The sequence below is a fragment of the Clostridium sp. MCC328 genome, assembly GCF_018785465.1.
GTDB classification, from domain to species: domain Bacteria; phylum Bacillota; class Clostridia; order Lachnospirales; family Lachnospiraceae; genus Pilosibacter; species Pilosibacter fragilis.
In genome coordinates this window covers 1-57,671 of sequence record NZ_WQPW01000096.1, presented here as the reverse complement: position 1 = coordinate 57,671, position 57,671 = coordinate 1, and the positions used below count along the sequence as shown (strand labels likewise).

The following is a 57,671-nucleotide window of genomic DNA, read 5'->3' as shown; positions in this document are numbered from 1 at the left end:
GTCGAAGACGATCAGCATCTTATCCTCCGGCTGGAGCTTCAGTGTCCGGTTCAGATAGCTCTTCTGGCTTAAGAATCCCGTCAATCCATCCAGCTGGTTCCACATTTCATTGCAGTAGAGGTAATAGAGCACTGAGATCAGGGTAACGCAGAGCCACGTGATATGCAGCGTGGGAAGAACGATCTGGATCATCGTCCCTGCCACCAGGAAGACGGCAAGACTGTAGATCAGCACTCTTCCGCGGTTCTGGTAGGTCTGCGTCATTTTCAGCATGTTGAACATCAGATACTGGATCCCTCCGCCGTACATCAGCATATAGAGCCAGAAGCCCTGCTCCCTCGCGTAATGGTTTTCTGCGTCCACGGCAAATACAAGACCACCGGAGAACGTCCCCACCGTCAGGATCAGGAGATACAGGATCTCCAGGGTTGCCGCAGCCTTTAAGCCGAGGCGCACCTCATCCGAACGGTCCATCGCGTACACCATCAGGAACGGTACCGCCGGGGTCAGACCAAAGCCAAGGTAATTTGCCATGATATTGACCGGACGGAGCCTTACCGGAGTCCCATCCACTATCACGGTAACCAACTCAAGGACTGAGATCACGCCGATCAGGATGAAGGTCAGCAGAAAAGTCCTTCTCTGTCTCGGAAACAGCGTTTCACTGAAATTGACGATCATACACATGAACCCAAGGACAAAACAATTGATAACCGTCAAAGAAAAAAATAGAGATCCGGCATATCAGGTTCCTCTCTTTCAGATACTAAACGGGCACGCCGCCTTCCGGCGGCAACGCTGTTACGTATAATTATACTGTGGAAGCATATAATCGTCAAGCCAGCCCTCCGGTAGGTTTGCGCGCCCTTTCCCGTCCCGGTCCAGCCTGAACTGTGGTTTTGCCTGTCCTCTTCGTTTTTTATTGATCTCCACGACGGATCTCAAAAGCTGATATAGTCTGTTTTCTAAAAGACATCCAGGTCCATTCCATTCACCACAGGACCTTCGTAACCGGCATTCCGTATCTCCTCAAGGATCGCCTCGTTTCTTCTCGCCATCTCGGCTCCCACATCCACCGTGTTGTCCTGGATCTCCATGTGATAGATCCGGTGGTATGTGACGAGAAGCTTTGGTCCTGCCTTCTTCGCGATCTCTGCAAGATCCACACTCAGGGTGTGAACCTCCCGATGGTATTTCTGCCACTTCGGTTCCCTCGCGGCAAGACCTGCCGTGTATTCTACTTCATGGAGAAGAATATCACAGCCCTTTGCCTTTTCCGCAACGATCTCAAGCGGCGCGGTATCCCCACTGATCACGATCACCCGGTCCGGCGTCGTAAATTTGAAGCCATAGCTCTCAAGCGTCCCATGGCTCACCGGGAAGGCTTCGACCGTCACACGGTCATCCCGGTAGATAACTCCGGAATTTATTTCCTGTGTTTCCACCCGGTATCCCACTTCATTTGCCTTTTCAAAACCGTTGATCCGGAAATCAATATCCACCTTGTAGGCCTTTAGCAAATGCTCTGTCATATCCCGGATCCCTTTCGGTCCAAATACCCGGAGTGGTTCTTTCCGCTCCAGGACCCATGGGGTAAAGATCAGGTCCGGGTATCCTGCCGTGTGATCCGTGTGCAGGTGTGTGCAGAACGCGGTCACCAGCCTGTCCGGGCGAAGCGCGTCGATCCCGTTCCGGTATGCCTTCGCCGCCTGGCGGACGACCCCCGGACCGAAATCAACGAGGTACGCCCGGTCGCCAACAACGACCGCAGAGGACGGACCGCTGGCATCCGGGCACGCGTTAGGCGTTCCGGTACCGAGAAGTACAAGTTTTGTCTCCATCATGATTTTCTCTCCTTTTTCCCTTCCGCTCTTCATCCCTGCTTCTGTTCGTTTTCATCCTCCACATGCCGGATCGAGATTCCGGTAAAGCCGTAAAAGATGCTGAAAAACGGAGTCAGATATAGCAGGAACAGATATGGGAAGAACGCAGACCATGCGACGCCGAGCGTTCCCGCCATGTATACGCAGTACCCATGCCACGGGATCATCGGTCCGGAGAGCGTTCCCGCATCCTCCAGGCTTCTCGATAAAATCTCCGGGGCAATCTTTCTCTCCTTAAACAACGGTTTCATCATGTTTCCGGTCAGGACATGGGACATCGGCTGGGAACAGCTGATCAGGCTTGTGATATAACCGACGAGGAGCGTCGCGAAGATCAGGCCGCCATCGCTGTTAATCCGTCCGGTGATCGCGCGCAGGATGTTGTCAAGAACACCCAATCTGTCCAGCATGCCGCCCATTCCGACCGCGAAACAGATGATCGCCACATACTGTAGCATGCTGCTCATACCGCCACGGTTTAAGATCGTTTTCAGAACAGCCTCCTCAATCTGGGTCGTATAGCCGTTGTAAGCAACACGGATGATGCCCTGGAGCGTCGCGCCCTGGCAGAAGAACGCAACCGCACCGGCGCACACCGAGGACAGTCCCAGGGATACGATCGCGTTGACTTTACATAAGAGCAGGACAATGATAACCGCCGCCGGGATCAATGTCACAAGACCAAGTTTAAATTCTCCCTGAAGTGCCTCCGTGTAGACAAGAAGGTTTCCCTCTTCATAACCACCGGAGGTCTGACTGATCCCGAGAATGACAAACAGGACCAGGCTGATCACAAAGGTCGGCAGCGTTGTCCATAACATGGACCGCACATGATCGTTGAGCTTCGCGCCCGCAACAGCCGGGGCAAGATTCGTCGTATCGGAGAGCGGGCTTAACTTATCCCCGAACATGGCACCGCAGATGACTGCGCCTGCCACCATTCCAGGATTGATTCCCATCGCATTTCCAATCGCCATCATCGCGACACCGGCACTTCCGACCGAGCCGTAGGATGTTCCGGTCACAAGGCTTAAAACGGCGCAGAATACAAGTGTCAACGGCAGGAGCCAGGTTGGATCGATCAGTTTCAGACCGCCTGCGATGATCGTGGCGATCGTACCGCTCTGGAGCCAGGTACCGATCATGACGCCGATCGCCATAAGCAGACATAGTGTCGGAACGACCACACGGATCGCGTCGTAGGCACCACTCACAACATGGTCATATTTGATCTTTAACCATTTACAAAACAGATAGATGATGATCCAGCTGAAAAACAGTCCGATCATCGGTCCTCCCGTCTTCAGCCGGATGCAGACTGCGACTGATCCGATGATCAGAAGCAGGAGCAGAAGCGACTGAGGCATATTCAGTTTCTTTTCTTCACTCATAACAATTTTCTCTCCCCTGAAACTCATTTTTCAATTTAAAGCATTAAACTTTAAAGTGCTGTATTATTATATCGAATATTCAGGAAAATTGCAAGAGCTCACACAAATTAAAACAGCCGGAACCCACAGAAATACTGGATTCCGGCTGTTTTTAACAGCTTATATGAATTATTCGATATAAGCTGCATTTTCGCTTTATGAATTATTTACCCATCTGAGCAGCAACCTCAGCCGCGAAGTCCTCGTTTTTCTTCTCAAGACCTTCACCAGTCTCGAAACGAACGAAGCTCTTAACTTCGATGTTAGCGCTGTTCTCTTTAGCAACCTGTGCTACATACTGAGCTACGGACTGCTTGCCGTCCTCTGCTTTTACGTAAACCTGGTCTAAGAGACAGATCTCTTTCATCTCTTTGTTGATACGACCCTGGATCATACCCTGGATAACCTTCTCCGGCTTGGAAGCTTCCTTCGGATCGTTCTGGATCTGAGCCATAAGGATGGATTTCTCATGCTCGATGTAATCTGCGCTTACTTCGTTGCGGTTTGTGTACTTCGGGTTAAGAGCTGCGACCTGCATACAAACGTTCTTTGCCATCTCTTTTACAGCGTCGTTTACAACATCTGTCTGAACGTCAAGAAGAACACCGATTCTGCCGCCTGCATGAATATAGGAAGAAACGAAACCGTTCTCCTCTGTAACCTGTTTGAAACGACGGATGCTCATGTTCTCACCGATGATGGAGATTTCAGAAGAAAGAGCTTCCTTAACAGTAAGGCTCTCATCTGCTGTCCACTTCTCGTCCATAAATGCGTCCATATCTGTCGCTGTTGTTGTAAGAGCCTGAGCTGCTACCTGAGCAACGTATGCCTGGAACTTAGCGTTCTTAGCAACGAAGTCTGTCTCAGAGTTAACCTCAACGATAACAGCTTTCTTCTCGTCTGCTGCCATAGCTGTGTCAACGATACCCTCAGCTGCGATACGTCCAGCTTTCTTCTCAGCGCCTGCAAGTCCTTTTTCTCTTAAGAACTCAACTGCTTTGTCCATGTCGCCGTCTGTAGCAGAAAGGGCTTTCTTACAGTCCATCATTCCAGCGCCTGTCATTTCTCTTAAATCTTTTACCATTTTAGCTGTAACTGCTGCCATGTTTCATTTCCTCCGAATCATATTAAAGAATCAAAACGTGTCTTTTCGGAAGAAGGTGCTGCCACTGACAGCACCTCCTTGGATTCCTTATAACAACTTAAGCCTCTGCGTTCTCCTCAGCTGCTTCTGCTTCCTCAGCCTCGCCCTGTTTAGCCTCGATGACAGCGTCTGCCATCTTGGAAACGATAAGCTTAACGGCTCTGATAGCATCGTCGTTACCCGGAATTACATAGTCGAGTTCTTCCGGATCGCAGTTTGTATCAGCGATACCGATCAGAGTGATTCCAAGTGTGTGAGCTTCCTGTACACAGATTCTTTCCTTCTTCGGATCTACGATAAAGATAGCGTCCGGGATCTTCTTCATTTCCTTGATACCGCCAAGGTTCTTCTCAAGCTTCTCCCACTCTTTCTTTAACTCGATAACTTCCTTCTTCGGAAGTACGTCGAATGTTCCGTCCTCAGACATCTTCTCGATTGCTTTTAATCTAGCGATTCTGGACTGGATGGTCTTGAAGTTTGTAAGCATACCGCCAAGCCATCTCTCGTTTACGTAGTACATTCCGCAACGCTCTGCCTCAGTCTTGATAGCGTCCTGAGCCTGCTTCTTTGTACCTACGAAAAGGATTGTGCCGCCCTCAGCTGCGATATCAGCAACTGCCTTGTAAGCCTCATCAACTTTGCCTACAGATTTCTGAAGGTCGATGATGTAGATACCGTTTCTCTCTGTGTAGATGTACGGTGCCATTTTCGGGTTCCATCTTCTTGTCTGGTGACCGAAATGTACGCCGGCTTCCAGAAGCTGTTTCATTGAAATTACGCTCATGTTTTTTTCCTCCATTTGGTTGTTTTCTTCCGCCTGCATCTCACTTCCACGAACACCTGAACTTCTCAGGCACCACTCGCAGAATCCGCAGACGTGCATAATATCAGCTTTTTCACTATATCATAAGTCATTTTTCACTGCAAGCACTTTTTTCTATTTTTTTTGATTTTTTTCCATTACATTTGATTTCATAAAAAACAAGGTCATTCGGGCATGCGGCGGCAGGGATTCTTCTATATATGATAGACCTTTTAATAGTCTTTTCTCTCCTTAAATCCCTCATGCACCAGATACAGCCTGATCTATCTGATGTCATACAACAATTCATATTAAAAAAAGAGGCGCGGCTTTTCACCCAGCCGTGCCTCTTTTCCACAGGTCTCCCTGTCTTATTTTGTATTTACTGCCTTTAAGGCTTTTAATTCATCGAATACCACATCGTTTAAGACCTTAATGTAGGTTCCCTTCATACCGGAAGAACGGGACTCGATAACCCCGGCACTCTCGAATTTGCGGAGTGCGTTTACGATCACGGAGCGGGTGATCCCGACTCTGTCGGCGATCTTGCTGGCTACAAGGATTCCCTCGTTTCCGTCAAGCTCCTCGAAGATATGGGTGATCGCTTCTAACTCGGAGAAGGATAAGGTGCTGATCGCAGATTTTACGATCTGGACTTTTCTTGTCTCCTCGGCGTTCTCCTCGTTTACGGAACGCATCATCTCCAGGCCGACAACGGTCGTGCCATACTCGCAGAGGATAATATCATCGATATCGTACTGCTCGTCGGATTTGTACATAAATAAGGTTCCGAGGCGCTCACCTGCGATATCGATCGGGGCGATGATTGCCTGATACTTCTTTACATTCTCCTCAGCGAATCCGAGAGTCGCAAGGTTTACATTTTCCTTGGTGGAAAGGACACTTAAGAGGCGTTCGTTAAACATTTTATCGACATAGCCGCCTACCTTGTCCTCAATCAACTCATGGATCTCATCAACACCAGGACAGATGCTGACACCCAGGACTTTTCCTTTCTTGCTGATCACGAGAATGTTCGACAGCAAAATTTCGCTTAAAACTTTACAGATGTCGTTGAATACGACCTTGTGCGAATTGTTGTTGTGGAGCAGTTTGTTTATTTTTCTGGTCTTATCCAATAATTCAACACTCATTTCCGAAAACCTCCTTTACTTTCTGATATCGTACGAATAATATTAGATCGATTAAATTGTAACACGATATTTCCAGAATTTCAAGACTTTTTCGGATAATTAAGATAAATCGAAATAAATTGTCAAGTTCTTATCACGTTTTGGAAGTTTGAACAATTGAAATTGTACCATTTGTTTACGGCAAATATCCGGCAGAGCCTCTTCTGGGCACCCTGCCGGATCTTGATCTCGCTATATTAATCTTCTTTTTCTTCCTTATTTTCCTTCATCGGCATCACAAATCCGCACTGCTCATTGGCGCAGACGAGTTTGTTTCCTTTTTCCACCATGTAGCTGCCGCACTCCGGGCACTTTTCAGTGGATGGTTTCTGCCAGGACATGAAGTCGCAGTCCGGGTTGGCTTCACAGCCGTAATACTTTCTTCCCTTTTTCGTCTTCTTAATGATGACTTCTTTTCCACACTTCGGGCACGGGATTCCTGTCTTCTCCAAATACGGCTTTGTGTTGCGGCACTCCGGGAATCCAGGACATGCGAGGAATTTTCCATGGGGACCGTATTTGATGACCATCCTTCTTCCGCAAAGTTCGCAGATCTCGTCGGACTCCTCGTCTGCGATATGGACAGTCTCTAAGGTTCTCTGGGCCTCTTCCACCGCTTCCATAAGATCAGGGTAGAAGTTTCTTACGATGGTCTTCCACGGGGTCAGGCCCTCGCCGACGCTGTCTAACAGGTACTCCAGGTTCGCGGTGAAGGCAATGTCCACGATGCTCGGGAAGCACTGCTTCATGATCCGGTTAACGACCTCACCGATCTCGGTCACATAGATGTTCTTGTTCTCTTTTACCACGTAACGGCGGGCTAAGATCGTTGTGATCGTCGGTGCGTAGGTGCTCGGACGGCCGATGCCCTGTTCCTCCATGGCTTTTACCAGGGATGCCTCTGTGTAATGGGCCGGCGGCTGGGTAAAGTGCTGGGCGCTCACGAGATCCGCAAGCTCAAGCTCCTCACCTTTTTCCAGCTTCGAGAGGATCTGGTTTTTCTCCTCTTTCTCATCCGCCTCGATATAGACGGACATGAAGCCGTCGAACTTCAGTCTGGATGCCGTCATCGTAAACTCGTTTCCGCCCGCTCCGATCTTTACGGATGTTGTCTCATAGACAGCCGCGGACATGCGGCTCGCCGTGAAGCGCTTCCAGATCAGCTGGTAGAGGCGGAACTGGTCTCGTGCCAGGGATTCTTTTACCTTTACAGGTGTTAAGGAAAGATTTGTCGGACGGATCGCCTCGTGGGCATCCTGGATCTTTCCGCTGTTCTTCTTTGTATTTTCACCCTGGGACAGGTAATTCTCGCCGTAGTTTTCAGCGATGAAATCACTTGCCATCTTCTCTGCTTCCTCAGCCACACGGGTGGAATCGGTACGCAGGTAGGTGATGAGACCGACGGTGCCATGGCCCTTTACATCAACGCCCTCGTAGAGCTGCTGGGCGAGGCGCATGGTCTTCTGGGTAGAAAAGTTCAACGCCTTGGACGCCTCCTGCTGCAGGGTACTCGTTGTAAACGGAAGCGGCGGTTTCTTCGTGCGCTCCCCGTTTCTGATATCTGTCACGATAAATTTCTGTCCCTTTAAGGACTCAAGTAAAGCGTCAAGCTCCGCCTTGCTCTTGATCTCCGTTTTTCCATCTTTGTCATTATGAAAATGGGCTGCTGCCGGTTTCTTTGAACCCGGAGCTTTTAACATCGCGTCGAGGCTCCAGTATTCCTCCGGGATAAACGCGGAGATCTCCTCTTCCCTGTCACAGATCATGCGGAGGGCCGCAGACTGGACACGGCCGGCGCTAAGGCCTCTCTTAACCTTCTCCCAGAGGATCGGGCTGATCTTATAGCCAACAATACGGTCCAGGATACGCCTCGTCTGCTGGGCGTCCACCAGGTTCATATCGATATCGCGGGGTGCCTTTAAGGACGCCTTTACCGCATTTTTCGTGATCTCATTGAAGCTGATCCTGTATACTTTTTTATCTTTTACCTCGTCAAGCTTTAACGCTTTCATCAAATGCCAGGAAATCGCTTCTCCCTCACGGTCAGGGTCAGTTGCGAGATAAATTTTATCTGCTTTTTTTACTTCCTTCCGAAGCTTCGCAAGGATATCTCCCTTGCCCCGGATCGTAATATATTTCGGTTCATAATCATTTTCCACATCAATTCCGAGCTGGCTCTTCGGAAGATCTCTCACGTGTCCGTTGGACGCGTCGACCTCATATGTGCTTCCCAGGAATTTTTTAATTGTTTTAACCTTTGCAGGAGACTCTACAATCACAAGACTGTTCGCCATATTCTTCACATCCTTCTGCAATCATTCCGCTTTTTTATAATATTGATTCCCGGTTCCAAAAACAAGTCCCGTAAGCTCCAGCTTTAAAAGGGCTTCCATACATTCTGTCACGGAGAGTCCGCAGAGTGCGGCGATCTCTTCCAGATATCTGGGGCGCGAATCAACCGAAGCATACACCAAATTTTCGTTCTTGGCAAGCCTATTTTGTGAAAATTTATGAATCGTTAATTTTCTTTCGTATTTCATCCCAAGGAATTCCAGCACATCCGAGGGGCTTAAAAGCATGTTCGCACCGCCCTGGATCAGGCGGTTGCAGCCACCGCTTAATGGGTCATTTGCCCGTCCCGGAAGGGCGAAAACTTCTTTTCCCTGCTCCAGGGCAAAGTCCGCCGTGATAAGGGATCCGCTCTTCTCCCTCGCTTCTATTATAATAACCGCATCAGCGAGGGCGCTGATGATCCGGTTGCGCATGGGGAAATTCATGGCGGCGGGGCGGGTTCCCGGGACGAACTCCGAGAGGATGCCGCCGTTTTCCTCCATGGCATGGAAAATTTTGTAATTTTCCCGTGGGTAGCAGACGTTTACCCCGCAGCCCAAGACTGCGTAGGTGGGCTTTCCACGCTCGATGGCGCCTCTGTGGGCATAGCCGTCCACGCCGGCTGCCATGCCGCTGATGATGTTGACTCCGGCGTTGGCGAGTTCCCCGGCGTAGAAGCCTGCCGCTTCCTTCCCGTACTCCGTGCAGACTCTCGCGCCCACGATGGCCACCGACGGGACCTCGTTTTCCGGGAGACTGCCTTTTACAAAGAGGGCTGCCGGGCGATCTTTATATGGAAGAAACCGGGTCGGATAGTCCGGGTCGCATTCCGCGATGACGCGGATGTTCTTCTGTGCCAGGCCGGCAAACTCCTTCCGCCATGCGGATTCGTGTTTTCTCGACTCCTGGAAGACCTCCGCACGCCGCTCCGTGAGGACTCCTGATTTCTGCAGTTCCTGGGGCTTTACCCTCCAGGCAGACAGGTAGGTCCCAAATGTGTCTTTCAGGCCTCTGATTGTTACGCCGCCGAAACCGGGAACGTGGCAGAGGCAGTAGAGAGCTTCGCGGTCGGTGAGTGTATTACTTGTCATAATTTCATATTCTCCTTTTAATTTCCCCAGAATTTATCGCGGCTCTTCACATAAGACACTGCTTCACAGAGATCCGCAAGCCGGATTTTCTCTTCTTCTGCAAGATCTGCCGTTGTCCGTGCTACTTTCAGGATTCGGTCATGCATCCTGGCTGAAAGGGCAAGCTTTTTAAAAATTTCTTCCATAAACTTTTCTTCTTCGCGTCCGAGCCAGCAGAACTTCCGGATATGACGTCCTGACATTTCGCCGTTGCAGCGGATATTTTCACCTGCAAAACGTTCTCCCTGGATCTTCCTTGCCTGTTCCACACGGGCACGGATTTCACGGGATGATTCGTTATTTCCGCTGCTTCTGATATCTCCGTAAGTGATCGGTGATGCCTCCACGCAGATATCGATCCGGTCTAACATCGGTCCCGATACTTTCTGTAAATACCGGGTTATTTGTCCATCGGTGCAGCGACAGCGGGAACGGTCTGGGAAATGACCGCAAGGACAGGGGTTCATGGCCGCAACGAGCTGGAAATTCGCAGGATATGTCACGGAAGCTTCCACTCTCGAGACAGTCACCTCCCGTTCCTCCAAAGGCTGACGCAACGTCTCCAGGGCTGCTCTGGAGAATTCCGGAAACTCGTCAAGGAACAAAATCCCGCCGGTGGCAAGAGAGATCTCCCCCGGCTTCGGTCTTCTCCCACCTCCGGTCAGTGCCTGAACCGACACGGTGTGATGGGGCGCCCGGAACGGACGTGTCCGGATCAAAGGCTCTTTGGCTGTCAGGAGATGGCTCACACTATAGATTTTTGAGATCTCGATGCTCTCTGCGATATCAAGCCCCGGCATGATCGTCGGCATTCTTTTTGCCAGCATGGTCTTTCCAGCTCCCGCAGGACCAACGATCAAAAGATTATGTTTTCCAGCTGCCGCCACCTCGGCTGCTCTTCTGAGCAGCGGCTGACCGGAAAGTTCTGAAAAGTCCACCTCGTAACGGTTCATGGAATTCTGCAATTCGTCCATATTTATCGTTGACTCCGCCTGCATAGGAAGCTTTCCCGAAAGCACCTCCAGGAGATGTCTCAGATCCCGGATCCCATAAAGTTCCATTCCCCCTATAACGGATGCTTCATTCACATTCTCCACAGGTAAAAATACACGTTTAAAACCACTTTCCCGTGCCTGGTCTGTAAGTGCCATAACCCCAGGAATTCCCCGAACAGTCCCGTCCAGCCCCAGTTCTCCGAACAAGACAGCGTCTTCGAGATCTTTCGCCCGAAATCCACCGTAGGCGGATAAAATGGCAGCGGCGATCGCGAGGTCGAATCCGGTCCCTTCCTTTCTAAAATCTGCCGGGGACAGGTTGATCGTGATCTTTTTGGGCGGCAGGGAAAGTCCGAGATTTTTGATCGCCGTCCGCACCCTGTCTCCGCCTTCCCGTACCTCGGACGCAAGGTAACCTACGAGGATCAGCCCCGGAAGTCCATCGCTGACGTCCGCCTCCACGGTCACATTCTTTCCCTCCATGCCGCGAAGGTATATGCTGTTGATTTTACTGAACAAAAAGACTCCTTTCCAAACATGTTTAAGATGTTTTTGCTTTGCTGAATTTTTCAGAACTATTTTTGACAGGTGAATTTTTCACCATTGTTGATAATATAGATGTATTTAAGAATGTTTAAGAAAAATATTGGTAACTGTTCCGTAAGTCTGCGCACTTGCTGCGCTGACCGTAAGAAAACATAGGCTGGAAGGCAAAAATCCCATCAGCGAAGCTGATCAGGAATGGATTTTTGCGTGTAACTATGAAGGTACTGAATAGTTACAAATATTGAATTTATAGCAGACTGACCCGCAGATCAGCGCAGCCAGTCTGCCGCTTTTATCTCAGTCGAGAAGACTCCCACCTCATTAGGTGGTGAGTAATAGCAAATTTGCCTCAGTGGGAGTTGGGTCTCCGACTGAGATAAACGCTCCGCGAGGATGCGCAGTGACTCTGTATGGAATATGTCAGCTTTGCTGACCAGAATCACGCGCCAAGTCTCACGGACGTTCGACTTGAATTATTTGTTGTTCTCATGCTCCTCGATCCACTCCAGAATATCCCCAGATACCTGTTCGCGGTTGAGTTCATTTAAAAGTTCATGCCTCGCACCCTCATAAAAGCCGATGGAGAGATCTTCTACCCCTGCTTTATCATAGCGGTCGTAAACTCTCCGCACGCCTTTTGTCTCCTCTCCCACCGGATCTTTGCTTCCGGAGAGGATCAGGATCGGGAGGTCGGTGCGCATTTTGCCCGCTTTTTCGAGTTTTGCGGTCTTTAAGATCACCTCGAAGAAATCCCGGTACGCGCCCGCAGTGAAAATAAAGTTCGTCAGCGGGTCATCCCCGAAGGCGCGGTCTCTCTTTTCATCCCTGGACAGCCAGTCGTAAGGCGTCTTTGTCGGCTTGAATTTCCGGTTATAGTTTCCAAGGGACAGGTTGTAGAGCATTTTGCTCCTGTATCTCGTCCCTTTCCTCTTACAGACAGAGTCCGCCAGCATATATCCGAACCGCACCTCAGCGTCCTTCGGTGCTCCGGTTCCGAGCAGGATCACACCGTCGATTCCGTCCTTGTAGACGGTCAGATATCGTCTCGCGAAGAACGACCCCATACTGTGCCCCAAAAGGAAAATCGGCACACCCGGATATTTTCTCTGGGCATGGACCGTCACACGGCGCATATCACGGATCACGGAGACAGCGCCCGCATGGTCACCGAAATATCCCCTGTCCTCCTCCGCTGCCGCGGTCTTTCCGTGGCCTAAGTGGTCATTCCCGAGAACATAGATCCCGTGTCCCGCAAGGAATTCCGCAGACTCCCGGTATCTTCCCACATGTTCCATCATTCCATGGGCAATCTGGACGACGGCTTTCACCTCGCCGTTTGGAATCCATTCCATACAGTGGAGATTCGCAAGACCGCTGCTGGATGGTATATAAAATTCATGGATCTCCATAATTTATGCCTCCTGTGCATAAAACATTTTCGATTTTAGCTAACAGGCACTCAAATACCCGTTCCGCCTGTCATCAGTGCTCATCGAAGAGTTTTATAAATATAGTCCTAGTATAACACGCACTCAAAACTTTCCCTAGGAAACATCTGTTAAAATTTCATAAACTTTATCTAAACCGAAATTAAATGTGTCAGGCGCATTCCGCTATCCTGTTATGGTCACCCACACCGGGCTGCACTCTGCGCGGGCGCAAAAAAGCCCCGCAGGCGCTCTCACACCAGCGGGGACTTTCTAACTTTCCAATGCTTCCAACCTCAATTACAAGACAGTCGTCATGTCCGATCAGTCTTTCTTCATCAGCTTTACCATAACAGCCTTCTGCGCGTGCAGGCGGTTCTCTGCCTCATTGAAGATCTCGTCGGCATGTTCCTCGAAGACTTCCTCGGTGATCTCCTGTCCGCGGTATGCCGGGAGACAGTGCTGGACCATAGCGCCCGCGTTCGCGGCTGCGAGGAGCTGTCTGTTGATCTGGTAGTCCTTGAAGATTTTCTTTCTCTCCTCTTTCTCCGCTTCTTCTCCCATCGAAGTCCATGTATCTGTGATCAGAATATCCGCACCGGACGCCGCCATAAACGGGTCTGTCTCCAAGGCAAACTTATCGCCGTAGCCCTTCGTGAATTCAAGGACAGCTCCGTCCGGCTTGTATCCGTCCGGTGTCGCGACCGCCACGTTCATTCCGACCTTTAAGCCACCAACGATCAGGGAGTTTGCCATATTGTTGCCGTCACCGATGAAGCACATTTTGAGTCCGGAGAAGCTTCCGAACTTCTCACGGATCGTCATGAGGTCCGCAAGGACCTGACACGGATGACAGAAATCCGTCAGGCCGTTGATGACCGGGATGGAACCAAATTTTGCGAGGTCCTCCACTTCCTTCTGCTCGAAGGTACGGATCATGATACCGTCAAGGTATCTTGACAACACGCGGGCAGTATCCTGAACCGGCTCTCCGCGGCCGATCTGAAGATCTCTTGAGGACAGAAACAGCGCATGTCCGCCCAGCTGATACATTCCTGTCTCGAAGGAAACCCTCGTTCTTGTGGAGGATTTCTGGAAGATCATTCCCAGTGTCTGCCCTTTTAAAAGCTCATGAGGAATGTTGTGCTTTCTTTCATATTTTAACTGGTCTGCCAGATCCAGAATTCCAATGATCTCCTCTGTACTGAGATCCAGTAATTTTAATAAGTTCTTCATGATTCAAATACCCCTTTCATGGCCTCAAGTGCCTGATCGATCTCTTCATAGGTGATAACAAGCGGCGGCAGCAGACGGATCGCGTCCGTTCCGGCTGTCAGGACGAGAACGCCCTGTTCCATAATCTTTGCAACATATCCGGCGCGCTTTTCGGGATCCACGATGATACCTAACATGAGTCCCATGCCGCGGACATTCTTCACTGCCGGGGAGTGAAATCCCAGGACTTTTTCTCTGATGTAAGCGCCCTTTTCCTCAACCTCTTTTAAGAATTCCGGCTTCATCACCGTGTCGAGGACCACATTCGCAGATGCCGCGCTCACCGGATTCCCGCCGAAGGTGGAACCGTGGGTTCCCGGTCCCATAACATCCGCGCAGGACTTCGCAGCCAGCACGCCGCCGATCGGCAGACCGCCGCCGAGACCTTTCGCCATGGTCACGATATCCGGAGCAATTCCGTACTGCTCATAGGCGAAGAGGCTGCCACATCTTCCGATGCCGGTCTGGACCTCATCCACTATGAGCAGGATGTCGTTTTCCTTGCAGAATTTCGCGACGCCCTGGACAAACTCTTTATTTAACGGCAGAACGCCGCCCTCTCCCTGGATCATCTCCATCATGACCGCACAGCAGGTCTTGTCTGCCTTTGCGGTTACATCCGCCAGGTCGTTTGCCTTCGCGTAGGCAAAGCCTTCCGTGAACGGGAAGAAGTACTGGTGGAACTTCTCCTGTCCAGTTGCCTTTAATGTTGTGACCGTTCTTCCGTGGAAGGACTGGATCAGTGTCACAATGGTGTTTCTTCCCTCACCGTATTTATCGAAGGAATACTTTCTCGCGAGCTTGATAGCGCCCTCATTCGCCTCCGCACCGGAGTTTGCAAAGAAGATTTTTCCCATCCCTGCGGCTGTCACGAGCTTCTCTGCGGCACTCACCATAGGCTCCGTGTAGTAAAGGTTGGAAGCGTGCATGAGCTTTTCCGCCTGTTTTGTCACGGCATTTACGATCGCCGGATTTCCGTGGCCTAAGCTGTTTACTCCGATCCCGGAGGTCAGATCCACATACTTTTTTCCGTCCGCATCCCAGAGCGTCGCGCCTTTTCCGTGGTCAAGGACGATGTCGAACCGTCCGTATGTATGCATGATATATTCTGAATCTTTTTTCTTGATCTCTTCCGCTGTCATATCGTACCTCCTGTGGCAACTAATTCGGCAGATCCACGCTTTTTCCTGCGTTCTTTCTGCAAAAAACGTGTACTCTGGCACATTCCGCGCCGGATGCGTTTTCTTACAGGAATCTGTATCTTCGCATGGATCTGCGTCTGCCTTTTATGAAAACATGGTTCCTACACCTTCATTTGTAAGCAGCTCGATTAAGATCGAGTGCGGCACACGGCCATCCTGAATGTTCGCGCGCTCCACGCCCTGACGGACACATTCCACGCAGCAGTTGACCTTCGGGATCATGCCGCCCTTGATGATGCCCTCCCTGACGAGAGACGGTACTTCCGAAACCTTCAGATGTTTGATCAGTGTGGATTCATCGGACGGATCTCTCAAAAGTCCTCTTACATCCGTGAGCATGATCAGCTTTTTCGCCTTTAACGCGATGGCAAGCTTCTCAGCCGCTGTATCCGCGTTGATGTTGTAGTTGCAGGTATCGTCAATTCCTGCGGCAACACAAGTAACTACCGGGATATAGCCTTTTTCCAGCATATCAAGGACGATCTGCGGGTTTGTCTTAACGATGTCACCCACATAGCCATATTCCGTTCCGTCCGGATCGTTCAATTTGACCGCCTCAAACAGTCCGCCGTCCATTCCGCTTATTCCTACGCCTTTTCCTCCGGCATTTTTTAAGAGTGTTACCAGATTCTTATTGAGCTTTCCGCAGAGGACCATCTGGACCGCTTCCATCGTCTCTTTGTCTGTATAGCGCAGACCCTTGATGAATTTGGACTCTTTTCCGGTCTTCTTTAAAAGTTCCCCGATCTCCGGACCGCCGCCGTGGACGAGAACGACTTTCACACCCACGAGATTTAAGAGGACGATGTCACGGATGACCGCCTGCTTTAAATCCTCGTTGATCATGGCGTTTCCGCCGTACTTTACGACTACGATCTTTCCATTGTATTCCTGAAGATACGGGAGCGCCTCCACAAGGACACCCGCTCTTGTCTCCGCTTTCAGATTTTCCATGAATTTTCTCCTTTTTTCATTTTCAGATTGCACCAAATAGAATCACGCGCCAAGTCTCACGGACGTTCGACTTGAATTATAAATTCAGTCCCGCTGTCTCCTCAAGTCCCAGCATCAGGTTCATGTTCTCAACCGCCGCGCCGGAAGCGCCTTTTCCGAGGTTATCAAACAGCGCCGTGATGATCGTCTGACCTTCATGTCCATTGACGACCAGTTCCATTCTGTCCTTTCCCGCCATGGTCCCGGCGGCAATCATCGGATCCTCATATCCGAACGGATGGACTTTTACGACCTTCTTTCCGTCGTAGTGGGCAGCCAGCGCCTCGTGGATATCTTTCGCTGTGGGATTTCCCTTTAACATGGAGTTCTGCAGCATGACAGTCACTGCCATTCCTTTGTAATAGTCATCCACGATCGGGCAGAACACCGGAGGAATATCAAGTCCGCAGATCTTCTGCATCTCCGGGAGGTGTTTGTGTTTCAGGTTCAGACCGTAGATTCTCGGCGTGTTGTAGAGTTCCGGCTTCTCCGGGGACTCGTACTCCGCGATCATCTTCTTTCCGCCTCCAGAGTATCCGGTGAGGGAAAATACAGTGAGGGGCGTCTCCTTCGGGATCATTCCAGACGCCACGAGCGGATAGACCGGGATCACGAATCCTGACGCATGGCAGCCCGGATTTGCTGTGAATTTTGCATGAACGACTGCATCTTTATGCATATCGGAAAGCTCCGGAATCCCGTATGCCCAGCCGGGTACTGTACGGTGCGCCGTGGAGGCATCGATGATCCTCGCGGAATCCTTCTCCACAAAACTCACCGCCTCCTTCGCCGCCGCATCCGGCAGGCAGAGGAAGGTGATATCCGCCGCGTTGATGAGTTTCTTTCTCTCATCCGGGTCTTTCCTCTTTGTTTCATCAATTAACAGGAGTTCAATGTCGTCTCTTGATGCAAGTCTGTCGTAGATCTGGAGTCCGGTGGTTCCTTCTTTTCCGTCAATATATACCTTTGGCTTCATAGTTGTTCTCCTCTCGCTCATAGATTGTTCTGGATTCCAGGTTCGTCTCCCACCCGCCGTGAATTTGTGGGGTGCGTTACTGTTTGCACAAGACCTGGGAAGTAACCGTGCTACGGATGGTGACCGTGAATACTTTTTGAATAATTTTGCATAATTATAACTCTATATGTATAATTATGCAAGTATTTTTTGTATAAATTTCAAAAAGCACTTACCACCATCTGAGGCAAGTGCTTTTATATCATTGCAATCTTTTATTTTGGTCCTGCGAAATGTATCACAGGTTCTTTCCGGCAGGCTCATAAAACGCCTCCCGCATATGCCCCACCGCTCGTTTCTCGATTCTCGACACATAGGACCGGGAGATCCCGAGCTTTTCCGCGATCTCCCGCTGCGTGTGTTCCTTTGTCCCAAACAATCCATATCTCATGCGGATCACGGTCCGCTCCATCTCCGTGAGATTCTCCTTGTACGCCTCGTAGAGGATCTTCACGTCCTGCTTGATGATCACAGTCTCAAGAACTTCCCGATCCCCGGCCTCCAGCACATCCAGGAGACTCACAGTCTCCCCATCCTTATCCGCGCCGATGGGATCGTAGATGGAGACTTCCCTGGAAAACTTTTTTCCGGACCGAAACATCATTAAGATTTCATTTGCTATCCTCCCCCCAATGCGTTTTTGATGCACTGAGGGGATTAGTTTTTCCCAGGCGGTCATCCTCCGTATCATCATCTTCGTAATCTACATCGGAAAATGCCACCAATTCATCATTATCGTCCTCATCGTCTGTATTATCAGAAGCAGCAGAAGCGATTTCCGGGTATTCGATTTCATCGTCCTGCACACCGAACAGAACCACATGGGCATTGACTCCGTCCCAGATAACCTTACGCACGATGGTGCGGATGGCTGCTCGTTTCTGTTCTATGGTCATTTCATCAATGCCGTCCTTAAAGACAGTCAGCAGCTGGCGCATCAAGTCAAATTCAACATCACTGAGAGCGTGCTGCGTAGTCAGTCCTTCCAGCTCCTGAATACGTTTTTCAAGGGACTGGTATTCTTCGTTCAGTTGCTCAATTCGCTTTGTTACATGAGCCTTGGCAGGGCTGTCACCCATTTCCACGAGAGAATCCACCAGTGAATTGATTTTCTTCTCTGTTTCTGCCTTCTCTTTTCTCATATCGGAAATCCGCTGTTCGTAGTCCATGCGATTGCCGGTATAGAATTTTCGGCTCTGCTCCAACTGACTGACAAAAGTCTCCTTATCATCTGCAAGCATTTTTACCTGTTCGATGATTGCCATATCCAGTGTATTGCCGTTTGCGTTTTTGCTGTTGCACACGGTACGCTGGCTGCGCTCTTTCATTTTGCACACATAGGTGTAAATCACCTTGCCGTCAGCAGTTTTTCGCTTGCTCATCTTCGGATACATACGCTCACCGCAGCTGCAGAACAGCAGACCGGTCAGCAACGCTTCGTTACTGCGTGGTTTTCTGAAAGACTTGGACTTGTTGCGTTCCAATGACTCTTGAACCTGCACCCACACCTTGCCGGGAATTAGTCCGGGATGTTTGCCAACGGACACAATCCATTCACTCGGCGGTAACGAGATACTCGCTCTGCCTTTTTCCTGATCGGTACGATTATATGCCATCATGCCGTGAACACCGTCAAAGGCATCATGCTCGGAGAACAGGTCTGTATCATTCTTTATAAAGAAATCATACGCCTCTTGGTCAGCGACCATGTAGACCGGATTCTGCAAAATCGCTTTGACCGAGAAACGGGTAAAATATTTTCCGTTCTTTGTCTTGAACCCTTGCTTAATCAACGCCGCTTCTGTCAAAGTCAAAGAATCCGTTTCCACATACAAATCAAAAATCGTTTTGACTATATCTGCTTCTTCCGGAACAAGTTTCAACTTGCAGGCTTTCTTTGTCTTTCCGTCCACTGTAATGCTTTTTATAGCTTCGGATTCAAAGCCGGTAGGGGTTGTACCACCTAACCAGCGTCCGGTCTTTGCCAGCTCATGCATATTGTCACGGATACGCTCGGCAATGGTTTCACGCTCCAACTGAGAAAAAACAGATGCAATATACATCATGGCTCGTCCCATCGGGGTGCTGGTGTCAAACTGCTCCTTGATGGAAATAAAAGAAATATCCAAACGGGCAAGTTCTTCAATCAATCCAGAGAAGTCGCTGACATTACGGCTGATACGGTCAAGACGATAGACAATGATTGCCTTAAACTGTCGCTTTTTTGCTGCATCCATCATTCGTTTGAATGCCGGACGGTTCAGATTCCCTCCGGAAAATCCCTCATCTTCATATACTACGATTTTATCTACAGCGGCATCACCAAAATGCACACGAACATACTCTTTGCCAAGTTCAACCTGATTGCCAATACTCTCGCCTTTCCCTGTAAATTTTGATTTACGGGAATAGAGGGCGATAACATCTTCATTTTGTCGCATCTGCTTTTCCTCCTTCTCTTGCTATGTGATGTATCATGTGCTATTATAACATAAAGTAAGCACCAAGTAAACATGACAGGAGGGTTTTCTATGAAATCGATTTTTGAAGAATTAGGCGGCACCTACACTTTAGGCGAGGACGGAATGTATTATCCGAACCTGGAGCTTCCGGTTGAAGAAGAACCACATTACGGTAAGTATGGTCGTATGCGAATGAATTACATAAAAGAGCATCGCCCGGGGTTGTATACGGAGCTTTTGTTCGACGGAAAGCTGGTATCACACTTGAACGACATTGATGATACGGCTCGTCAACGGATGGAGCTGCTGACTCGACAAATGCAGGAGCAGCATGGTGTAAACGAGGAATTAAAAGCTCTTGATCAGATGATCTGGGTAGGTGCCTGCAATAACATCCGCAATGCTGCGGAGGAAATTGTTTTGAATGAACTAATATATTGCTAACGCCAAGGGAGAGAGCTTGTACACATCATGGGTACAAGTTCTCTCTTTTCCCTTGAATCCGAGTTGGACAGAAGTTGTTTTGACATCCCACCAGCTTGTCGGAAAGTTAGAAAATGCAGAAACCCAAATACTTGTGAAACTATTATGAACATGACTGTTTCCTATTGACATTCCAGTTTATTGAGAGTAAACTATAATTAGTTTATTGACTATCAACTGGAAGGAGAAATCTTTATGGCTGAGATTAAAATGGGCGTAGTGGAATCCCACTTCGCTGATATTATTTGGGCGAATGAGCCTTTGCACTCCAGAGATTTGGTAAAGCTCTGTGAGAAGGAACTGAATTGGAACCGTTCTACCACTTATACCGTGTTACGCAAACTCTGTGAGCGTGGGATTTTCCAAAACAACGGAGGAACTGTTTCCTCTGTGCTGACCAAGAACGAGTTCTATGCTGTTCAGAGCGAGCAGTTTGTAGATGAAACCTTTGAAGGCTCCCTCCCTGCTTTCATTGCGGCTTTTACACAAAGGAAGGGTATTTCTCAACAGGAAGCTGCGGAGATTCGACACATGATTGATGCAGCCGCCGGAAAGGAGTAATCTATGAGTTCACTCTTTTTGAAAATTGTAAATATGAGTATCGCCGCATCTTGGCTGATCCTTGCGGTCGTACTTTTGCGTGTAGTTTTGAGAGAGGCACCTAAGTGGATCAATGTTCTGCTTTGGGGTGCTGTTGCAATTCGACTCTTATGCCCGATTACCATCGAAAGCAATTTGAGCATGGTGCCAAGCGCAGAGGTTTTTCCGAATGAGGTCGTTTCCGGACCATCCTTTGATGTGAATACAGGTTTCAATATCGTAGATACACAAATCAATGATTACCTTGGCGACCGCTACTTTGAAGGTGTGACGGTTCCTGCAAACAACGGAGCTAACATAACAACGATTCTCAGTGTTGCATGGATAGTTGGCATTTTCACTTTTGCTGTATTTGCTCTTGTGAGCTACCGAAAAATCCACAACAAGGTTCGTCCATCGTTAAATGTGCGGGACAACATTTGGATTTGCGATGATATCCAAACACCATTTATCCTAGGCTGCTTTAAGCCAAAAATCTACATTCCGTCCGGAACGGATGAAGTGCAGCTTCCCCATATCATCGCCCATGAGAACGCTCATTTAAAACGCTGTGACCACTGGTGGAAGCCGCTGGGGTATCTGGTTTTAGCAATCCATTGGTTCAATCCGCTTGTATGGATTGCGTATATTTTACTTTGCAGAGATATTGAGTTGGCTTGCGACGAGAAAGTCATTCGAGAATTAAATCAGAGCGAGTCTATTTCCTATTCCGAAACATTACTCTCTTGTAGCGTAAATAGAAGAACGATTTTGGTTTGCCCGCTTGCCTTTGGCGAGGTTGGCGTAAAAGAAAGGGTGAAGCGTGTGTTGAATTATAAAAAGCCTGCGTTCTGGATTGTTGTCGTAGCAATAATTGCTGCTATCGTTACGGCGGTTTGTTTCCTGACAAATCCCAAAACGATTGGTGATTCTATAACACTTGTTGAACAGTCTACACCCGGAAATGGTAATACTTTTACCTATGATACTACCTTTGGTCAAAGTGTAATGAGCGGCACTGTTTATGCCGAGCAGTGGAGTAATGGCACTTGCACAAAATCTACGCCTGCCGTATTAACGAGTGAAGTCGATGAGATAAACATCTTATTGGATGTTCGTCGTGAAAACGGTCATTCAGTAGGTGTTGATATTCAAGTCGATACCAACGAACATGGTGGTTCCTTCATCACATATTTTGCATTCCCTGAGAATTATTCCATCCTCGGATGGAGCTGCAACGGTTATGAGTTGAATAAACCTATTCTAATCCAATCCGAGGCGGAAAAAATTTTGGCAGCTATGGTATTTGATGTGGGAAATGGAGTGAGGGTATTTAGTCCCGAAGTGCTTGTCAATGAACCTGAAAGATTGGAAAATGTAGATTATGCAATCGTGATTCGTGCTTCATTTGATAGTACCAACTTGGGCAATGAAAATTCGGAACATACTTCTCACTCAGCAGATAGTGGTGCTGTGATTCCGATGGTTATGGTGAATGACACACTCTATCTGTACACAGGATTTGAAAATACAGATGCTCACCACGATGTGATGAATGGCAAGATCACATCCTCTGTTCACGGGAACACCAAGCCTACCGTAAATGATCAATCGAATTTTGGCGAGGGATACGCATATCAGTACGGTGCTGCCGAAGGAACCATTGAAATCTACATGGATGGTAAATGGTGCATCTTTGCTACTGAAGAAGTGCGACAGGATATTCAATTTCCTGTTTCTGATGGAGATGTTAACGGATCAAACGGAGCTGAGTCGGGAGAAACTACATCAGTAGTGGCAGGAGTTTCAATGGTGGATGCTTCTAAGATTGCCAGCATTGCTGTAACCAACGGCAATACCGGAGAACAGAAAACAGTTACTGGAAAAAAGGCATATAGCGATGAATACCTTGCCTAACGTGACTATGATGATGGAAAAGTATAAATCCCGGGAAGGCGATATTGAAATTTCAAATCAAAGTGGAAAAGGACTGAAAACCTGGGAATGGTATGATATTCAGAAGTGGGAAAACGGTGAATGACACAGGCTGGATCAGCTGACGGATGGATTGTGGACAGATACTCTATACCAGATTCCAGCGGGAGAAATTACGGCTTTTTCTACGAATTGGAAAACGTGGTATGGCGACTTGTCAGACGGTAAATATCGCATCATAAAGAAAATATATGAAACGATAGAAGATGAAATCCATACTCATTATCTGGCAGTAGAATTTGAAATTCGATAACTGTCCAAGTACAATGTCAAATATAATTATTGCATCCTTAGTAAAGGAATACCATCGCAGATACTTCCAAAGTAGCAGCGATGGTATTTTTTCTGTTGAAAATACTGTGTAGTACGATATGTACACAGGAAGGACAGTATATTTTTCACTGGCTCAGATATATTGTAGAGCAGCAATCCACCACTACCATTCCAAAATCGGAGTGGTAATGGTGGATTTTGTTATCATCGCTCGTAATCTTTTTGCTTTCTTTTGGGAGGTTTTTGCATCTGTGATTCTGGTTCTTTGCGCTGAAGCATTTGAGTAATAGAAGGCTTTCTGGTAACTTCCCCAAGCATTTTCTTCACTTCCAGCTTGCTCTGACGCATCATATCATAATCATATTTAACGCCGTAGATTTTTTGAAGCTGACTGGCTGCGGATTGCTCTTTGCCAGTGCGAAGCTCCATTCTGGTGTCGGTCAATTCGCCTGCATCCACATCGGCAACGGTTTTTTCCAAATCCCTGTATCTCTCCAGTGTTCTGTCCAGTTCGGCAGTGAATTTATTTTCTGCCTGTTCCAGTGCGTCCATCTGTGTATCAAGATTCTTGACTTCCTTTTTGAATTTGGAGAAGGCTGCATCATCCGCACATTCCATACTGTTCAGAAGCATGGACTTTTCGGATTTCAATTCCTCCAAATCCTCAGTCAGCGTAGCAACCTGCTCCGACAATTTCTGATGCTTTATCACATGAATAAAGGGTAGAGAATCCTGTTCTGCACGGAGCTGCTTTCGCTCTGTGTTTTTCTCTTTGATTTCCTGTTTGATTTCCGTATATCGTTCCATGACCGGTTTTACAGCATCCACATAGTCAGAGATTTTCTGCTTGCTGATACGGATATGGCTGATGCGGTACATAAGAACAATCATATTCTCACGCAGGGATTCCAGTGCATTTGCCAGCTCCGGAATCGAAGTTTTTACTGCAGCAGCCAGCTTTTTGACCTTCGCTTTCAGCTCCCGGAGAAGGGCGTTGTCCGCCTTGATCTGGCGATTAATTTCGCAGCGGTCAGAAACGATACCCATCGCTTCCAGCTTTCGTGCGTGATAGCCCTCGTGGATGGTTGGCAGTTCATCCAATCCCCGTGCGGCGTGACTGCGGTGATCGATCCGGGCATCTATCTCCGGATACTGTGCCAAATGCCGATTGGTAACGGTTGCCCATTTTTCCCGCCAGATGAGTAGCTGTTCATCGCTGTTCCAACGCTGAGAAATTGGATTCTGTCTGCCATACTTTGTACTTTTGGGATACTTGTTGGCTCGTTCATAACCTTGCTTCTCAGCTTCTGAAGGTGCCATATACACCTTTCGCTCGCCAACCAGATATTGATACTGTTTCTCCCAGCCCTCCGCCTGTGCGATCTTATATTCAGCAGAGGTAAATCCCCATTCTGCGCCATCCCTCACGCACAGATATTCTTTTTCGGTTTTATGCTGCCATTTACCGTTTTCCTGTAAGGGGCGAATCGTCAGCATAATGTGGGCGTGTGGATTGTGTCCGGGCGGATATGGGTCATGGATTGCAACATCCGCACACATTCCCTCGGCCACAAAATTGTCCTGAATAAATTCTGTGAGAAGGCTCTGCCAGTCTGTCTTTCCCAGTTCTATGGGAAGTGCTACCACAAATTCACGGGCAAGGCGGCTGTCCTTGGTCTTTTCGTTTTCCTCCACCGCATTCCACAGAATGCTTCGGTCACTCCACGCAGCCGGAGCGATTGGCGGAAGAAATACTTCCTGCCAGACAAGCCCTCGTTTTCTGGTGTAATCATGCTGAATCCCATCGTAGTCGTTGTATATCTGTGAACAGCTCAGATATGCGGAAGCCGCCACAGCGGAGCGCCCGGCTCCACGGCTGATGACCTTTGCTTCCAGATGATAGATTGCCATTCTTCATCACCGTCCTTTCGCTTTTGTTTTTGTTGCTTTTTAGAAAAAGCAAATGGGGCTTGGCAACAATGCCCATCTCTGCAACAAAGCTGCCGGTGGCAGGTTTTTGCAGACAGTTGGTGGAATACCGTCGGTTAAAGCGACGGTATTTTTTATAGGTGGTAACACCGACCACCAGCTGCGTGGACAATGACAGCAAGCTCGCAGGATTGTGGCATTGTCCATAAGGCTCCCGCAGGAGCCGCATCCGCCTCGCAGAGCGCACGGCCCCGAAGGGGATACCACCGCCCGATGTTATCGGGTGGTGAGTAAGTGCGCCCTTCGGGAATAGAGATACTTTCGTACCTCAATGTTTTTCCGTAACTTCTGCACTTAATCGTCTTTCCAGCTCCATTTTTAGATTATCCAAGTCCATTATCTGTGCTTCCGGGAATACGTTTTCCAGAATAGCTCCCTGCTGAATCAATCTTCTTGTGCGCTGTTTTCTCTCTTTCTGACGGTTTCTGGCTTCAACCGCTTCCTGTCTGTGTTTCGCCTGCAATAATTTCTTTTCATCCTCGGTCATATTTACGTCCTTTCTGACCATATCCGGTCTAACTGATTTTTATTTGGTACTTGTTTTAGAAAAGAATGGTGCCGGGATTGTTGCTGCATGAGCGGAATTATCAATGCACCGCTGATTAGGAGACAATCCGGCACCGCCGGTCTTACGTTCCAGTACCGCTTTCCAGTATTTTCCGTGCTTCTTTCATGCTTTCAGCGGCATTTCTCTGCCGGATATTCTGATTGTTGATTCTCAGCGGCACACACCGTTCCAATACTCGGTCATAGATACGGGAGCGAGTCAGATCCTGCGGATTTTTCAGTTCCTCCAAGGTCATATTAGTTGTCACAATCAGTGGCAATTTGCTGCGATATCGGCTATCAATGACATTGAATACCTGTTCCAAGGCAAACTCCGTACTGCGCTCAATTCCCAGGTCATCAATAATCAGCAGACTGTACTGGTTCAGGCTGTCGATATATTGGTTCTTCTCCTCGGAATACAGCCCGGACAGGGCGTTGAGAATCCGGGAGAAATTGGTCATCAGCACCGGAACACCCTGCTCCAGCAGAGCGTTGGCGATACATCCGGCAAAAAAGGATTTTCCGGTTCCCACATCGCCCCAGAGAAGCAAGCCGATGGATTTTGCCTTCATTTCGCTCCAATGGACAACATAGTCATGGGCTTTCTGCATTTCCGGGTTGTAACCCTTATCATTGGCAAAGGTGTATTCCCGCAGGGACTTGTCCTGTAAGCCGTTGGCTTTCAGACGGGACACCTGATCCAGAAATTCACGGTGCTTTCTCTCCGCTTCCTCTTTATCCTGGACTTCCTGCTGACAGCGGCAGCGAATGGGAACCACCATTTCCTTTCCAAGAACAACCACATGGTGCTGCCTGGGTGTTTTACATTTGGCGCAGTGGATGAGGTTGTCTGATTCATTGCGGTATTCATCTTCCTGCAAAGGGCGGTCAGAAAAGATATTCTGAATGGTGCCAGTGATTTGGTTCATAGGCTTTCATCCTCCTTACATTCATAGCTGCGTCTTACGGGAGCCGGGTGATCCTGCGTATACCAGCTGTGAATCGTAGCAGCGTGGTCTTGATACCGCTTCCCGCTGGAACGTATATAGCCAGACAGCTTTTCGATATATTCCCGGTATAATGGTATTTCCTTTTGAAGCTGTGCCAGCTCCTTTTCATTCAGGAAAACATTTTGATATTTTCCGTAAGCGGTGCGGTCAGCCTTACTCCCTTGTTTCTTTATCTTGTTATTGTTCTTTTCATTATTACTTCCGGACACTTTTCTTTCCCTTACAGAGACAGTTTCCTGTCCGTCAGACGGATAGGTTTCTGTCTGTATCAGGGAAAGATTTCTGTCCGTCTGCACCAGATATTCCGGTGGGACTTTTACATAGATTTTGTTTGGCAATCCCGGTCCCTGACGCTTGCGGAAAATCAAATCCGTTTTTTCCAGAACTGCCAGAGCGGTCTTAACAGACATTTCGCTTTTGTGCATGGTTTCTGCCAAATCCTTGATTGGAAAGAATATGAACGCACGCCCACGCTCATCTACCCAGCCTTCGTTTTTCTGTGAAAGTCTTGCTCTATCCAACAAAAGTACATACAGTATTTTTGCGGTTTCACTCAGCTGCTCCATATCCAGTAAAAATCGTGGAAATGCCATATACGGCGGTATCAGGGTATCCTTTATTAGAAACTGTGTCATGCGTTCACCTCCTTCCGTTGTCAGAATAGATACCGGTTATTCCCCAAGAAAATCCCAGTCAAGGTCTGCATCTTCCGGTTCGGATGCTGCAACAGCTACCTGCGGTGTAATCTGAGCAATACCAACCATACAGCCTGCCAAATATACCGGTAGGGTCCTGTTCATGGCATTTTCCACCGCTGTTACAATCTGCTCCACGAAGCGTTCCTCACGCTCTCTGGTTTCCAGATACGGCTCATCTTGCTTCTTGTAGTAACGGTCAAAGTAGTCCACCAGAGAAATGGCGATAATCTGGCTGTAGGATTTGAATTTCTTTTTATCCATCGTTTGCAGATACTGCCACGCCCGGTTCTGCACATCCTTGTCCAGATTGAAACGAAGATTTGTGCTGCGGATATTCTCACTCATGCTTACTCCTTCCTGCGAAGGCTGGCATGGGCGAGATATTCATATCCCTTAGCAGTCGCACAAATATCATCCAGAATGGTTACACGGGTTTCATCGTACTGCCCGAAGTTTCTGACCAGACAGCCACCACCGCCAACAATATACAGTCGCATCAGTTCCGGATTGTATTCATAGCGGCGGAGTGTGGCGAAAATATCCGCTACATACCTTTTCGCAATGGCAGTGATACAGTCCAGATAAGGCTTGCCGATGTCCGCTGTTCCATAGCGAAGCACCTGCTCAATGGTGACTTCTTCGATTTTGACACCAAAGCTGTCCAGCACGGCATTTTTAGCAGCGATCATACACTGGTTCACACCAAACTTCTCTGTCCAACAACGGCTCTCCACCGCCTTTTTATTGTTGATATAGAGAATGTTCATGGTGCCGTTTCCGATGTCTGCAAGGAGATTGGTTCCCTTGAAATCGCCCAATCTGCTGACAATAGCGGGATAACCTTGAGGGAACAAACTGCATCCGACAAAATGGAGCTTGTACTCCTTACCATTGAAATGGAAAGATACATATTCATTGCGGAGCAGGTAAGTTCGGAAATCTTCACGCTGTTTGCGAACCCAGGTCAGCGGCAGACCGGCAGCCAGATGAACATCTGCTTCACGGATGCCATACGCATTCAGCTCTCTGGCAACTGCCATCAGAGTCAAAAGATAATAGTCCTCATCCATGGCTTTGTCCGGAATAAATTCCTTGTGTCCCTCTCCGATGCGGTAATAGGTGCCGTTGTATTCCAGAATGTTACCGGAGAAAATCGGTTCTGTGTCATAGGCAGTAATGCCGGTAGGGGTGACGGTGTTTGCTGTTTTGATGTTGCCGTAGCCATGATCTACGGCGATAATTTTGATGCTTTTCAGTTCTTTCATTTGCTTAATTCCTCCTCAAAAAATTTGATAGTCATAAAAAATGCCCTCTTTTCAGTAGATTTGCTTTGAAGTGGCACCGGATTTTTGAATTTGGTGCTGTTTTCATTGCAATTTCATTCTACTGGAAAGAGGGCAAAAGCACATTGAGCGTGGATTGAGTGGAAATTGAGCAAAAAAAGAAGCAGCCACACACCGTAGTGCATGACTGCTATACAAAATCATTTTTCCTTTTATTCTTTTGGCAAATAACTTTTGTCTATTGAAAGATTAACACAAGTTGCTACTGCAATATAGATTACTAAAATAATAGCCTCTAATACCAAAGTATTATACGGACGAGGGTAGAATCCTGCCGCAACACTTACGATAAATCTAATCGGGAAATAAAGTCCCAACCAAGCAGAAATTTTGTAAAACTTTCTACGGAAGTTCTTTGTTTTTTCTGTTGCACTGGATACTTTCTTCTGATACGCATATTCAAACCCGCCAATGGCTGCAACAAACGGCAGGAAACTTAGAAATGCAAAAAACACATTTTGAAGAATGAACATTGTCATAAACTGCATCAAAAGTATCATCACTTCAAGTGTCACCAGATAGATCATAATCTGACCGAGATTATCGTTTTGAACTTCTTTTATCTTCGGCAAGTCATTATCACTTTGGTAATCATCGTTCAGTAAGTAATCTGTTGTAACATCAAACAGCTTGCTAAGTTGAAGAATGTTATTTGCATCAGGCATCGCAGCTCCTGATTCCCAACGAGAAATAGCTTGTCTTGATACATCCAGTTTTTCAGCCAAATCCTCCTGAGACATTCCATTGGACTTTCTCAGTCCTACAATTTTATCAGATAGTTTCATATGAAATCCTCCTTTGCTTGGTGACTTCATTGTACTTAAAATCACTATAATTCACCACCACACCGACTTTGCATATCCGCAACAAGAGTTTACATTGTACTATTTTTCAAGAATTTGCGGGTCAAGAAGGAAATCATAGATATTCACGGTCAAAATACCATAGTTATCATAGTACGGCTGTACAATATCTTTTGTAATAACAATCTTCTTGAAAGAATCGTCTATCTTTCTAAACGGTCTGATTTCCTGAGTACGTTTCGCTTCATCAGGTAATGAATAAGCTGACTGGATATAATATCTGGAAGAACCGAGATTGCATACAAAATCAACTTCCAGCTGTTTACGGGTTACCTTTCCTTCTTGGTCTTTTTCCGCAATAATAACAACACCAACGTCCACGCTGTATCCACGCATACGCAGTTCGTTATAAATCACATTTTCCATGGAATGTGTCTGCTCAAACTGACGGAAGTTAATCCTTGCGTTGCGAAGCCCAAGATCAGAGAAATAGTATTTCTTTGGAGTTTCAATATATGCCTTACCCTTGATGTCATATCTCTGTGCTGATTCAATCAGGAAAGAATCCTCAAAACAATCCAGATATTTCTTGATCGTTTTTGAAGTGATTTTAGATTTTTTTACAGTCTTAAAGGTATTCTTTAACTTCTCAGGATTGGTCAGAGAACCAATAGCAGAGGAAAGGATATTCAGCAGGTCTTCCAGTTCTCCAATATTTTTAATCCGGTTACGTTTGAAAATATCTCGAATATAAATTTCGCTAAACAGGTTTTGCAATGCTGCCGCCTTATCGCTGCTACTTTCACGAAGAACGACCAGCGGGATGCCTCCGTAAAGCATATATTCAGACAATCCCATATACTTGTCGCCTTTGAAAACCGACATAAATTCCGAAAAACTCAGTGGATACATATGGACTTCATCTCCACGTCCGGCAAACTCCGTAACAATATCTTTGGACAGGAATTTTGCATTACTTCCGGTTACGAATACATCCATATTATCTTTGCGAAGATAACCATTCAATACAGATTCAAAGCAGTCCATCAGCTGAACTTCATCCAAAAGCAGATAATACATTCCATCCGTGGTAACTTGGGAACGGATATATGCCATAAATTTCTCCGGATCAACTCCACGTTTTTCTTTTTCAATTTTGATAAGGCTTTCTCCAATCAAATACAGGTCATCTGCGGAATCAAACGCAAAACGAATAATATGGTCAGCAGGGACACCGGACTCTAACAAGTGATTATAGAAAATATTATTCAGCAGATAGGACTTTCCACATCTGCGAATACCTGTAATTACCTTAATCAATCCATTGTTCTTTCTTCTAATCAATTTGTCTAAGTAAAAATCTCTGCGAATCTCCATACGATAACCTCCTTAGGAAAGATTTTTGCAACTTAATACAGTTTTCTGTTCTATATTACCATATCGCAACCTTCAAATCAATATGTATAACCGGTTTTAGGAAAGATTTTTGCAACTTAACACAGTTTTCCGTTCTAAAGCCTATTATATGCTTCAATCAGGATATTATCCCTGTATTCTCTCATTGTTTTATTCTGTTTCAACAAAGGAAAAGCAGCCACACACCGTTAAGTACATGGCTGCCCAAGGCAGTTCTTTATTTAATTTGAGGCTACGACAGACTGCGATTTGAAAAATGATGATTTTATAAACTATATACCCACTAATCCCATTGTAACTTAATCTTGCCATCTGCTTTTTCAAATTTAAGTATTAGATCTATAAATGAGTAAATCCTAAATTTTGCACAAAAGAAAGACACCCTCTGCTGAATGATGTATAATTGAAGTGCGACCAACAACCTACTCATTCAAACAAGGGGGTGCCTATTGCAAACATTATACATCATTCCAATAAGATTTACAATTACTTTAAAGTTCTCAACCTCAACTGTTTTTTATCCGATATTTACCTGCAGCATTTTATGGCTATCATTCTTTCTACCTTTTTGCGTGGATACCGTGGCAAAACAACGGATTTCGCCTTGACCAGCCAACATCATAGAACGATTGTGGCTCACTTCCTGAATCAGGGAAAGTGGAATGATTTCCTTTTTCAGGATGCCCTAAGAAACAGCGTTGCATATTTGATCTACCGGGAGGCGACTATTTCCGGTCAGCCTATCTTTTGCATTGTGGATGATACGATTGCTTCCCATACAAAGCTTTCGTCACAGGCTTTGCATCCAATCGAAGCTGCGTATTTTCATCAATCTCATCTGAAAGGCAGACAGGATTATGGGCACCAGATCGTGTCCGTCATGCTTTCTGCAATGGAATCACTCTGAATTATGCCGTTATTCTGTATGATAAAACAAAATCAAAGATCCAGATCATACAGGATATTGCTGCAGAACTTCCTATTGCACCGATAGTTTCCTACTTCCTTTGTGACAGCTGGTATACTTCAGCCAAAGTCATGGATTGCTTTGCTAAAAAAGGATTCTACACCATAGGGGCTTTAAAAACCAACCGAATCCTCTATCCTTGCGGAATCCGTCAGAAAGCCAGTGCATTTGCCCTTCACTTGCGGAAAACAGATCCAAACATCAGCCTTGTGACCGTTGATAAAAGGCAGTTTTACGTATATCGGTATGAAGGGAATCTGAATGATGTTCCCAATACAGTGGTTCTACTGAGCTATCCAACACCATGTTTTGGGATTCCAAAAGCACTGCGGATCTTTGTTTCAACGAATGCAGCATTATCCACGCAGGAAATCCTGAGACTTTATACCCAACGCTGGCAAATTGAACTGTTTTTCCGACAAAGCAAGAAAAAGCTTGGTCTGGATAAATATCAGCTGCGTTCCCAAAAAGGAATCCAGAGATACTGGCTGATGATGTCATTTGTCCATTATATGTGTTGCACTTGCAAAGGAACCTATATTTTTTTACATATAGAATAACCAACTTCTTCCCAAACAGGATCCTTTAGATAATCTATTGCATCCGAAATAATAATAAGCAAATCCATATAGCATTTGGGTGATGATTCCTCTTTTTTATATAAACTCAAAATATACTCAAAATAGCCATCAATAAAGTTGACAGACCATTTCTGCGACTCACTACCTTTCATGAAATAACACCTACCTTTATAAATTTAGTCCAAAAGAAACCAACGATATCAGCCATGAAACTCCAAAATAAAAAACAAATGACATAATTCCAGCTGTATTAAAAAAAACTACTAATCTACTTTTTTCAGAAATAATTTTTTCTAATAATTTCTTTTTACAATAATACAAATGTAAAAGTATATTCTTCTTACTACAGAGCAATAGCAGGATTAAAAGCATTAAAAAGAGTCCTGCATTTAATAACATGGTTAAAACCATATTCATTGAAAAGGAAAACAATTTATTTTCCCACAAGAAAATCCCCAGATTATGAATAACATGAAAAGTAATAGCATACCATAAATTTCCTGTGAGGCAGACCAAAACACCTGAAAAAAAACCAATCAAAAGAAATATTAATAATAACCCCTGACCATGCATTATAGCAAACAGTATAGTTGTTGCTAAAATTGCAAATCCCTCCCCATAAGACTTCAGCTTAGACCATAGAATTCCCCGAAAAATCCATTCCTCTACCAGAGGTCCCAGTATTACACCTGTGAAAATATCTAAACCACTGTGTAAACTTTTATCATTCATCATTACGATGTCTTGAAATACTTTTGCATACAAAAACAAAAAGAATGCACAAAAAACATGGGATAAAAATATTACAAATGCCGTTAATAAACCTTTTTCCAATACGGATAATTCATATTTGTTTTTAGAATAACATGTATCCAGCAAAGACAACCTTCCCCATTTTTTCATTCCCACCCATACGATACCAGCCCAAAATATATAAAAAGCCATATTTTCAGCAAAAATCGGCATTATTCGCATAAGTATTAGCGAACCCAAATACGCAATCAATAAGATCCATCCTATTTTGCCGGCAATTATTTTTAATTCACATTTCCTTTGTTCGTCCATCGTGCATATATTCTCCATATAAAAATGTCCCATAATTATCCTCCTGGTTTTAATTTGCTCCTTGCAACTTTTAAGCAAAAATTATACTATAACTTATTAAAAAACTCTTCACGTTTCTTTAATGTTCGAATAGCAATCCTGATTAGTTGCAGATATTTTGCTTCTAAATTTCTCTTTCCAGTTAAGCGGTTACAGAGCATGTGGCATATTGAAAGCAAAATGTGTTGTTTTGTCTCAGTTAATGTAGGTGCAAAATACAATGCTTTTTTCAGGAATTGTAACTTTTCTTTTCTTTTTAAATAAATTGACAAACTTTCTTTTAATCGCTCATCAATATTTTCTATAGCTCCCTTATCCAGTTGGAAAAGTATCATTATCTTTTCCGATGTGCAAAGGAAAGTCATGACTTTAGCACTTTTATGAAATCTATAGCGTAGTTTTGTGCAATTTTTCAAATTTGCTCATTTATAGTATTAGAAAATATCTACATTTTTCATCGACAGTCAACATACCGGTTTTTATCTCTGGTGTCAAATCTAATATGGTCTCTTTATTTTCATTTTCTACAATAACATGGATACTTCCTTTTGAGACATCGCCATCCAACTTAAAAGTATATTAACGACTTTCGTTAAATTTTATTACCTTTTTTACATATCCGCTACAAGATGAAAAAGAAACTTCGCATTTATTTTTCCCTCTGAGTGAAACAACAAATAATAAGGCTCGTTTTGCGTTCAAAATCATATATCCGTTGACCCATAAAAAATAAAACAAAACCAACATTGAAATAAATACAATCGCTAATTTCATGAATTCACTCATGCCAACACCTCACAAAATTCAATTTTTCGCATCCAACCACTGTCTACCTAATTGCACCCCAGCCTGAGTATAAGTTTCTAATATGTCCTGCTTCTTTTCTTCAATCAGTTCCGGTTCAGCATCAAACAGCACCTCATAGATAGCCAGAGCGTTCTTAAAGTGTGTGGTAGCTTGCAGCACATCGCCGATTGACAGACAGATATTGCCCATAGCTTCTTGTACAACGGCATAATCACCGGACACATCAGAGTTAGATTCTTTGATGACACGAGACAGCCTTTGTAATGCAGATAACCCGAGGTACGGCTCACCCATATCCGTCAGCAGTACCGCATAATTGGTGATTTGCGGAATACTGTCATGATAAGGCGCCAAGCCGTATTGCTCAAGCAAGTGAATACCCGTTTCCATATGCTGCTTTGCCAGTTCCAACTTACTGGTCTGCTTATACAGACCGCCAAGGTTTGCATGGAGATTCGCTGCAAGAAGGGCGTTCTCTGCGGTCACTTCGGAGATCAGCGTCACAGCTTCTTTTTCCAGCTTGATTGCCTTTTCCGGTTTCTTCTCATTAGCGGCACGGAAGTCCAGAAGCAAAGCACGGTCAGAAACAGAACCAATGGTATTGTCTTTCAGCATAGAAGCCAGTTCTGTCAAAATCAATTCCATTCCAGATTCATAGCCATACTTCTGCATATACGGAAAGGAATCTTCCAAAAACCGGAGATAGGATGCAGTATCGTCTTTTTCAATCGAAGTCACGATATTATTGACCGTCTGGAACAACTGTTTGTAATAGGAAACTTCTTCGCCATGCCGTAGACAAAGTTCCTGCAAGCTGTTGAGCAGGGTGTGGCAGTTCCGGACAGAAGGCTTGGTTTCTGTAATTGCTACTTCCTGAATCATCGGATGCAAGGCAATCGAATGACAGGACTTTGTCTGTATGAATCCTTTTTCCACCAGATCGTTGATGGTATTCATATTCCGAAGCATCAACCAGCCTGCAAACACACGGGAACTGATACCGGTTGTCGGTACAAACGCCATGCTCCGCATAATATCCTGTTCATCACCGGCAAGCTGATACAAGGAAAACAATGTATGGATATGGTCATAGTAAGTTGCCTTGCGGCTCTGACCGTCCTTGGTGATGCCGATTTTATCATCAGCATCCAAGGATGTTTTTTCTTCTTTCAGCTTTTCCAGCAAATCCATCGGCTCCAGAATACCCGTTTCAAGCAGTCGAGCTGCCAGTTCTACCGCCAACGTGTGACTGTGAACCGTATCAATGATTTGTTCCAATGCACTCTGGTATTTTTCTGCGTCCGAGAAAAAGCAACCGGCAATGGATAATAACGCCTGCTTGCCTGCAATTTCGGTTACTTCCATGGAATCGTAGTTATCAAATCTGCTGCGGGTCGTGAACAACATACGGCAGCGATATTTCATCACAACAGAAAGAGTGCTGTCCTGAGAAGCCGTAGTATTAAAATTATCTACAATAAACAGCGTATCTTCTTTCAATGTACGCAGGAAGCGATTGTGTTTGCGGAAGCGTTCCTGCTCGCTGTCATCCGGAAGGTCATCAGCAAAATCCATATCCGCTATATCCTGCATCAGATTACCGGTATAGGTCAGATACAGAACATTGGTGTATTCCTTGCGGTGCTGCTTTGCATAGGCTTTTGCCAGTTCGCTCTTACCGATACCGGCGATGCCATGAAGAAATACCTTTCCATGCTCCAATAACAATTCGTGAAGCATTTCCAGTTCTTTTTCACGTCCGCAGAAATGTCGGCAAGGCTTTGGTGCTCCTTCATCAGCAATGAAATCACTGAGAATTGGAGAAAGCTTTCCGTCAGCAAGGAGATTCTTTACCTTTGGGTCACGCTTGATAAACTCACGCTCCATGCCGAAGCAAAGAACATCCGCTATAAACGATGCTTCATCCTCTCGGCTATCACAAGGATAGTGCCGGGAGCATTCTTTTTTTACTCGTTCCGAAATGGTATCATCCTGCATTAGCAGTCGGTATACTTCCTGTGCAGCCATAGAACTATCATACATTGAAAGCAGTACATTGTTTTCCAAATCTGCTGCCAGTTTTTCACGATTGCCATCTCTGGAATAAAACTGCGTTATTTTCGGACTGATTTTTGCCTGCCCGGTGAACCAGCGGCAGACCAATGCCATATCAAATGTAATCGTTTCCTTTGTTTGGGTAAACAAGGAGCTAAAAACATCTTCTAACAATGCAGTTTGGTTTGTATCGTAATCGTCGCTGATAAAGCGTCGAACAATGGTCATGACTGAACTGAAATCACATCTTTCCATAAACAGCCCTCCCTTCGAAAAGTAGTCAATTTATGGTCAATTGGCACTCAATGTGCCTTTGACAGTTTCTTGATAGAATGATATCACGAAAGAAGTTCCGAATATCTTACCTTTTATTATAGCATCAATTCCTATTTTTTGAAGTAGCAAAGCGGCTGCAGTAATGTGGTTATAGCGGACAACTTCTCTCTCATAAACTGAAATACCGAGGGAGGTGCGTGGTATCGCAAGAAAGAGTGCTCCAATCAATGTAATTGTCCATTATCCTAAAACAGAACAGGGGAAACGTGAATTGGCAGAGCGAGTAGCCGGTGTCCACGCAGATATGGTCAATCAGTATATCAAAAAATTAAATTGTCCATCCGATCAAAAGGCGGAGTTGCTGGGTGCGGTTATCGCATCCGCAAAAAAGGAAGCAGGTGAGCAAACCGATTAAGGCCCCCTCACCTGCTTTTCTTATGCTTTTATTTTCCCTTTGAAATACTTGTTCCAGGAATTGATGTTCATTCGCTTTTGATGATCTTCCCATGCTCGAAGCAGATTAGGTGAAATTCCCATCAGCCGAGCAAACGGTTTCTTTTTTAGTCCCAAACTTTCACGATATTCTCGTATCATCTTTCCTTGTCCTTTATATAAGAAGCGATTGTAATCATCCAGCAGGTCATCCACCGGTACTCCATATAGCTCTGCCAACTTGTCCACAATCTCCTTTGGATAGTAGTCAACATATCCGACTTCAAAATCTATGTAATGTCCACGGCTGATACCGATCAGCTCTGCAACTTCCTTTTGCATCAGGCCCATGTGATGACGGCACCAACGGAGCCTGTCCGGTACATTGGGAATATCTTCGTAGTTCTGATACTGCTGATTGAACAGCTGTGCTTCCAAGATCTTGCGAGGGGCGATCGGTCGGAAACTATGGATATACATAGGTGCATACCTTACGCAGCCGTCCAAAGCAGAGCAAAGGATATACATATTCTCGGATACCTGTGCCAAAATACGCCATCTCGGTTCTTTTCGGCTCTGGGGATACTGGTTTGGAACCATAAACGCATCCGTGAGAGGATAGCATTCTCCACACATTTCGCCGCATATGTGGCAAGCCGCGATCCTTTCTCCACATTGAAGGTATTTACAGCCTTTATGAGTCCTATGGTCCCCACCGACAGAAGATCATCCATATCGTATCCGGTCTGCTGGTACTTCTTTATGACATGGGCAACAAGACGGAGATTCCGGTTGATCAGCACTTCTCTCGCTTCCAGGTCGCCCTCTTTGTAACGCTTCAGGTACTCCCGCTCTTCCTGTATGCTCAGTGGTTTCGGAAATGTCTTCAAAGAAAGCCGCCTTAAGCTTCATTACCTTATTTTATGCGGGCGGATCTGTTCAGGTGCTTTTACAATTTCGATTGTTTTTCCTTTACATCAAGATCTGGATCTGCGGTCTTTCTTGCCTGTATCTCATCGTATCCGCGCCGGATGCTCACCTTTTTTGTTAATATTTCGTATCGTTACTTCTATTTTTTGCAAAAATCTTGCATATTTTTGCTGGCAGGAGTATAATAAATTGATTTTATAAAATTTTTATAATTTTAATTTTTGTATAACAATTAGATTGGAAAATGGAATGCAGTACACAAGAGAATCCGCAATAGAGCGGCTGTTAAAGAATTACGAACCTTATTATGATATTCACAGGATGATCAATGGCGACCAATCCCTGATCACAGCCCGCTGTGATTTTTTTGAGCATTCCGGACAGTATGTCATCTCAAAAAAGGCGGAATTGTGGTCCGCGGACAATGAGGAATTCCTGTATCTCGTGAATGTTCCGCATCTGACGCTGGATCTTTTTGAAAGCTTAAAGAATGAGATCCACGAGGATGGCATGGGCCGGATCCATGTTGGACCAGGCCATATGGCTTCCTATATTACGGCAGTCTTTATCTGCGATACCTGTGATGAGGACGCAAGGAAAGCCTTAAAAAAATGCCGTATTTACAAAAGTTTTCATTTTTCCCTGCATGGCTGGATGAATTTTCATGCGGCGTTGGTGGAGGTGGATGACGGGAAGGTCACTTCAAACGCAAGCGGTCACCATGTTGCGAAAATTTTGAAAAAGATATTATATGATACCAGGGGGAAAAGGTCTTAAATCCGATGCAGGCTTGCCTGCAAGAGGTTTTTTGACCTTGGACCCCGCCAAAAACATGAATAAGCAGCCATTTTTCGCAGAAAAATGAGCGGATTATGAATGTTTTTGAGTATTGTGAGAGCACAAAGTGCGGAACAATACGGTATCAAAGGGGCCAAAAACTTTTGACCCCAACATTATTATATTTTAAAAGAAAGGGAGATAGCAACAATGAATTCATTAGTACTTCTCATCGTCTGTGTTGCCATTCTTGGCATCGGCTATGTCTGCTATGGCGGCTGGCTGTGCAAGCAGTGGGGCGTAGGCGAAAGCAAAACAGAGACACCGGCTCATACAATGGCAGACGGTGTTGACTATGTACCGGCAAAAGCTCCGGTTCTTATGGGACACCATTTCTCATCCATCGCAGGCGCAGGCCCGATCACCGGACCGATCGGTGCAGCTATGTTCGGATGGCTTCCGGTGACCTTATGGATCCTCATCGGAGGTATTTTCTTCGGCGGTGTCCATGACTTCGGCGCACTGTTCGCATCTGTCCGCAGCAAAGGACAGTCCATCGGAGAGATCATCTCCGCAAACATGAGCAAACGTGCAAAGCAGCTCTTCATCATCTTCTCTTACCTGACCCTGATCTTAGTCGTAGCTGCATTCGCTTCGATCGTTGCTTCCACATTCGGCGCAGTTTACGATGAAAGCGGCGCTCTTGATATGGCGAAATCTGCGACTCCGGCAACTGTAGCAATGATCTCGATCCTGTTCATCCTGATCGCGATCGTGTTCGGTTTCTGTGTATACCGCCGCAACATGCCGATGGGCATCGCTTCCGTATTCGGCGTTCTTGCGATCGTTCTGATCATGGCGATCGGAATGAACTTTCATCCGATCTACCTTTCCACAAAGACATGGATGTGGATCGTTGGTCTCTACATCGCCATCGCTTCTGTAACACCGGTATGGATCCTTCTCCAGCCGCGTGACTACTTAAGCTCCTTCCTTCTCTACGCGATGTTGGCAGTCGCAGCGTTCGGTGTCATCGTCGCTCATCCGACCTTCGACTCCACCTTCCCGGCTGTGACAAGCTTTGCAGTTGACAATGGAAATGGTACCCAGTACATGTTCCCGGTGCTGTTCACGACCGTTGCCTGCGGTGCGATCTCCGGTTTCCACTCTCTGGTATCTTCCGGTACCACATCCAAGCAGCTCGACAAAGAGACTGACGCGAAACCGATCGCTTACGGCGGAATGCTCTTAGAGTGTGTTCTCGCAGTTTTAACTCTCTGCGCCATCGGTTACGCTTACAAGTGGAACGCGGTTCATCCGGACCAGGCGTTAAAGGGCGCGACAGCGATCTTCGGCGGCGGTATCGCTCACATGATCGACGATATCATCCCGGGAAGCTACAGCATTTTAAACTCCTTACTGGTACTTACATATTCCGCATTCTGCCTGACTTCTCTTGATACCGCAACCCGTCTTGCGCGTTTCATGTTCCAGGAGTTCTGGCTTGAGCCGGGTGAAACTGCTGCTGACATCAAAGAGGGCTGGAAAAAGGTTATGGTAAATCCGTACTTCGCTACGATCCTCACAGTTGTCCTTGGCATCCTTCTCGGTATGAACGGATACGGAAAGATCTGGGGGCTCTTCGGAGCTGCAAACCAGCTTCTTGCAGGTATCGGCCTCTTAGCCGTTGCCACATGGCTCGGAAACATGGGCAAAAACAACAAGATGTTCCTGATCCCGATGGCATTCATGATCGTCGTTACGATCACATCCCTTGCACTCACAGTTAAGAACCAGATCGGCATGATCGCTGCAGGCGGCGCTGACTGGGGTCCGTGGGCACAGACGATCCTCGGAATCCTTCTGATCTTCCTTGCGATCATCCTTGTTATTGAGGGTGTACAGACACTGTCCAGACAGAAGGCGGCCAAGGCTTAAGTGCCGGGTAAATGATCAGATATTTTAAGAATTGAAAAAGACACGTCATACAGGTTTTAAGTGAAATCTGTATGGCGTGTCTTTTGGTTTACCGGATCTTTTAATCCCGATTTTTCTGTTGTCTGGCAACCGTCCGCCTTTCCATGCGCGGCTTTACAGTGGAATTTTTCTGCCACTTTCCAACCTGCCTGTGGACTGGCAACTCTACAAATAGTTATTTTACCAAAGTTCATACTCCTCAACTGCTTTTGTGAGCTCTTCCCTAAAATCCGGATGAGCGATCTTTATTAATTCTTTTGCACGCTCTTCTACCGTAAGTCCCCTAAGCCATGCGATTCCATATTCGGTAACAACATAGTCCACATCATTTCTGGATGTTGTTACAACTGCTCCTTCATGAAGGAACGGAACAATTTTTGATTTTAATACTTTATTACCGTTCTCGTCCTTTGCATAATATGTGGAATGCATTGCCAGAATTGACTTTCCTCCCGGTGACATCTGTGCGCCCTGAACCGTCTCAGACTGTCCGCCTGTTCCGGACCACTGATGATATCCAACGGTCTCGGAAGCCGCCTGCCCCATAAGGTCCATCTCCAGTGTCGTGTTGATTGATACAAATTTATTGTTCTTTCCGATCGTATATGGATCGTTCGAAAACGTGCTTGACTTAAACAATACGCTCGGATTATCATCAAGGAAATCATATAGTCTCTGGGATCCCATCGTAAAAGAACATACTGAATAACCGTTGTAAAATCCTTTCTGTGAATTATCAACTGCCCCACACTCGATCAAGTCGACCATAGTCTCCGTGAACATTTCTGTATGAATTCCAAGATGCTTTTTTGTTTTCAGTTCATTTGCAACTGCGTTCGGAATGTTTCCGATTCCAAGCTGGATCGTTGAACCATCTTCCACCAGCGATGCTACATTCTTTCCAATCTTCTCGTCCACATCCGTATACGGAACGACCACCGCAGTCGGAATCGGTCTGTCACTTTCAACAAGGACATCTGCCTCTGAAACGTGAACCAGTGTATCCCCAAATGTCCTCGGATAATTTTTATTTACCTCAAGAATCACATATGCCCCTGCGTTAATCAAATCACGCTCATAAATCGCGCTGATGGAAAGTGTCATATATCCACAGTCATCCATCGGAGAAACTGTCGCCATGACCACCGGTCTTCTTCCCTCAAAGCGTACCCGATCCAAAGTCTTTTTTAAGACGGTTGTGGAACACTGCGGAACTGCGCTGACAAGCTTATTCGGTCTTTCTTTTCTCAATGCGGCGCTGAAAAACCATCCATGATGGGACATGATCTTCTTCATTTCCGGATCATGCAGCGCCGGATAATCCATCGGAAGACAAGTGTTTAATATAATATCCCGAACTCCTGTATCTTTTAAATGCTGCAATTCCTGTAAAATTCCTACAGGCTCCGCTGCTGCCTGGGCTGTAAAGATCCAATCACGATTCCGAATCATTTCTATCGCGCCTGCCGCTGTTTTCTTTTTCTGATTATATAAATCTATGTATTTGCTCATATATTTCCTCCATGCTGATATTTATTTAACCGTTAAAACCACATCGGAAATGTTCCGATTGAATTCATGATAAGGATCAGGATAAAGCTTACCACTCCCGCAATGGTCGATGGAATACATACAGCTTTTACAGTATCTCCAACCGTCAGTCCAGACGCGTCCTTCATATACCAGAAGGTTACATCTGTCGGAATAAGAAGGACAAGCTGTCCAATTCCGCAGATAAGACCAAATGCCATTAAAGAAGCTCCGCTGTCAACGAATGTTGACATGAACAGTGAGATTGCTGTGGATCCAGCAACTGTTCCAGCTCCGGTTCCCGCATGAAGGGCTACAAGAAGGATCAGGGCAAGCCACAACAAGTTGATACTCGTATTAGAAAGCATTCCCACGATATATTCACCAACACCTGCTGCCTGAAGAACTCCTGCATAAACGTTTGCGAAACCAAGCATGGTAAGTACAGTTCCGGATTCCTTGATTCCGTCCGCAAAGATCACAGTTGAAGCTCTCGGAAGATAATTTCGAAGTGTCCACATAGAAATCATAGTGATGATAAACATGGATATTCCGGTATTACCGATAAAGGAAAGAAATCCTCTCATAAAGCTGCCATCCGGCGTAAAATACGGTGCGAAAGAACCAATTGTGATCGTTGCGATCGGAATAAGAATAAGGGCAAGAACTAATAATGCAGATGGTTTTGTCGGATCTGCGCTTAAATCAATTGCCTCAGCATCGATCTCATCTACGTGTCCTTTTTTCTTGAGATGGTTTGAAAATAAATAAGCAAAGATCGTGCTGACGATCGCGCCAGGTATCGTGATCAAAATTCCATAGATCATATACCAGCCGATATCGATGCCAAGAAGTCCTGCGAAAAGTACCGGACCGGATGTCGGTACGACCGCGCATGCTGTAAGCAGAGACGGAACGACAAATGCTGTGAGGTATGCCGGAACCGGTCTTCCTGTCAGTTTTGACATTGGTCGAAACATTGGAATCACAATTGCGCAGGATGCCAGAAGTCCTACCGGAATGGAAAGGATATATCCGACAATTGCCATCGCGATCAGATCATATTTGTTTCCCACAATGCGTACCATGAATTTTGCAAATTCTGTTACACCGCCTGACTCATTTAAATACTGGCTGAATGTAAACGCAAAAACCATCAAGATACCCGTACTGACTAAAATACTTCCGAATGAGCTATTAAACGTTCCGGCAATTGAACCGAAATCAACTCTTCCAATAATGGCTGCCACGATCGCGCCGATAAAAAGACAGAGTGACGGATTCAACTTTTTCGACAGGATCAGGACAATGATCACTGCCAGCGAAATCACGAACGTCCAAAGTAAATACATATCATTCATACATTTTCCTCCTTCGTGTCTTTATGTATTTATTTGCTAAATTCAATATATCATTCTTTGTTTTTTTAGTAAAATTGACAAAATTCATCAACTTTATTCCTAAAATTCATGAGCTCATTCTTGTAAGATTCCCCTCCCAAAAATTTTCCTCTCCGACTCTTTCCTACAGCTATTATCCGGATTTATGGCAACAAAAAAGATCTCCACGCACGGTTCTGATTCGTACGTGAAAATCTTCCTAATAGTTCTGTCATTCTATAAAATTTTTTACAACATTATTCCGGCACATTTCCCAGAAATTCTGCATTGCTGATGTCACCGGTCTGTCTTTTCTCCGAATCACCGACATGCCCCAGCCGAAATCCGGGTCACTCAGATGGATCTGTTTTACTCTGGAATTATTGAATTTTTCAATCAGCGGTCTCGGCAGAATACTGATTCCCTGATTATTTGCTACCATTTCGAAGATAAACTCCCATTGATTGCTTTCAAAGGCAAATACTGGTTCACAGTTTATTTCCCTGAATTTACTCATCACAAAATCATAGTATTTATATTCTTTTCCAACCATAAGAATCGGCTCTCGAATAATTTCAGACGCAGAGACACTCTTTCTGTCCGCAAACGGATGGTCATTTGACACAAGAAGAACCGCCTCTGACTGTACAACCGGCTCTTTTTCAATTCTCTGATCTTCAAACGGCTCAATGACAACACTCATATCAAGTACCCCATCCAGCACCATCTTAATTCCTTCTTCAGTGTTTACTTCTTTTACAAGCAAGCTGCTTGATGGATATTGCCTTTTATATTTATAGATCATAGAGGAAAAGTACATTGCACCGGACGTCGGAGTGATTCCTATGCTGAATTCATCCTTATTCTTTTCAAGTTCACAGAGAAGCTGCTTTGTTTTTTTATCGAAAAAATCCAGTATTTCTGAAGCATAGACAAACACTGTCTCTCCATCTCTTGTGAGCTGAAAGTCTTTAGCTCCCCGATCGATCAAAACGGTACCAAGTTCACTCTCCAAAGACTGAATTGCCTTGCTCAATGCTGACTGTGTCACAAAAAGTTTATTGGCTGCCTTCGTAAAACTCTTTAGCTTTACCGTTTCAGCAAAATATTCCAATTGTCGGTTATTCATAGCAACCCCCCTTTTCCTACCCCAATATGCTTATTGTACCACTCCCTTTCCCTTTCATGCAATGAAAAAAGACACCATACTAGTGTCTTTTTTCATCTTCCTATTCATTCCGGATCGCCGCCAACGGACTTAATTTCATCGCCCGCAGTGCCGGGAAAAGTCCGGCCAGCATGCCGATGAGGACCGCAAAGACCACAGCGGATCCGGAAAGCCACAGCGGGATCCTTGAGATCGCTCCGGAGCCGCCGGTCATACCGGAGAGACTGGCTCCCAGAAACTTATTGATGGCCGCAGAGACGCTGTAGCTTAAGCCAAGTCCCAGAACGCCTCCCATAAATCCGATAAATCCCGCCTCCATCAAAAACATCGTCCGGATATCTCCAAGCGCACATCCCAAAACCTTCAGCACACCGATCTCCTTCGTTCTCTCATAGATGGACATCATCATCGTGTTTGCAATTCCGATGGCCGCCACAAACAGCGATACAGCACCGATGCCTCCGAGGACCGCCTGGATCATATCCGTCTGCTGCTGGGCCTGTTCGAGCCACTGCATGCTACTGTAGGCCTCGTAGCCCATATCTGTGATCGCTTTCTGGACCTCCGTCACATGCTCCATATCGTCCACATTCACGTAAATCATATTGTAGACAAAATAATTGTAGGGTTTTCCCTTTTTATTTGTCGGCTGTCCGGGGATCGGGTTCTTCCGGTAGATCTTTTTCAGCTGGGTCTTTAACAGATCGATATCCGTGTAGATCTGGTATCCATACTCAGAAAATCCGTTCTCGCCGCCATCCACCAGAGCGCAGGCCGGGAAAAGATACTTTTTCTGGCTGCTTTCATCCCCGTTTCCCACATTCTGGAGCATGGTAAAAAACGGCTTGTGTATAAGATCCACTTTTGAAAGATCCTCGCCGTCCCAGCTTCCCTTTCCGGTCTTGCTGTTATAAAAGTTGTCGGAAACCATATTTCCGACGATAAACTCCAGCGTCGCCGCATTCTTGTCCGGAAGTTTTCCCTCCGCCAGCGGAATCTGTTCCAGCTCCTCTCTGGGCATTCCCACAATGTTCGAATATCCCTGATAAACTCCCTGCTTCAGATTCACATCTGTCTCCAGAATCGGGGACACACTCTTCACATGTGGGATCTTCGCAAGCTTCGTCACCGTGGCGTCCACGAGGTAATCGTCCTCGGACTGGTTCCCGTATCCGGAACTGATCTGGATCCTTGTGAGACTTCCGAAGGAAGCATAGGATTCCACGGTATTTTCCTTCAATCCGATTCCCAGAGAGACCATGACTATGATGGAGGCCGTGCCGATGACAACACCCAGAACGGTAAGTCCCGTCCTGAGTTTCCGTCTGCGCAGGTTATTGATGCTCATGATGAGCAGATCAAAGAATCTCATCGTCCATTCCCGCTTTCTTCTTTTTGCGTCTGATGACCACAAGGATCACAGCTGCAAGGACCACTCCCACGATTCCCACCGGAATCGCGAGATGTTTCAGTTTATCCGTCGTGGACGGTTCCGGCTGTATATCGTCACTGCTCCAGGTATCATCAACATTGCTTTCATCCATGCTCTGATCCTCATTTACCATAAGCTGGATCTCTTTCTCGACCGTGGAGACTTTTCCGTTCTCATCCTCATATGTAATGGAGAGTTTTACCTTTCCATCATCCGCGGTCGGCGCGATTCCGTTGATCATCGTATCCACGTTTCCGCTTTTTCCGGGTTCGATATTTCCCACATAGCACTCATTTTTCTGGATAGAATCAGCCTCAAAGACCGCGTTCACGTTATAGAGCATGACTTTTCCGGTGTTGTTGATGGAGAACATCACGTTTGACTCCTCGCCGACGGAAATAGCATCCGGCATGACCTCGATGGTACCGGTATTTAACCGTGCCTCCTGCTTTAATCCAACCGCGATCTTTACGGCTTCCTTCGCGTTCTTAAATTCCGGGCTGTCATACTGCTCATTGATCGTGATCGTGTAGGAACGCTGTTCCGCTGTGGGACTTGAGGAAAATTTTATCGTCAGCGTGTCGGATGCTCCCGGTGCCAGAGAATTGACAACCACGGAGTTTGAACCGTTCACCGTCGTAAATACCGGACTATCGCTCACTGTTTCCGACTCGAAGGTAAACAGGATATTGCTTGCTACGATACTGTTGGAAGCGTTTTTCATGCGCACCTTCAGCGTAAAATCCTGTCCGGCATAGATCTCCGCAGGATCCGTCTCAAAGCTGTCGACGATGATACGCGCCTTTGTTCTTTCGTTCTCGCCTGCTTCAGAATCCAGAGAATCATCCTCGTCTTTTCCATAGACCCGCACATAAAAGGTATCCTCAATGGGAGCAGCAAAGTTTCCATTCTCGTTTTCCCGGTAACGGATCTTAAACTTGATCGGGTAATAGCCTGATTTCGCCTTTTCCCGCACCGCCATGCTGAACGGAACCGCCACCGTCTGATCCGGGTTCATATTTCCCATCTGCCGGTCATAATTTCCGTCATTGATCTCAAACGGAAACTTCGTGATATCCTCAGAGAGCTCCATATCGACACGCACATCGTAGGCGGTCTTATAGCCGGTATTTCTCACGTTTACATCGAAATTCATGACCTCGGAATAGTTCGCGGACGGGGTGGGCTGATTCTCGCCGAGGGCGAATGCTACCGGCTCGGAGCTGTCCTCATCTGTCTCGCTGGTTCCCGTTGTCTTCTTTGTCTCGATCCACGCCATGATGGTCTTTGCGTACTCGGAGGACATTCCGTCCTCGCCCTGAGCGCGCTTTGAGATATAGATCAGAATCGGATAATAACCCTCTTCCAGACCTTTTTTTACATTGACATTCAGGTTGACGGTCTTTTTCGCTTTTTTGTTTACATGACCGACCTTATAATGGCGGTTTAAGGAATCCGTCACCTCAAAGGGATAGATCGTCTTCATGGACTGGACGATGCTGCTCTCCTCGCTGTCACGGTCCTCCGTCTTTGTGATCTCATCGGAATAATGGTTCCGGAAATCATCCTCGGAGGCGATCCAGATTTCTGTCTCGATCCAGTCTTTGTCCTCCATGTTCATGAGTGTCACGGAGACGGTTCCGTTTTTTCCGATATATAAAGTCGGCGTTTTTCCGATCACAAGGCGGACGGTATCATTGTCGTCATCCATCCGATATACCTGTGGGATCGTCTCCGCCGCTTCTGTTGTCTCCTTCGCCGCGAATGCAGTTGCCGGGACTGCGCCCATCAGCATACACGCGGCAAGGAATGTTGCCATCCAGCGTAATCCTTTTATTTTCATACTGTTCCTCTCCTCCTGGCTGTTCTATTTTAGTCGTTTGTGTTAGTTTTTTATATTTTTGCGTTTATTCCAAAATTTTGTCGATTGTTATTCTGACTTTCCCTCTATCCGGTGTTCTTCTGCTTCCATAACTGTCTCTATTTGCTCTTCTGCTGCCGGATTCTTAGATTTCCCCTCCGCCTGCGCCTCTGCCGCCGCCTGCATGGATTCCTCTAACTGCACAAGATCCACCTCGTGGTGGTTCTCCTCGATACTCACGATCTTTCCATCGATGATCTTAAAGATCCGGTCCGCGTAGGTCGCCAGATTGTTGTCGTGGGTAACCATCACAAGCGTCTGTTTCTGTTCTCTTACGACCTTCTGCATGAGTTTTAAGACTTCCATCGTTGTCTTCGAATCCAGGTTTCCCGTGGGCTCGTCCGCGAAGATGATCTGCGGGTTCATCGCCAGGGCTCTCGCGATTCCGACTCGCTGCTGCTGTCCGCCGGACATCTGATTTGGCATATGGGTCATAAATTTTTCAAGTCCCACAAGCTTTAAATACTGTTTCGCCCGCTTGATCCTCGCTGCCCTCGGCATTCCCCGGAATGATAACGGCAGCGCCACATTTTCCACCGCATCCATCGTCCCGATCAGGTTGTAGGACTGGAAGATAAACCCGACCCGCTCTCTTCGGAAGGTCACAAGCTGTTTTTCATTCAACTTTTCTATATGTTTTCCGGCGATCACGATCTCACCCTTTGTCGGATGCTCCAGACCTGCCAGCATGTTTAAAAGCGTCGATTTACCGGAACCGGACGGTCCGGTGATCGCACAGAATTCGCCCCGGTGGATCTCAAAACTCACACCGTTTAACGCGTAAACCTTCTCCTCGCCCATGCGGTAAACCTTATACAGATCCTTTACCTGTATCACCGCATCTTCCTTCTGCTGCATCCGTCCGCCCCCTTCTTCTTAAATTTTTACAGCGTTTTTTCGCCGATTCTTTTTATATTTCAAGTATATCGTTCCCATCGTGTTCTGACTATATAAAATTACTTAATTATTCTTACAATTTCTTACGTTCTTCCAAATCCGCAGAACCCACGGTCAATTCTCTCCGCAGTCATAGAAAAAAGGGAATCTCTCCGGTTTTACTGAAACCGTAGAAATTCCCTTTGCGCCTTCCCTATTCCATTTTTTCCTTCTTCCCGGAAAGTCTCCTCTTAAATTCTTTCAGGTACTCTTCCAACGACACATACTGTCCATTATTTACCCGATATGATGGATTCCACATCCGCACGACCCGGACCTCTGCCTCGTCCTTCTTTGCTTCCTTCACCGGTCGGTAGTCCCTGTCCGCAAAGAATACATCTCCCCGGACCAGATCCTTCCATTTCATATAGATCTCACGGTTCTTTTTCTGCTTTTTATTCTGGAAAACTTCCATAACGATCAGGCGGAAGAGATCCTCGCCGCAGCAGACCACGGTCTTTGGATTTAAGAGACGGATCTGCTTCTTGATAAACTCGATATAATACTGGCCGTAGTCCATGCTGACTTCGTCGGCCGCGCCTTTTCCACCGCGCTTATTGATATAGAGGACTGCTGCCTTTTCCCTGAGCTTCTTTCCTGAAAGCTTACACTCCTCGCCGGGATGTTTTTCCTCCCAAAGGATCTTCTGCATGCTTGTGAGATAATCCAGATATTCCACCCGGCCGGAGGGACTTTTTCCGGATAGGAAATCCGCGCGGATGTCCGATGCCACCGGCATTGTCTCACCCTTCTGGATCATCTTTCTCATATTTGTCTCTTTTAATATGTAAAGCGTCCCGTCATAATGTTCCGGATCCGCGATTCCGTCGACATGAAAATTTCTCTGATCCAGCTCCGGATAGCAGGTGTTCCCAAAGGGATCTTCCTCCATCTGCTGCATCAGCTCCCACAACACAAAAAGTTCCTCTATAGAGCGGCATTTCGCGACCTGCCCTTCCAGAACGATCTGTTCCATCGTCTTTCTCATAGTTCCTCCACCGCACGTTTCCCGCAGTTTTTAATTTACGTTTCCGACTTTCTCCAATGTCCTTTTTCCACGGGATTTCACAAATTTCATCTGGCTGTTCTTCCTGCCCTGCAGAATTTGTCCACTTATTTTTCTTTTGTTTCTCTGCGTTCACTGTTTCATATTTTAACACAATTTTCTTAAAAAAAATAGTGGAAATTCTGTTTCAGATTCGCTATAATAGTGAAAATGCCTAAGTGCGGTCACATACGATGCGGACCGCCGTGGGGCCTGAAAGGAGATTATAAACATCATGAGACACATGTTAAATCCTCTTGACTTTTCTCTTGAGGAGACGGAAAGTCTTTTAGAACTTGCCGCCGACATTGAGAAAGACCGTTTCCGATACGCACATGTATGCGACGGAAAGAAATTAGCTACTCTCTTCTATGAGCCAAGCACAAGAACCCGTTTAAGCTTTGAAGCTGCCATGTTAAATCTTGGAGGTTCCGTTCTCGGATTTTCCTCCGCTGATTCCAGTTCCGCTTCCAAGGGCGAAAGTGTTTCCGATACAATCCGTGTTATTTCCTGTTACGCAGATATCTGCGCGATGAGACATCCAAAGGAAGGCGCCGCTTATGTAGCCTCCACCAAATCTTCGATTCCTGTTATTAACGCCGGAGACGGCGGTCACCAGCATCCCACACAGACCTTAACCGATTTATATACGATCCGTTCTTTAAAGGGCAGACTCTCCAATATGACGGTCGGACTCTGCGGAGATCTGAAATTTGGCCGTACCGTTCACTCCCTGATCAACGCGCTGTCCCGCTACGAGGGAATCCGTTTTATCCTGATCTCCCCGCCGGAATTAAAGGTACCGGATTATATCAAAGAGAGTGTCCTTGATGCCAAAAATATCGAGTACCGTGAGACGACCAGTCTTGATGACGCGATGGAAGAACTGGATATCCTCTACATGACAAGAGTCCAGAAGGAGCGTTTCTTCAATGAAGAAGACTACATCCGCATGAAGGACTGCTACATTCTTGATAAGGATAAGATGAAGCTTGCGAAACCGGATATGTATGTGCTTCACCCGCTCCCGCGTGTCAACGAGATCTCTGTTGAGGTGGACGATGACCCGCGTGCCGCATACTTTAAACAGGTCCAGAACGGCGTATATGTCCGTATGGCTCTCATTATGACATTACTGGAGGTAGAAAAACCATGTTAAATATCAGCGGAATCCGGGAAGGTGTTGTCCTTGACCATATCCAGGCGGGCAAGAGCATGGATATCTATCGCTATCTGCGCCTCGGCGAGTTAGACTGCACAGTCGCGATCATCAAGAACGCAAAGAGCAACAAGATGGGAAGAAAAGACATCATCAAGATCGAGGGACCGTTAGACTCCATCGACCTTGATATCCTCGGCTATATCGACCACAACATCACCGTCAACATCATCCGCGACGACAAGATCGCCGAGAAGCGCACCCTGCATCTCCCGAAGATCTTAAAGAACGTGATCCACTGCAAGAACCCGCGCTGCATCACCTCCATCGAGCAGGAGTTGCCGCATATTTTCTATCTCGATGATAAGGATCATGAGGTATATCGCTGCAGATATTGTGATGAGAAGCACAGTTAATTCCGCTTCCGCAGGTTGCGAAGTGCTGTAAAACGCAGAAAAGAGAACCATCCCCGGCGCGATCCGCCGGGTTTTGGTTCTCTTTTTTTCTTTCTATCTTTCTTTCATTATAATCTCGCGATCACAGCATCCACATACTCTTCCGTAGATGCCTCACCATGGAGATCTCTTGTCAGGTGCTTTCCTTCTGCAAGGACCTCATCCACTGCTTTTCGGATGCGGGATGCTGTCTCATTTTCACCAAGATACTCAAGCATCATGCATGCAGACCACAGGAACGCCGTCGGATTTGCAAGGTGCTTTCCGGCAATATCCGGAGCACTTCCGTGAACGGCTTCGAACATTGCATAGTCGGCACCAATGTTGCTAGACGGCACAAGACCAAGGCCGCCGATCAGGCCGCTGCAGAGATCGGAAAGGATATCACCGTAGAGGTTCTGCATTACCATCACATCAAACTGGTTCGGGTTCATGACAAGCTGCATGCAGGTGTTGTCGATGATCTTGTCATCAGCCTCGATCTCCGGATAATCCTTTGCGACTTCGCGGAAGATCGCAAGGAACATACCGTCGGACATCTTAAGGATGTTTGCCTTGTGAACGCAGGTAACTTTCTTTCTGCCGTTTTTCTTTGCGTACTCGAAGGCGTCACGGATGATGCGCTCAGATGCATTCTTTGTGACGATCTTGATCGCGTGAACCGTGTTCTCATCGATCTGCTCTTCTTTTCCCACATACAGACCTTCGGTGTTCTCACGGAAGATCACGATATCCACGTTCTTAAACGGAGTTTTTACCGCGTCATTGGACTTTACCGGGCGGATATTCGCGTAGAGGTCATACTTGCCGCGCAGGGTAACGTTTAAGGAACGGAAGCCCTTTCCAACCGGGGTCGTGATCGGGGATTTTAAGAGGACTTTTGTGCGCTCGAAGGAAGTATACGCCTCGTCCGGGATCAGGGCACCGTTTCTCTTCCACTCATCCTCGCCGACATTGTAGATCTCATACTCTAACGGCGCATCTGCCGCTTTTAAGATCTTTAAGACATTGTCCACTAACTCCGGACCGATTCCATCGCCGCGAAATACTGTTACTGTGTGTTTCATAATTAAAACTCCTCCTGATTTTTAAATTCCCAGCAGATCTGCCGGTATCGTATGTGTCATATGGTATACCTGCTCTTCGGGGATCCCATGATCCAGCAGGTACTGCATATATTCTGCCATTTCAATTTCCCAGTGCGGGTTTTCTGTCTGGCCGCCGTCTGTGTCAACCATGACATTTTTGTATCCGGCTTCTTTGATGATCTCAAGGTTATCCGGCAGATTGCTCTTATACGTTCCGCCGCCCATGTTCTGGGCATAACAGCGCTCCAGGATCACATCGTAGTCCTTTACCATGCGGATCTGATCCTCCATGGTCATTCCCACGACCCACCATTCCGGATGGGTGATTACGATCTTCTTCACCCCAAGGTTTCTGGCCGCCTCCACCACCGTGAAGGATTCCTCCGGTGAGATGTGCGCCGTGCCGAGAACCGCGTCATAGTCACGGACAAGCTCCAGAATCGTTTTCAGCTCCGGAACGATCATCCCGTCTTTTACGACCTCCACGCACTGGCTCGTGTTCTGCTTCATCTTCTCCAGATGGTTCTTTGCCGACTGGGTCGGAAGCCAGACGACCTTTGCGCCCATGCGGAGTGCCACGTCAACGGCCTTCGGATTTATTCCGCCGACCGCCCGGTTCAGCGTGATCCCACCGAACATAGTGAAGTCGTTCGTCTTTCCATGTACGATCTCGTTGTGGCGGTTACAGAGATATGCCCGGTCCACCGTCGATCCCTGATGAGTCTTGATCACGATGGCCCGCGCACCCACACGGATCGCAGCTTCCATCAATTCGAAATCATCATAGGCACGAAGGCGCAGATCCGGATTTGTATGAACATGCATGTCAATAACACCCTTCATAAGATCCATTTTCATCTGCTTTGTTCCTCTCTGATCATTTTTTACTGTTGCTTTCTTACGGGAATCATTTTATACTAAATTTGTTATTAAAAAAAGTCCTAAAATCATATACCCGGTATCGATATTTCCGATAGCATTTTTTGAACATGATCCGGTATCCTACAGGCTGCGAATTGGAGATACCGCCTGTTATTCCGATAATCTTCTTACCTGCCAAACGGCTGAAAGGAAACTATATCCTATGGACCTGAAGGAATTAAACTATGTTGTGACCGTCGCCAACGAGGGAAGTATCTCCCGCGCCGCGGAGAAACTTTTTATGAGCCAGTCCAGCTTAAGCCAGGCGATCCGAGTCCTGGAGCAGGATCTCGGGACCTCTGTCTTCGTCCGCACTACCCGCGGAGTCCGGCCAACTGCCGCCGGGGATGCTTTTATTTCCCACGCAAAGCAGATCCTGCAGCAGTACCGCACTGCATGCAGTGAAGCCGCAGACATCGAAAATCTCAACGGCGGTACCATGATCTTCGGGATCAGCACCTACCGCGGCACGTATCTTCTGCCGCCGGTCTTAAAGCGGTTCCGCACCCTCTATCCGAAGGTCCATGTTGAGATCTGTGAGATGGACAGCATTGACCTCGAGGACCAGCTCCTGGAAGGTCTTCTTGACCTCGCCCTGATCGCTGCCCCTCCGGTCCGGATCAGACACGGCGTTTCGCCATTCATGCGCGATGAGATCATGATCGTCACTACCGCGGATCATCCGGTCATGGAATTCGCCAGAACATGTGAATCCGATCCGGAGCTTTCCTGGATCGATCTCAAGGACACCGCCGCCTTCGAATATATTTTCGGACCACCCAATACCGTGCTCGGCCGTGTTGGCCGTCAGGCGCTGCGGGATGCCGGAATCGAGCCCATTGGACAGGGCACCGATCTCTCCGCCTCCTTCGCCGCCGCTATGGCAAGAGAAGGTGCCGGTCTCGCCTTCACCTACCGTTCCTGCCGTGTCCCAGGAGATCATTTCCGCTATCTCCGAGTAGGAAAAGAAGGAATCTTCCTTGACCTCGCCCTTGCATGGCCCGCCGGAAAATACCGCTCCCGGGCAGCATCAGCACTGGCAGAACTGTTTCAGGAGATGGCTCCGGAGCTGCTGCAAAGATGATGGAAGCCTTAACGAAACCAGCATCTTCCCTGACGCCTTCGAGGCGTCACGTGCGGTCGCCTGCAACAATCTACATCTTCGCGCGAGTGCGCAGTATGGAGCAATACGGTATCAGAGGGAGATTTTGACCCCTACATCATATAATGCGTATATCTAATTGTGTTCTATATGTTTTGTGGGTTTTATAAATATTATTCGCTGTGTTTTTGTGATGTTTTTATTTATATTCGCTATGTTTTTGTGTGATTTCAATTGATATTTGCGATCATTTTATGTATACTTATAGTAAGGAAACGGAGGTGTGCACATGTATTTAAAAAGAAAAGTCGATGATTTTCTCTGTGAATGGAAATCGGATCCCAACCGAAAACCACTTGTCATCAAAGGAAGCCGTCAAGTCGGAAAGACAGAATCCATCAAACATTTTGCGGCAGCAAACTACGAGAGTATCATTGAAATCAACTTTGTAAGAGATGAAAAATACAAGGGAATCATTTCCGACGGATATGAGGCATCCGACATTATAAAAAATATCTCTCTGATCGATCCGTCAAAGAGATTTATTCCGCAAAAGACACTCATCTTCTTTGACGAAATTACCGAATTTCCGGAGATTGCTACATCCCTGAAATTTTTCTGTATTGATGGACGATTTGACGTCATCTGCAGTGGATCCATGTTAGGCGTAAACTATCGTAAAATTGAGAGCAACAGTGTCGGATATAAAAAAGACTATGAAATGTTTTCCTTAGATTTCGAAGAATTCTTATGGGCAAAAGGTTATGATGACACAACCATTCAGAGTATGCTTGCCCACATAAAAGAACTGCGTCCATTTAATGAACTGGAAATGAAAGTTTATCATTCCCTCTTCCTGGATTTCTGTGTTTTAGGCGGCATGCCGGCAGTGGTAACTGAGTATATCCAACGAAATACGTTTGAAAATTCTCTCAACACGCAACGGCAATTGATTTCTGACTATAAAGAAGATATCCGCAAATATGCACAGGGGATCGATCAGACAAGAATTTTGAATGTTTTCAACCGGATCGCACCGCAGCTCGCAAGAGAAAATAAAAAATTTCAAATTTCAAAAGTCGCATCCGGTGCAAGATTTCGTGATTACCGCGGATGTGCAGAATGGCTTGTCGATGCCGGTATGGTAAATATCTGTTATTGTCTGGAATTTCCGGAACTTCCTTTAGGAGGCAATTATGATCCGGATGTTTTTAAACTGTATTTTGCTGACACGGGCCTTCTGGTTTCCATGCTGGACGATGAATCACAGGAAGACCTGAGAGCCAACAAAAATCTCGGCGTTTATAAGGGCGCTTTATATGAAAATATTGTCGGGGAAGCTCTGGTCAAGCAGCATTATAAGCTATATTACTATAAGCGGGATACATCCACGCTTGAAACCGATTTCTTTATCCGTTCCATGACTTCGCTGATTCCAGTGGAAGTAAAAGCAGCAACCGGAAAGGCAAAATCCATGAATACTCTGATCAGCTCGGACCACTATCCCGATATTCGGTATGGCTTCAAATTTTCCGCACAAAATATCGGTCACGAAAACTTCACTTATACGTTCCCTTATTTCTGTATATTTCTTCTGAAACGATTTATGGCGGATTTTCATCCTGCGGAAGAACGCATATCAGAATAGAATTTCCACAAACAGACTGCCAGCAAATTCCGTTTGTAATGAACGGCATTTGCTGGCAGTGATTCCTTTACACTATATTTCTCAGATACTACTTTTCCTTTATTTCCCAATAGCCTGTTCTGGTTGAACCTACTCTCTTTATCTTGCCATCATCCATTAGTTTTTTCATCATTCTCTGGACAGTTCTCCTTGATAACGATAGCTCTTCGGCCAAATCTGTCTGTGTAATACAAGGGTTCTGTTCCAGACATGATAACAATCTGCCTTCCATATTATCAACATCATGATTAGCGCCATTGGCGTCAAGAACAGCGTCATCAGTGGCGCTATTTGTCATCTGATTCAAAAGTTCATCTAAAATGTTATCTATTTGAGCCAGCATAAATTCAATAAATGCCGTAGATTCTCCCTCCACTGCATTTTACGGAGCTCAGCGGTCGCCATTCTGTTTTAGAACGGCCGCTTTCCGAAGTCAACGGCCGCCTATTTTTTAGTTAGAAGACCACCGCTTATCGTGTGTTGATCTTAACTGTGTAGTGCTTTGTAGCTCTCTTCATGATGGAATTGGCAGATACCTCATCGTTAAGGATCATCGCTTTCCAGTTATCCGGATCACGCTGTGAGCATACGATGGTGCTTTTCCTCTGCTCGTTCCGCTTCTCCAGAAGTTCAAAGAGGATTTTAATCTCTCTTTCGTCAGTGATTGTGTGAAGCAGGAAGTCATCCAGGATGATCAGTTCCCATTTGAGATACTTCTTCATCTTGCGAGCATATTTATCGTAATCCTGCTCTTTAAGAGCTACCATGCTTTCCAAAAGTTCCTCGCTGTGAAAGTAACCGACGTTATATCGGTTGCAGGCCTTTATGCCGATAGCTTTTGCAAGGTAAGACTTTCCGGCATCTGATTCTCCAAGAATACAGAGATTGTAGCCTCTTTGAATATTACGGGTACTTTTACACCACTTGTCCGGATTGAGGAAACCATTGTTCCGGATTGATGGAAACCGCTCTTCCG

53 protein-coding genes and 1 pseudogene (1 of these 54 running past the window's edge) are annotated in these 57,671 nt (G+C 46.4%); 12 read left to right on the top strand and 42 right to left on the bottom strand.

What is annotated here, in order from left to right:
* The 18 genes from GPK83_RS13145 to GPK83_RS13065 all read right to left on the bottom strand — a co-directional run.
* Positions 1-720, bottom strand: the 5' portion of a protein-coding gene (locus GPK83_RS13145; RefSeq protein WP_215704969.1) for a GGDEF domain-containing protein. 198 nt of this gene lie to the left of the window's left edge; 720 of the gene's 918 nt are visible here — the first part of the coding sequence; the start codon lies at positions 718-720; its stop codon lies beyond the left edge, outside the window.
* 81 nt (positions 721-801) lie between these two features.
* Positions 802-933: a hypothetical protein gene (locus GPK83_RS17170; RefSeq protein ID WP_275950632.1), complete on the bottom strand. Its 132-nt coding sequence runs from the start codon at positions 931-933 to the stop codon at positions 802-804.
* Between the two features lie 32 nt (positions 934-965).
* Entirely contained in the window at positions 966-1,844 is an 879-nt protein-coding gene (locus GPK83_RS13140; RefSeq protein ID WP_117483282.1) for an MBL fold metallo-hydrolase, read from the bottom strand.
* Between the two features lie 29 nt (positions 1,845-1,873).
* Positions 1,874-3,274, bottom strand: a complete 1,401-nt coding sequence (gene nhaC, locus GPK83_RS13135; protein ID WP_215704968.1) for a Na+/H+ antiporter NhaC — start codon at positions 3,272-3,274, stop codon at positions 1,874-1,876.
* 202 nt (positions 3,275-3,476) lie between these two features.
* On the bottom strand, positions 3,477-4,418 hold the full coding sequence (gene tsf, locus GPK83_RS13130; RefSeq protein WP_117469399.1) for a translation elongation factor Ts: 942 nt from the start codon (positions 4,416-4,418) through the stop codon (positions 3,477-3,479).
* Positions 4,419-4,515: 97 nt separating this feature from the next.
* A complete protein-coding gene (gene rpsB / locus GPK83_RS13125; RefSeq protein WP_021904111.1) occupies positions 4,516-5,241 on the bottom strand; it encodes a 30S ribosomal protein S2 in 726 nt (241 codons plus the stop codon).
* 127 nt (positions 5,242-5,368) lie between these two features.
* Complete coding sequence (locus tag GPK83_RS13120) at positions 5,369-5,524, bottom strand: hypothetical protein (RefSeq protein ID WP_215704967.1); 156 nt, start codon at positions 5,522-5,524, stop codon at positions 5,369-5,371.
* Positions 5,525-5,630: 106 nt separating this feature from the next.
* Entirely contained in the window at positions 5,631-6,413 is a 783-nt protein-coding gene (codY, locus tag GPK83_RS13115; RefSeq protein WP_015554182.1) for a GTP-sensing pleiotropic transcriptional regulator CodY, read from the bottom strand.
* A 236-nt stretch (positions 6,414-6,649) separates the two neighbouring features.
* The gene (gene topA, locus GPK83_RS13110) at positions 6,650-8,746 is read right to left on the bottom strand and encodes a type I DNA topoisomerase (RefSeq protein WP_021904113.1); all 2,097 of its coding nucleotides are present in this window, start codon (positions 8,744-8,746) and stop codon (positions 6,650-6,652) included.
* Positions 8,747-8,767: 21 nt separating this feature from the next.
* The gene (gene dprA / locus GPK83_RS13105) at positions 8,768-9,874 is read right to left on the bottom strand and encodes a DNA-processing protein DprA (protein WP_215704966.1); all 1,107 of its coding nucleotides are present in this window, start codon (positions 9,872-9,874) and stop codon (positions 8,768-8,770) included.
* Between the two features lie 17 nt (positions 9,875-9,891).
* Positions 9,892-11,391, bottom strand: a complete 1,500-nt coding sequence (locus tag GPK83_RS13100) for a YifB family Mg chelatase-like AAA ATPase (protein ID WP_117514803.1) — start codon at positions 11,389-11,391, stop codon at positions 9,892-9,894.
* A gap of 536 nt (positions 11,392-11,927) precedes the next feature.
* Positions 11,928-12,863: an alpha/beta hydrolase gene (locus GPK83_RS13095; protein WP_015554179.1), complete on the bottom strand. Its 936-nt coding sequence runs from the start codon at positions 12,861-12,863 to the stop codon at positions 11,928-11,930.
* Between the two features lie 342 nt (positions 12,864-13,205).
* Complete coding sequence (argF, locus tag GPK83_RS13090) at positions 13,206-14,117, bottom strand: ornithine carbamoyltransferase (RefSeq protein WP_117514784.1); 912 nt, start codon at positions 14,115-14,117, stop codon at positions 13,206-13,208.
* Positions 14,114-15,298 (bottom strand): aspartate aminotransferase family protein, encoded by a 1,185-nt coding sequence (locus tag GPK83_RS13085; protein WP_215704965.1) that lies wholly within the window; start codon positions 15,296-15,298, stop codon positions 14,114-14,116. The genes argF and GPK83_RS13085 overlap by 4 nt, the downstream gene beginning before the upstream one ends.
* A 144-nt stretch (positions 15,299-15,442) precedes the next feature.
* Positions 15,443-16,312 carry an acetylglutamate kinase gene (argB, locus tag GPK83_RS13080; protein WP_215704964.1) on the bottom strand — a complete coding sequence of 290 codons (870 nt, stop codon included), beginning with the start codon at positions 16,310-16,312 and terminating at the stop codon, positions 15,443-15,445.
* 76 nt (positions 16,313-16,388) lie between these two features.
* A complete protein-coding gene (gene argC, locus GPK83_RS13075; protein WP_215704963.1) occupies positions 16,389-17,327 on the bottom strand; it encodes an N-acetyl-gamma-glutamyl-phosphate reductase in 939 nt (312 codons plus the stop codon).
* Between the two features lie 277 nt (positions 17,328-17,604).
* Positions 17,605-17,970, bottom strand: coding sequence for a sigma-70 family RNA polymerase sigma factor (locus tag GPK83_RS13070; protein WP_345941817.1), 366 nt, complete (start codon positions 17,968-17,970; stop codon positions 17,605-17,607).
* A gap of 7 nt (positions 17,971-17,977) precedes the next feature.
* On the bottom strand, positions 17,978-19,807 hold the full coding sequence (locus GPK83_RS13065) for a recombinase family protein (protein WP_107000081.1): 1,830 nt from the start codon (positions 19,805-19,807) through the stop codon (positions 17,978-17,980).
* Between the two features lie 90 nt (positions 19,808-19,897).
* On the opposite strand from GPK83_RS13065, the gene GPK83_RS13060 reads away from it, so the two are divergent.
* The 3 genes from GPK83_RS13060 to GPK83_RS16970 all read left to right on the top strand — a co-directional run bounded on the left by GPK83_RS13060 (position 19,898) and on the right by GPK83_RS16970 (position 22,807).
* Positions 19,898-20,272: a TnpV protein gene (locus tag GPK83_RS13060; RefSeq protein ID WP_107000082.1), complete on the top strand. Its 375-nt coding sequence runs from the start codon at positions 19,898-19,900 to the stop codon at positions 20,270-20,272.
* 234 nt (positions 20,273-20,506) lie between these two features.
* Positions 20,507-20,872, top strand: coding sequence for a BlaI/MecI/CopY family transcriptional regulator (locus tag GPK83_RS13055; protein ID WP_107000083.1), 366 nt, complete (start codon positions 20,507-20,509; stop codon positions 20,870-20,872).
* Between the two features lie 18 nt (positions 20,873-20,890).
* Positions 20,891-22,807, top strand: coding sequence for a M56 family metallopeptidase (locus GPK83_RS16970; protein WP_252196357.1), 1,917 nt, complete (start codon positions 20,891-20,893; stop codon positions 22,805-22,807).
* A gap of 555 nt (positions 22,808-23,362) precedes the next feature.
* On the opposite strand, the gene mobQ is transcribed toward GPK83_RS16970, so the two are convergent.
* The 8 genes from mobQ to GPK83_RS13010 all read right to left on the bottom strand — a co-directional run bounded on the left by mobQ (position 23,363) and on the right by GPK83_RS13010 (position 30,927).
* A complete protein-coding gene (gene mobQ, locus GPK83_RS13045) occupies positions 23,363-25,069 on the bottom strand; it encodes a MobQ family relaxase (protein WP_215704961.1) in 1,707 nt (568 codons plus the stop codon).
* A 346-nt stretch (positions 25,070-25,415) separates the two neighbouring features.
* Positions 25,416-25,634: a DUF3847 domain-containing protein gene (locus GPK83_RS13040; protein WP_107000084.1), complete on the bottom strand. Its 219-nt coding sequence runs from the start codon at positions 25,632-25,634 to the stop codon at positions 25,416-25,418.
* A gap of 142 nt (positions 25,635-25,776) precedes the next feature.
* Positions 25,777-26,625 carry an ATP-binding protein gene (locus GPK83_RS13035; protein ID WP_107000085.1) on the bottom strand — a complete coding sequence of 283 codons (849 nt, stop codon included), beginning with the start codon at positions 26,623-26,625 and terminating at the stop codon, positions 25,777-25,779.
* Entirely contained in the window at positions 26,622-27,341 is a 720-nt protein-coding gene (locus GPK83_RS13030; protein WP_107000086.1) for a replication initiator protein A, read from the bottom strand. Before GPK83_RS13030 ends, GPK83_RS13035 begins: the two co-directional genes overlap by 4 nt.
* 36 nt (positions 27,342-27,377) lie before the next feature.
* Complete coding sequence (locus GPK83_RS13025) at positions 27,378-27,749, bottom strand: adenylate cyclase (RefSeq protein WP_117504976.1); 372 nt, start codon at positions 27,747-27,749, stop codon at positions 27,378-27,380.
* Between the two features lie 2 nt (positions 27,750-27,751).
* Positions 27,752-28,669 carry a ParM/StbA family protein gene (locus tag GPK83_RS13020; RefSeq protein WP_107000088.1) on the bottom strand — a complete coding sequence of 306 codons (918 nt, stop codon included), beginning with the start codon at positions 28,667-28,669 and terminating at the stop codon, positions 27,752-27,754.
* A 230-nt stretch (positions 28,670-28,899) separates the two neighbouring features.
* Positions 28,900-29,532 carry a helix-turn-helix transcriptional regulator gene (locus GPK83_RS13015; protein ID WP_107000089.1) on the bottom strand — a complete coding sequence of 211 codons (633 nt, stop codon included), beginning with the start codon at positions 29,530-29,532 and terminating at the stop codon, positions 28,900-28,902.
* A gap of 99 nt (positions 29,533-29,631) precedes the next feature.
* Complete coding sequence (locus GPK83_RS13010; RefSeq protein WP_107000090.1) at positions 29,632-30,927, bottom strand: ATP-binding protein; 1,296 nt, start codon at positions 30,925-30,927, stop codon at positions 29,632-29,634.
* 583 nt (positions 30,928-31,510) lie between these two features.
* On the opposite strand from GPK83_RS13010, the gene GPK83_RS13005 reads away from it, so the two are divergent.
* The gene (locus GPK83_RS13005) at positions 31,511-31,873 is read left to right on the top strand and encodes a hypothetical protein (RefSeq protein WP_117566377.1); all 363 of its coding nucleotides are present in this window, start codon (positions 31,511-31,513) and stop codon (positions 31,871-31,873) included.
* On the top strand, positions 31,798-32,493 hold the full coding sequence (locus tag GPK83_RS13000) for a transposase (RefSeq protein WP_107000092.1): 696 nt from the start codon (positions 31,798-31,800) through the stop codon (positions 32,491-32,493). Before GPK83_RS13005 ends, GPK83_RS13000 begins: the two co-directional genes overlap by 76 nt.
* Before the next feature lie 189 nt (positions 32,494-32,682).
* Here GPK83_RS13000 and GPK83_RS12995 read toward each other — a convergent pair whose 3' ends face one another.
* From GPK83_RS12995 to GPK83_RS12985, 3 genes are all read right to left on the bottom strand, one after another.
* Positions 32,683-33,612, bottom strand: coding sequence for a type II CAAX endopeptidase family protein (locus GPK83_RS12995; RefSeq protein ID WP_117504970.1), 930 nt, complete (start codon positions 33,610-33,612; stop codon positions 32,683-32,685).
* Between the two features lie 53 nt (positions 33,613-33,665).
* Positions 33,666-34,034, bottom strand: coding sequence for a hypothetical protein (locus GPK83_RS12990; protein ID WP_146143895.1), 369 nt, complete (start codon positions 34,032-34,034; stop codon positions 33,666-33,668).
* 388 nt (positions 34,035-34,422) lie between these two features.
* The gene (locus GPK83_RS12985) at positions 34,423-36,735 is read right to left on the bottom strand and encodes an NB-ARC domain-containing protein (RefSeq protein ID WP_215704960.1); all 2,313 of its coding nucleotides are present in this window, start codon (positions 36,733-36,735) and stop codon (positions 34,423-34,425) included.
* A 214-nt stretch (positions 36,736-36,949) separates the two neighbouring features.
* Between GPK83_RS12985 and GPK83_RS12980 the strand changes: the two genes are divergently transcribed.
* A complete protein-coding gene (locus tag GPK83_RS12980; protein WP_243015971.1) occupies positions 36,950-37,171 on the top strand; it encodes a hypothetical protein in 222 nt (73 codons plus the stop codon).
* A gap of 20 nt (positions 37,172-37,191) precedes the next feature.
* Here GPK83_RS12980 and GPK83_RS12975 read toward each other — a convergent pair whose 3' ends face one another.
* Together GPK83_RS12975 and GPK83_RS12970 are read right to left on the bottom strand one after the other, a co-directional pair.
* The gene (locus tag GPK83_RS12975) at positions 37,192-37,626 is read right to left on the bottom strand and encodes a helix-turn-helix domain-containing protein (RefSeq protein WP_181357152.1); all 435 of its coding nucleotides are present in this window, start codon (positions 37,624-37,626) and stop codon (positions 37,192-37,194) included.
* Between the two features lie 176 nt (positions 37,627-37,802).
* Positions 37,803-38,078, bottom strand: a pseudogene (locus tag GPK83_RS12970) (sigma-70 family RNA polymerase sigma factor); the annotation flags it as partial.
* Between the two features lie 289 nt (positions 38,079-38,367).
* Here GPK83_RS12970 and GPK83_RS12965 point away from each other — a divergent pair.
* Positions 38,368-38,895 carry a hypothetical protein gene (locus GPK83_RS12965; RefSeq protein WP_215704959.1) on the top strand — a complete coding sequence of 176 codons (528 nt, stop codon included), beginning with the start codon at positions 38,368-38,370 and terminating at the stop codon, positions 38,893-38,895.
* 210 nt (positions 38,896-39,105) lie between these two features.
* The gene (locus GPK83_RS12960; protein ID WP_117566374.1) at positions 39,106-40,833 is read left to right on the top strand and encodes a carbon starvation protein A; all 1,728 of its coding nucleotides are present in this window, start codon (positions 39,106-39,108) and stop codon (positions 40,831-40,833) included.
* A gap of 219 nt (positions 40,834-41,052) precedes the next feature.
* Here GPK83_RS12960 and GPK83_RS12955 read toward each other — a convergent pair whose 3' ends face one another.
* The 7 genes from GPK83_RS12955 to GPK83_RS12925 form a co-directional block, all read right to left on the bottom strand.
* Complete coding sequence (locus GPK83_RS12955; protein ID WP_117566373.1) at positions 41,053-42,384, bottom strand: acetyl-CoA hydrolase/transferase C-terminal domain-containing protein; 1,332 nt, start codon at positions 42,382-42,384, stop codon at positions 41,053-41,055.
* A gap of 32 nt (positions 42,385-42,416) precedes the next feature.
* Positions 42,417-43,763 (bottom strand): SLC13 family permease, encoded by a 1,347-nt coding sequence (locus GPK83_RS12950; RefSeq protein WP_117566372.1) that lies wholly within the window; start codon positions 43,761-43,763, stop codon positions 42,417-42,419.
* A 250-nt stretch (positions 43,764-44,013) separates the two neighbouring features.
* Positions 44,014-44,910, bottom strand: a complete 897-nt coding sequence (locus GPK83_RS12945; RefSeq protein ID WP_117566371.1) for a LysR family transcriptional regulator — start codon at positions 44,908-44,910, stop codon at positions 44,014-44,016.
* A gap of 100 nt (positions 44,911-45,010) precedes the next feature.
* On the bottom strand, positions 45,011-46,321 hold the full coding sequence (locus GPK83_RS12940; protein WP_215704958.1) for an FtsX-like permease family protein: 1,311 nt from the start codon (positions 46,319-46,321) through the stop codon (positions 45,011-45,013).
* Entirely contained in the window at positions 46,308-48,224 is a 1,917-nt protein-coding gene (locus tag GPK83_RS12935) for a CARDB domain-containing protein (protein ID WP_252196356.1), read from the bottom strand. Before GPK83_RS12935 ends, GPK83_RS12940 begins: the two co-directional genes overlap by 14 nt.
* Positions 48,225-48,311: 87 nt before the next feature.
* A complete protein-coding gene (locus GPK83_RS12930) occupies positions 48,312-49,160 on the bottom strand; it encodes an ABC transporter ATP-binding protein (protein ID WP_215704957.1) in 849 nt (282 codons plus the stop codon).
* Positions 49,161-49,392: 232 nt separating this feature from the next.
* Entirely contained in the window at positions 49,393-50,226 is an 834-nt protein-coding gene (locus GPK83_RS12925; RefSeq protein ID WP_215704956.1) for a hypothetical protein, read from the bottom strand.
* Between the two features lie 292 nt (positions 50,227-50,518).
* Here GPK83_RS12925 and pyrB point away from each other — a divergent pair, with 292 nt between their 5' ends.
* Entirely contained in the window at positions 50,519-51,442 is a 924-nt protein-coding gene (gene pyrB, locus GPK83_RS12920; RefSeq protein WP_144365365.1) for an aspartate carbamoyltransferase, read from the top strand.
* Positions 51,436-51,858, top strand: a complete 423-nt coding sequence (locus tag GPK83_RS12915) for an aspartate carbamoyltransferase regulatory subunit (protein ID WP_215704955.1) — start codon at positions 51,436-51,438, stop codon at positions 51,856-51,858. The genes pyrB and GPK83_RS12915 overlap by 7 nt, the downstream gene beginning before the upstream one ends.
* A 107-nt stretch (positions 51,859-51,965) precedes the next feature.
* On the opposite strand, the gene GPK83_RS12910 is transcribed toward GPK83_RS12915, so the two are convergent.
* Both GPK83_RS12910 and GPK83_RS12905 read right to left on the bottom strand, forming a co-directional pair.
* The gene (locus GPK83_RS12910) at positions 51,966-52,964 is read right to left on the bottom strand and encodes an isocitrate/isopropylmalate dehydrogenase family protein (protein WP_215704954.1); all 999 of its coding nucleotides are present in this window, start codon (positions 52,962-52,964) and stop codon (positions 51,966-51,968) included.
* A gap of 21 nt (positions 52,965-52,985) precedes the next feature.
* A complete protein-coding gene (locus tag GPK83_RS12905; RefSeq protein ID WP_117566366.1) occupies positions 52,986-53,843 on the bottom strand; it encodes a DUF6282 family protein in 858 nt (285 codons plus the stop codon).
* A gap of 226 nt (positions 53,844-54,069) precedes the next feature.
* Here GPK83_RS12905 and GPK83_RS12900 point away from each other — a divergent pair, with 226 nt between their 5' ends.
* Both GPK83_RS12900 and GPK83_RS12895 read left to right on the top strand, forming a co-directional pair.
* The gene (locus GPK83_RS12900) at positions 54,070-54,990 is read left to right on the top strand and encodes a LysR family transcriptional regulator (RefSeq protein ID WP_215704953.1); all 921 of its coding nucleotides are present in this window, start codon (positions 54,070-54,072) and stop codon (positions 54,988-54,990) included.
* 307 nt (positions 54,991-55,297) lie between these two features.
* A complete protein-coding gene (locus GPK83_RS12895; protein ID WP_215704952.1) occupies positions 55,298-56,656 on the top strand; it encodes a DUF4143 domain-containing protein in 1,359 nt (452 codons plus the stop codon).
* A gap of 88 nt (positions 56,657-56,744) precedes the next feature.
* Here the strand turns inward: GPK83_RS12895 and GPK83_RS17385 are convergent, their stop codons facing one another.
* Together GPK83_RS17385 and GPK83_RS12885 are read right to left on the bottom strand one after the other, a co-directional pair.
* Positions 56,745-57,071, bottom strand: a complete 327-nt coding sequence (locus tag GPK83_RS17385; RefSeq protein WP_215704951.1) for a winged helix-turn-helix transcriptional regulator — start codon at positions 57,069-57,071, stop codon at positions 56,745-56,747.
* 94 nt (positions 57,072-57,165) lie between these two features.
* Positions 57,166-57,671 (bottom strand): ATP-binding protein (locus GPK83_RS12885; RefSeq protein WP_252196355.1); only part of this gene is annotated, 506 nt, incomplete at its 5' end.

Bases quoted from the DNA above. Each gene is read 5' to 3' on its own strand.
- GPK83_RS13140 (WP_117483282.1), bottom strand. From the start codon at position 1,844: ATGATGGAGACAAAACTTGTACTTCTCGGTACCGGAACGCCTAACGCG.
- nhaC (WP_215704968.1), bottom strand. From the start codon at position 3,274: ATGAGTGAAGAAAAGAAACTGAATATGCCTCAGTCGCTTCTGCTCCTG.
- tsf (WP_117469399.1), bottom strand. From the start codon at position 4,418: ATGGCAGCAGTTACAGCTAAAATGGTAAAAGATTTAAGAGAAATGACA.
- rpsB (WP_021904111.1), bottom strand. From the start codon at position 5,241: ATGAGCGTAATTTCAATGAAACAGCTTCTGGAAGCCGGCGTACATTTC.
- GPK83_RS13120 (WP_215704967.1), bottom strand. From the start codon at position 5,524: ATGAGGGATTTAAGGAGAGAAAAGACTATTAAAAGGTCTATCATATAT.
- codY (WP_015554182.1), bottom strand. From the start codon at position 6,413: ATGAGTGTTGAATTATTGGATAAGACCAGAAAAATAAACAAACTGCTC.
- topA (WP_021904113.1), bottom strand. From the start codon at position 8,746: ATGGCGAACAGTCTTGTGATTGTAGAGTCTCCTGCAAAGGTTAAAACA.
- dprA (WP_215704966.1), bottom strand. From the start codon at position 9,874: ATGACAAGTAATACACTCACCGACCGCGAAGCTCTCTACTGCCTCTGC.
- GPK83_RS13100 (WP_117514803.1), bottom strand. From the start codon at position 11,391: ATGGAGGGAAAGAATGTGACCGTGGAGGCGGACGTCAGCGATGGACTT.
- GPK83_RS13095 (WP_015554179.1), bottom strand. From the start codon at position 12,863: ATGGAGATCCATGAATTTTATATACCATCCAGCAGCGGTCTTGCGAAT.
- argF (WP_117514784.1), bottom strand. From the start codon at position 14,117: ATGAAGAACTTATTAAAATTACTGGATCTCAGTACAGAGGAGATCATT.
- GPK83_RS13085 (WP_215704965.1), bottom strand. From the start codon at position 15,298: ATGACAGCGGAAGAGATCAAGAAAAAAGATTCAGAATATATCATGCAT.
- argB (WP_215704964.1), bottom strand. From the start codon at position 16,312: ATGGAAAATCTGAAAGCGGAGACAAGAGCGGGTGTCCTTGTGGAGGCG.
- argC (WP_215704963.1), bottom strand. From the start codon at position 17,327: ATGAAGCCAAAGGTATATATTGACGGAAAAGAAGGAACCACCGGACTC.
- GPK83_RS13070 (WP_345941817.1), bottom strand. From the start codon at position 17,970: ATGATGTTTCGGTCCGGAAAAAAGTTTTCCAGGGAAGTCTCCATCTAC.
- GPK83_RS13065 (WP_107000081.1), bottom strand. From the start codon at position 19,807: ATGCGACAAAATGAAGATGTTATCGCCCTCTATTCCCGTAAATCAAAA.
- GPK83_RS13060 (WP_107000082.1), top strand. From the start codon at position 19,898: ATGAAATCGATTTTTGAAGAATTAGGCGGCACCTACACTTTAGGCGAG.
- GPK83_RS13055 (WP_107000083.1), top strand. From the start codon at position 20,507: ATGGCTGAGATTAAAATGGGCGTAGTGGAATCCCACTTCGCTGATATT.
- mobQ (WP_215704961.1), bottom strand. From the start codon at position 25,069: ATGGCAATCTATCATCTGGAAGCAAAGGTCATCAGCCGTGGAGCCGGG.
- GPK83_RS13040 (WP_107000084.1), bottom strand. From the start codon at position 25,634: ATGACCGAGGATGAAAAGAAATTATTGCAGGCGAAACACAGACAGGAA.
- GPK83_RS13035 (WP_107000085.1), bottom strand. From the start codon at position 26,625: ATGAACCAAATCACTGGCACCATTCAGAATATCTTTTCTGACCGCCCT.
- GPK83_RS13030 (WP_107000086.1), bottom strand. From the start codon at position 27,341: ATGACACAGTTTCTAATAAAGGATACCCTGATACCGCCGTATATGGCA.
- GPK83_RS13025 (WP_117504976.1), bottom strand. From the start codon at position 27,749: ATGAGTGAGAATATCCGCAGCACAAATCTTCGTTTCAATCTGGACAAG.
- GPK83_RS13020 (WP_107000088.1), bottom strand. From the start codon at position 28,669: ATGAAAGAACTGAAAAGCATCAAAATTATCGCCGTAGATCATGGCTAC.
- GPK83_RS13015 (WP_107000089.1), bottom strand. From the start codon at position 29,532: ATGAAACTATCTGATAAAATTGTAGGACTGAGAAAGTCCAATGGAATG.
- GPK83_RS13010 (WP_107000090.1), bottom strand. From the start codon at position 30,927: ATGGAGATTCGCAGAGATTTTTACTTAGACAAATTGATTAGAAGAAAG.
- GPK83_RS13005 (WP_117566377.1), top strand. From the start codon at position 31,511: ATGGCTATCATTCTTTCTACCTTTTTGCGTGGATACCGTGGCAAAACA.
- GPK83_RS12995 (WP_117504970.1), bottom strand. From the start codon at position 33,612: ATGGGACATTTTTATATGGAGAATATATGCACGATGGACGAACAAAGG.
- GPK83_RS12985 (WP_215704960.1), bottom strand. From the start codon at position 36,735: ATGGAAAGATGTGATTTCAGTTCAGTCATGACCATTGTTCGACGCTTT.
- GPK83_RS12965 (WP_215704959.1), top strand. From the start codon at position 38,368: ATGCAGTACACAAGAGAATCCGCAATAGAGCGGCTGTTAAAGAATTAC.
- GPK83_RS12960 (WP_117566374.1), top strand. From the start codon at position 39,106: ATGAATTCATTAGTACTTCTCATCGTCTGTGTTGCCATTCTTGGCATC.
- GPK83_RS12955 (WP_117566373.1), bottom strand. From the start codon at position 42,384: ATGAGCAAATACATAGATTTATATAATCAGAAAAAGAAAACAGCGGCA.
- GPK83_RS12950 (WP_117566372.1), bottom strand. From the start codon at position 43,763: ATGAATGATATGTATTTACTTTGGACGTTCGTGATTTCGCTGGCAGTG.
- GPK83_RS12945 (WP_117566371.1), bottom strand. From the start codon at position 44,910: ATGAATAACCGACAATTGGAATATTTTGCTGAAACGGTAAAGCTAAAG.
- GPK83_RS12940 (WP_215704958.1), bottom strand. From the start codon at position 46,321: ATGAGATTCTTTGATCTGCTCATCATGAGCATCAATAACCTGCGCAGA.
- GPK83_RS12935 (WP_252196356.1), bottom strand. From the start codon at position 48,224: ATGAAAATAAAAGGATTACGCTGGATGGCAACATTCCTTGCCGCGTGT.
- GPK83_RS12930 (WP_215704957.1), bottom strand. From the start codon at position 49,160: ATGCAGCAGAAGGAAGATGCGGTGATACAGGTAAAGGATCTGTATAAG.
- GPK83_RS12925 (WP_215704956.1), bottom strand. From the start codon at position 50,226: ATGAGAAAGACGATGGAACAGATCGTTCTGGAAGGGCAGGTCGCGAAA.
- pyrB (WP_144365365.1), top strand. From the start codon at position 50,519: ATGAGACACATGTTAAATCCTCTTGACTTTTCTCTTGAGGAGACGGAA.
- GPK83_RS12915 (WP_215704955.1), top strand. From the start codon at position 51,436: ATGTTAAATATCAGCGGAATCCGGGAAGGTGTTGTCCTTGACCATATC.
- GPK83_RS12910 (WP_215704954.1), bottom strand. From the start codon at position 52,964: ATGAAACACACAGTAACAGTATTTCGCGGCGATGGAATCGGTCCGGAG.
- GPK83_RS12905 (WP_117566366.1), bottom strand. From the start codon at position 53,843: ATGAAAATGGATCTTATGAAGGGTGTTATTGACATGCATGTTCATACA.
- GPK83_RS12900 (WP_215704953.1), top strand. From the start codon at position 54,070: ATGGACCTGAAGGAATTAAACTATGTTGTGACCGTCGCCAACGAGGGA.
- GPK83_RS12895 (WP_215704952.1), top strand. From the start codon at position 55,298: ATGTATTTAAAAAGAAAAGTCGATGATTTTCTCTGTGAATGGAAATCG.